Source organism: Streptomyces sp. DH37 (assembly GCF_029813835.1).
In the GTDB taxonomy this organism is placed as follows: Bacteria; Actinomycetota; Actinomycetes; order Streptomycetales; family Streptomycetaceae; genus Streptomyces.
Genome location: NZ_JARVKV010000034.1, coordinates 1 through 55598, shown reverse-complemented (window position 1 = coordinate 55598; position 55598 = coordinate 1). Strand labels below are relative to the sequence as shown.

57 protein-coding genes, 2 tRNA genes and 3 pseudogenes (1 of these 62 running past the window's edge) are annotated in these 55598 nt (G+C 70.5%); 19 read left to right on the top strand and 43 right to left on the bottom strand.

Translation table 11 applies throughout. The features are described from left to right. From QC029_RS18150 to QC029_RS18140, 3 genes are all read left to right on the top strand, one after another. Positions 1–676: the 3' portion of a sensor histidine kinase gene (locus tag QC029_RS18150; RefSeq protein ID WP_279556736.1), read on the top strand. 620 nt of this gene lie to the left of the window's left edge; 676 of the gene's 1296 nt are visible here — the last part of the coding sequence; its start codon lies off the left edge, out of view; its stop codon occupies positions 674–676. Next, positions 673–1335, top strand: coding sequence for a response regulator transcription factor (locus QC029_RS18145; RefSeq protein ID WP_279556735.1), 663 nt, complete (start codon positions 673–675; stop codon positions 1333–1335). The genes QC029_RS18150 and QC029_RS18145 overlap by 4 nt, the downstream gene beginning before the upstream one ends. Before the next feature lie 222 nt (positions 1336–1557). After that, on the top strand, positions 1558–3336 hold the full coding sequence (locus QC029_RS18140; protein WP_279556745.1) for a glycoside hydrolase family 18 chitinase: 1779 nt from the start codon (positions 1558–1560) through the stop codon (positions 3334–3336). A 529-nt stretch (positions 3337–3865) separates the two neighbouring features. On the opposite strand, the gene QC029_RS18135 is transcribed toward QC029_RS18140, so the two are convergent. The 24 genes from QC029_RS18135 to QC029_RS18020 all read right to left on the bottom strand — a co-directional run bounded on the left by QC029_RS18135 (position 3866) and on the right by QC029_RS18020 (position 28290). Further along, positions 3866–4321 carry a DUF2550 domain-containing protein gene (locus tag QC029_RS18135; RefSeq protein WP_279556734.1) on the bottom strand — a complete coding sequence of 152 codons (456 nt, stop codon included), beginning with the start codon at positions 4319–4321 and terminating at the stop codon, positions 3866–3868. Positions 4322–4450: 129 nt separating this feature from the next. Next, entirely contained in the window at positions 4451–4834 is a 384-nt protein-coding gene (locus QC029_RS18130) for a F0F1 ATP synthase subunit epsilon (RefSeq protein WP_279556733.1), read from the bottom strand. 90 nt (positions 4835–4924) lie between these two features. Continuing rightward, entirely contained in the window at positions 4925–6379 is a 1455-nt protein-coding gene (gene atpD / locus QC029_RS18125; protein WP_279556732.1) for a F0F1 ATP synthase subunit beta, read from the bottom strand. A gap of 5 nt (positions 6380–6384) precedes the next feature. Next, positions 6385–7314, bottom strand: coding sequence for a F0F1 ATP synthase subunit gamma (locus QC029_RS18120; RefSeq protein ID WP_279556731.1), 930 nt, complete (start codon positions 7312–7314; stop codon positions 6385–6387). A gap of 2 nt (positions 7315–7316) precedes the next feature. Further along, positions 7317–8888, bottom strand: a complete 1572-nt coding sequence (gene atpA, locus QC029_RS18115; protein WP_279556730.1) for a F0F1 ATP synthase subunit alpha — start codon at positions 8886–8888, stop codon at positions 7317–7319. Positions 8889–9007: 119 nt separating this feature from the next. After that, a complete protein-coding gene (locus tag QC029_RS18110) occupies positions 9008–9832 on the bottom strand; it encodes a F0F1 ATP synthase subunit delta (protein ID WP_279556729.1) in 825 nt (274 codons plus the stop codon). Continuing rightward, the gene (locus tag QC029_RS18105; RefSeq protein ID WP_279556728.1) at positions 9829–10389 is read right to left on the bottom strand and encodes a F0F1 ATP synthase subunit B; all 561 of its coding nucleotides are present in this window, start codon (positions 10387–10389) and stop codon (positions 9829–9831) included. Before QC029_RS18105 ends, QC029_RS18110 begins: the two co-directional genes overlap by 4 nt. Positions 10390–10430: 41 nt before the next feature. Beyond that, positions 10431–10667, bottom strand: coding sequence for an ATP synthase F0 subunit C (gene atpE / locus QC029_RS18100; protein ID WP_093661941.1), 237 nt, complete (start codon positions 10665–10667; stop codon positions 10431–10433). Between the two features lie 75 nt (positions 10668–10742). Next, complete coding sequence (atpB, locus tag QC029_RS18095; RefSeq protein ID WP_279556727.1) at positions 10743–11552, bottom strand: F0F1 ATP synthase subunit A; 810 nt, start codon at positions 11550–11552, stop codon at positions 10743–10745. Between the two features lie 246 nt (positions 11553–11798). After that, positions 11799–12236, bottom strand: coding sequence for a hypothetical protein (locus tag QC029_RS18090; protein WP_279556726.1), 438 nt, complete (start codon positions 12234–12236; stop codon positions 11799–11801). Positions 12237–12487: 251 nt separating this feature from the next. Next, positions 12488–13858, bottom strand: a complete 1371-nt coding sequence (locus tag QC029_RS18085; protein ID WP_279556725.1) for an MraY family glycosyltransferase — start codon at positions 13856–13858, stop codon at positions 12488–12490. 141 nt (positions 13859–13999) lie between these two features. Next, positions 14000–14644, bottom strand: coding sequence for a protein-tyrosine-phosphatase (locus tag QC029_RS18080; protein WP_279556724.1), 645 nt, complete (start codon positions 14642–14644; stop codon positions 14000–14002). Beyond that, positions 14641–15288: an L-threonylcarbamoyladenylate synthase gene (locus tag QC029_RS18075; protein WP_279556723.1), complete on the bottom strand. Its 648-nt coding sequence runs from the start codon at positions 15286–15288 to the stop codon at positions 14641–14643. The genes QC029_RS18080 and QC029_RS18075 overlap by 4 nt, the downstream gene beginning before the upstream one ends. Continuing rightward, positions 15289–16134, bottom strand: a complete 846-nt coding sequence (gene prmC / locus QC029_RS18070; RefSeq protein ID WP_279556722.1) for a peptide chain release factor N(5)-glutamine methyltransferase — start codon at positions 16132–16134, stop codon at positions 15289–15291. A gap of 52 nt (positions 16135–16186) precedes the next feature. Then, positions 16187–17257 (bottom strand): peptide chain release factor 1, encoded by a 1071-nt coding sequence (prfA, locus tag QC029_RS18065; RefSeq protein WP_279556721.1) that lies wholly within the window; start codon positions 17255–17257, stop codon positions 16187–16189. 96 nt (positions 17258–17353) lie between these two features. Continuing rightward, positions 17354–17581 (bottom strand): 50S ribosomal protein L31, encoded by a 228-nt coding sequence (gene rpmE, locus QC029_RS18060; RefSeq protein WP_093847685.1) that lies wholly within the window; start codon positions 17579–17581, stop codon positions 17354–17356. A 152-nt stretch (positions 17582–17733) separates the two neighbouring features. After that, positions 17734–18849 carry an LCP family protein gene (locus QC029_RS18055; protein WP_279556720.1) on the bottom strand — a complete coding sequence of 372 codons (1116 nt, stop codon included), beginning with the start codon at positions 18847–18849 and terminating at the stop codon, positions 17734–17736. Positions 18850–19197: 348 nt separating this feature from the next. Continuing rightward, complete coding sequence (rho, locus tag QC029_RS18050; RefSeq protein ID WP_279556719.1) at positions 19198–21183, bottom strand: transcription termination factor Rho; 1986 nt, start codon at positions 21181–21183, stop codon at positions 19198–19200. A gap of 393 nt (positions 21184–21576) precedes the next feature. Next, positions 21577–22503, bottom strand: coding sequence for a homoserine kinase (gene thrB, locus QC029_RS18045; RefSeq protein ID WP_279556718.1), 927 nt, complete (start codon positions 22501–22503; stop codon positions 21577–21579). Between the two features lie 385 nt (positions 22504–22888). Next, a complete protein-coding gene (gene thrC / locus QC029_RS18040) occupies positions 22889–24010 on the bottom strand; it encodes a threonine synthase (protein WP_279556717.1) in 1122 nt (373 codons plus the stop codon). Between the two features lie 5 nt (positions 24011–24015). Next, entirely contained in the window at positions 24016–25314 is a 1299-nt protein-coding gene (locus QC029_RS18035) for a homoserine dehydrogenase (RefSeq protein WP_279556744.1), read from the bottom strand. A 218-nt stretch (positions 25315–25532) separates the two neighbouring features. Next, positions 25533–26924, bottom strand: coding sequence for a diaminopimelate decarboxylase (gene lysA, locus QC029_RS18030; RefSeq protein WP_279556716.1), 1392 nt, complete (start codon positions 26922–26924; stop codon positions 25533–25535). 19 nt (positions 26925–26943) lie between these two features. After that, entirely contained in the window at positions 26944–27774 is an 831-nt protein-coding gene (locus QC029_RS18025; protein ID WP_279556715.1) for a DALR anticodon-binding domain-containing protein, read from the bottom strand. A 63-nt stretch (positions 27775–27837) separates the two neighbouring features. Beyond that, a complete protein-coding gene (locus tag QC029_RS18020; RefSeq protein ID WP_279556714.1) occupies positions 27838–28290 on the bottom strand; it encodes a response regulator in 453 nt (150 codons plus the stop codon). Positions 28291–28448: 158 nt separating this feature from the next. On the opposite strand from QC029_RS18020, the gene QC029_RS18015 reads away from it, so the two are divergent. After that, positions 28449–28520, top strand: a tRNA-Arg gene (locus tag QC029_RS18015). Between the two features lie 214 nt (positions 28521–28734). On the opposite strand, the gene QC029_RS18010 is transcribed toward QC029_RS18015, so the two are convergent. The 12 genes and pseudogenes from QC029_RS18010 to QC029_RS17955 form a co-directional block, all read right to left on the bottom strand. Continuing rightward, positions 28735–30108 carry a tyrosine-type recombinase/integrase gene (locus QC029_RS18010; RefSeq protein ID WP_279556713.1) on the bottom strand — a complete coding sequence of 458 codons (1374 nt, stop codon included), beginning with the start codon at positions 30106–30108 and terminating at the stop codon, positions 28735–28737. Further along, entirely contained in the window at positions 30105–30275 is a 171-nt protein-coding gene (locus QC029_RS18005) for an AlpA family transcriptional regulator (RefSeq protein WP_279556743.1), read from the bottom strand. The genes QC029_RS18010 and QC029_RS18005 overlap by 4 nt, the downstream gene beginning before the upstream one ends. A 16-nt stretch (positions 30276–30291) precedes the next feature. Further along, positions 30292–31656, bottom strand: a complete 1365-nt coding sequence (gene repSA, locus QC029_RS18000) for a replication initiator protein RepSA (RefSeq protein ID WP_279556712.1) — start codon at positions 31654–31656, stop codon at positions 30292–30294. Continuing rightward, positions 31649–31834: a hypothetical protein gene (locus QC029_RS17995; protein WP_279556711.1), complete on the bottom strand. Its 186-nt coding sequence runs from the start codon at positions 31832–31834 to the stop codon at positions 31649–31651. Before QC029_RS17995 ends, repSA begins: the two co-directional genes overlap by 8 nt. A gap of 85 nt (positions 31835–31919) precedes the next feature. After that, positions 31920–32471: a GGDEF domain-containing protein gene (locus QC029_RS17990; protein ID WP_279556710.1), complete on the bottom strand. Its 552-nt coding sequence runs from the start codon at positions 32469–32471 to the stop codon at positions 31920–31922. Between the two features lie 86 nt (positions 32472–32557). Continuing rightward, on the bottom strand, positions 32558–32869 hold the full coding sequence (locus tag QC029_RS17985; RefSeq protein WP_279556709.1) for a SpdD-like protein: 312 nt from the start codon (positions 32867–32869) through the stop codon (positions 32558–32560). An 11-nt stretch (positions 32870–32880) separates the two neighbouring features. Then, a pseudogene (locus QC029_RS17980) lies at positions 32881–33120 on the bottom strand (hypothetical protein); the annotation flags it as partial. Further along, entirely contained in the window at positions 33050–33241 is a 192-nt protein-coding gene (locus QC029_RS17975; RefSeq protein ID WP_279556707.1) for a mobile element transfer protein, read from the bottom strand. The pseudogene QC029_RS17980 and the gene QC029_RS17975, both read right to left, overlap by 71 nt. Positions 33242–33262: 21 nt before the next feature. Further along, the gene (locus QC029_RS17970) at positions 33263–33937 is read right to left on the bottom strand and encodes a DUF2637 domain-containing protein (RefSeq protein WP_279556706.1); all 675 of its coding nucleotides are present in this window, start codon (positions 33935–33937) and stop codon (positions 33263–33265) included. 24 nt (positions 33938–33961) lie between these two features. Further along, positions 33962–34444: a hypothetical protein gene (locus QC029_RS17965; RefSeq protein WP_279556705.1), complete on the bottom strand. Its 483-nt coding sequence runs from the start codon at positions 34442–34444 to the stop codon at positions 33962–33964. An 81-nt stretch (positions 34445–34525) separates the two neighbouring features. Then, the gene (locus QC029_RS17960) at positions 34526–35872 is read right to left on the bottom strand and encodes an FtsK/SpoIIIE domain-containing protein (RefSeq protein ID WP_279556704.1); all 1347 of its coding nucleotides are present in this window, start codon (positions 35870–35872) and stop codon (positions 34526–34528) included. A gap of 3 nt (positions 35873–35875) precedes the next feature. Beyond that, positions 35876–36223 carry a hypothetical protein gene (locus QC029_RS17955; RefSeq protein WP_279556703.1) on the bottom strand — a complete coding sequence of 116 codons (348 nt, stop codon included), beginning with the start codon at positions 36221–36223 and terminating at the stop codon, positions 35876–35878. A 157-nt stretch (positions 36224–36380) separates the two neighbouring features. On the opposite strand from QC029_RS17955, the gene QC029_RS17950 reads away from it, so the two are divergent. Both QC029_RS17950 and QC029_RS17945 read left to right on the top strand, forming a co-directional pair. Beyond that, a complete protein-coding gene (locus QC029_RS17950) occupies positions 36381–37112 on the top strand; it encodes an XRE family transcriptional regulator (protein WP_279556702.1) in 732 nt (243 codons plus the stop codon). 28 nt (positions 37113–37140) lie between these two features. Beyond that, a complete protein-coding gene (locus tag QC029_RS17945; protein ID WP_279556701.1) occupies positions 37141–37611 on the top strand; it encodes an NUDIX hydrolase in 471 nt (156 codons plus the stop codon). Here the strand turns inward: QC029_RS17945 and QC029_RS17940 are convergent. After that, positions 37599–38159 carry an HD domain-containing protein gene (locus QC029_RS17940; RefSeq protein ID WP_279556700.1) on the bottom strand — a complete coding sequence of 187 codons (561 nt, stop codon included), beginning with the start codon at positions 38157–38159 and terminating at the stop codon, positions 37599–37601. The genes QC029_RS17945 and QC029_RS17940 overlap by 13 nt on opposite strands. 655 nt (positions 38160–38814) lie before the next feature. Continuing rightward, complete coding sequence (locus QC029_RS17935) at positions 38815–39897, bottom strand: site-specific DNA-methyltransferase (protein WP_279556699.1); 1083 nt, start codon at positions 39895–39897, stop codon at positions 38815–38817. A gap of 152 nt (positions 39898–40049) precedes the next feature. On the opposite strand from QC029_RS17935, the gene QC029_RS17930 reads away from it, so the two are divergent. The 8 genes from QC029_RS17930 to QC029_RS17895 all read left to right on the top strand — a co-directional run bounded on the left by QC029_RS17930 (position 40050) and on the right by QC029_RS17895 (position 47060). Then, entirely contained in the window at positions 40050–40682 is a 633-nt protein-coding gene (locus QC029_RS17930; RefSeq protein ID WP_279556698.1) for a hypothetical protein, read from the top strand. Continuing rightward, complete coding sequence (locus QC029_RS17925; RefSeq protein WP_279556697.1) at positions 40682–42817, top strand: DEAD/DEAH box helicase family protein; 2136 nt, start codon at positions 40682–40684, stop codon at positions 42815–42817. Before QC029_RS17930 ends, QC029_RS17925 begins: the two co-directional genes overlap by 1 nt. A gap of 22 nt (positions 42818–42839) precedes the next feature. Beyond that, positions 42840–43022 (top strand): hypothetical protein, encoded by a 183-nt coding sequence (locus tag QC029_RS17920; RefSeq protein WP_279556696.1) that lies wholly within the window; start codon positions 42840–42842, stop codon positions 43020–43022. Further along, positions 43022–44971: an AAA family ATPase gene (locus QC029_RS17915; protein ID WP_279556695.1), complete on the top strand. Its 1950-nt coding sequence runs from the start codon at positions 43022–43024 to the stop codon at positions 44969–44971. Before QC029_RS17920 ends, QC029_RS17915 begins: the two co-directional genes overlap by 1 nt. Further along, positions 44971–45351 (top strand): hypothetical protein, encoded by a 381-nt coding sequence (locus QC029_RS17910; protein ID WP_279556694.1) that lies wholly within the window; start codon positions 44971–44973, stop codon positions 45349–45351. The genes QC029_RS17915 and QC029_RS17910 overlap by 1 nt, the downstream gene beginning before the upstream one ends. 210 nt (positions 45352–45561) lie before the next feature. Then, positions 45562–45792, top strand: a complete 231-nt coding sequence (locus tag QC029_RS17905; protein WP_279556693.1) for a hypothetical protein — start codon at positions 45562–45564, stop codon at positions 45790–45792. Positions 45793–45902: 110 nt separating this feature from the next. Continuing rightward, positions 45903–45985, top strand: a tRNA-Arg gene (locus QC029_RS17900). A gap of 280 nt (positions 45986–46265) precedes the next feature. Continuing rightward, positions 46266–47060 (top strand): hypothetical protein, encoded by a 795-nt coding sequence (locus tag QC029_RS17895; protein ID WP_279556692.1) that lies wholly within the window; start codon positions 46266–46268, stop codon positions 47058–47060. Positions 47061–47138: 78 nt separating this feature from the next. On the opposite strand, the pseudogene QC029_RS17890 reads toward QC029_RS17895, so the two are convergent. The 4 genes and pseudogenes from QC029_RS17890 to QC029_RS17875 all read right to left on the bottom strand — a co-directional run. Next, positions 47139–47795: pseudogene (locus tag QC029_RS17890) on the bottom strand (site-specific integrase); the annotation flags it as partial. A 107-nt stretch (positions 47796–47902) separates the two neighbouring features. Beyond that, a complete protein-coding gene (locus tag QC029_RS17885; RefSeq protein WP_279556691.1) occupies positions 47903–48070 on the bottom strand; it encodes a hypothetical protein in 168 nt (55 codons plus the stop codon). Between the two features lie 359 nt (positions 48071–48429). Next, complete coding sequence (locus QC029_RS17880; RefSeq protein WP_279556690.1) at positions 48430–48912, bottom strand: hypothetical protein; 483 nt, start codon at positions 48910–48912, stop codon at positions 48430–48432. 15 nt (positions 48913–48927) lie between these two features. Continuing rightward, on the bottom strand, positions 48928–49293 hold the full coding sequence (locus tag QC029_RS17875) for a hypothetical protein (protein ID WP_279556689.1): 366 nt from the start codon (positions 49291–49293) through the stop codon (positions 48928–48930). A gap of 138 nt (positions 49294–49431) precedes the next feature. Between QC029_RS17875 and QC029_RS17870 the strand changes: the two genes are divergently transcribed. Then, positions 49432–50427 carry a helix-turn-helix transcriptional regulator gene (locus tag QC029_RS17870; RefSeq protein WP_279556688.1) on the top strand — a complete coding sequence of 332 codons (996 nt, stop codon included), beginning with the start codon at positions 49432–49434 and terminating at the stop codon, positions 50425–50427. Positions 50428–50497: 70 nt separating this feature from the next. Here the strand turns inward: QC029_RS17870 and QC029_RS17865 are convergent, their stop codons facing one another. Next, positions 50498–51628 (bottom strand): hypothetical protein, encoded by a 1131-nt coding sequence (locus QC029_RS17865; protein ID WP_279556742.1) that lies wholly within the window; start codon positions 51626–51628, stop codon positions 50498–50500. A 429-nt stretch (positions 51629–52057) separates the two neighbouring features. On the opposite strand from QC029_RS17865, the gene QC029_RS17860 reads away from it, so the two are divergent. The 4 genes and pseudogenes from QC029_RS17860 to QC029_RS17845 all read left to right on the top strand — a co-directional run bounded on the left by QC029_RS17860 (position 52058) and on the right by QC029_RS17845 (position 55585). Further along, a complete protein-coding gene (locus tag QC029_RS17860; RefSeq protein ID WP_279556687.1) occupies positions 52058–52894 on the top strand; it encodes a M23 family metallopeptidase in 837 nt (278 codons plus the stop codon). A 192-nt stretch (positions 52895–53086) separates the two neighbouring features. Continuing rightward, on the top strand, positions 53087–53662 hold the full coding sequence (locus QC029_RS17855; RefSeq protein WP_279556686.1) for an NUDIX domain-containing protein: 576 nt from the start codon (positions 53087–53089) through the stop codon (positions 53660–53662). A 442-nt stretch (positions 53663–54104) separates the two neighbouring features. Next, positions 54105–54689 (top strand): annotated as a pseudogene (locus tag QC029_RS17850) (lytic polysaccharide monooxygenase); the annotation flags it as partial. 245 nt (positions 54690–54934) lie between these two features. After that, positions 54935–55585, top strand: coding sequence for a hypothetical protein (locus QC029_RS17845; protein WP_279556685.1), 651 nt, complete (start codon positions 54935–54937; stop codon positions 55583–55585). The last annotated feature ends 13 nt before the right edge of the window (positions 55586–55598 follow it).

The following is a 55598-nucleotide window of genomic DNA, read 5'->3' as shown; positions in this document are numbered from 1 at the left end:
CGCCATCCACGCCACCGCCGCGCAGTCGCTCGACGACCACGCCGCCACCAGGCGGGCGCTGGCGGTGATCCGTGAGAACAGCGTCCAGGGTTTGGCCGAAATGCGCCGTCTGATCGGTCTGCTGCGGACTTCGGGCGGTGACGAGGAGGTGTCCGCCGCGCCGACCCTGGACGCCCTCGACGCCCTGCTGGCCCACGCCCGCGCGCACGGCGCGGCCGGGGGCCTCGTCTTCGCCCTCCGCGACGAGCGCCCCGGCCGCCCCCTGCCCGCACCCGTGGAGCTGGCGGCCTACCGCATCGTCCAGGAGTCGCTGACCAACGCGCTCAAGCACGCCTCCCCCGGCGAGGTGACCGTCACCCTGGCCGCGCCCGGCGGGGACGGAGGCGGCGCGGGCCCGCTGACCGTCGCCGTCACCAGCCCGTACGGCCGGCGGCCCGGCCCGCGCGCCCCCGGCTCGGGGGCCGGACTGGTCGGCATGCGCGAGCGCGTCGAACTGCTGGGCGGCGCCTTCTCGGCGGGCCCGGTCACCGCCGCCGACGGCCGCGCGCTGTGGGAGGTGCGGGCGGTGCTGCCCGCCGGGGAGGCTGACGGAAGCGGCGGGCACGGCGGCGGACACGGCAGTGGACACGGCAGTGGACACGGCGGGCACGGGACGAGGGGAAGGGGCGGAGCGTGACCATCCGGGTGCTCGTGGCGGAGGACCAGTCGGCCGTGCGCGCCGGGCTCGTGCTGATCCTGCGCGGCGCGGCGGGCGTCGAGGTCGTCGGGGAGGCGGCCGACGGCGAGGAGGCGGTGCGGCTGGCCCGCGAGCTGCGGCCGGACCTGGTGCTGATGGACGTGCGGATGCCGCGTCTGGACGGGGTCTCGGCGACGGAGCGGGTGGTCGGCGAGGGGCTGGCCGAGGTGCTGGTGCTGACCACCTTCGACCTGGACGCGTACGTCTTCGGCGCGCTGCGCGCGGGCGCGGCGGGCTTCCTGCTCAAGGACAGCGAGGCGGCGCAGCTGGTGGAGGCCGTGCGGACGGTGGCGCGCGGCGAGGGCGTGATCGCCCCGGCCGTGACCAGGCGGCTGATCCGGGAGTTCGCCCGCTCCTCCGCCGTCCCCGGGAACGCGCGGGGGACCGATCCCGCGGTGCTCGGCGTCCTCACCCGGCGCGAGCGCGAGGTGCTGGCGTGTCTGGGCGAGGGGCTGTCCAACGCCGAGATCGCCGACCGGCTGGCGATGGCGGAGGCGACGGTGAAGACGCACGTCAGCCGGCTGCTGGCCAAGCTGGAGCTGCGCAGCAGGGTGCAGGCCGCGGTCCTGGCCCAGGAGTTGGGCGTAACCGGAGGCTAATCCTCCTTTGGTACAGACCTATTGACCGGTGGTCCAGACCACTCTACGCTCCAGGTCAACTGCACGCCCATGCCATGCACATGGCACTCTCCACGAGCGGCGCAGGAGACCCCCCAACGGTCCGGTCCGGCACCGGGCCCTGTGCGAGGAGCGCTCTTGAGAACGAACACCACCGCACACCGCATCAGACACAAGGCCCTCGCGGCCGCGGCCGCACTGCTGATGCCCCTCGGCGCCCTGGTGGCCCTGGCCTCCCCGGTCCAGGCCGCCGAGGCGGCGACCGCCACCTTCTCCAAGCCCTCCGACTGGGGCAGCGGCTTCGAGGGCAAGTGGACGATCAAGAACACCGGTGACACCACCATCAACGGCTGGACGCTGAAGTGGGACTTCCCCACCGGCACCAAGGCCGGGTCCGCGTGGGACGCCTCCCTCACCAGCTCCGGCAACACCTACACCGCCAAGAACCTGAGCTGGAACGGCACCCTGGCCCCCGGCGCCGCCATCAGCTTCGGCTTCAACGGCACCGGCACCGGCGCCCCCTCCAACTGCACCCTCAACGGCCGTCCCTGCGACGGCTCGGGCGGTCCGGTCGACGCCCCGCCCACCGCGCCCGGGATCCCCACCGCGAGCGGCATCACCGACACCTCGGTCAAGCTGAGCTGGGGCGCCGCGAGAGACGACAAGGGCGTCAAGAACTACGACGTCCTGCGCAACGGCTCCAGGGTCGCCACCGTCACCGGCACCACGTACACCGACTCCGGCCTGACGGCGGGCACCACCTACACCTACTCGGTGGTGGCGCGGGACACCGCCGACCAGACCGGCCCGGCCAGCGGTTCCGTCACCGTGAAGACCACCGGCGACGGCGGCGGGGGCGGCACCCCCGGCACGTACGTCAACCTGGGCTACTTCACCGAGTGGGGCATCTACGGACGCAACTACCACGTGAAGGACATCGTCACCTCCGGATCCGCCGAGAAGCTGACCCACATCAACTACTCGTTCGGCAACGTCCAGGGCGGCAAGTGCACCATCGGCGACGCCTTCGCCGCGACCGACAAGGCCTACACCGCCGAGCAGAGCGTCGACGGCAAGGCCGACACCTGGGACCAGCCGCTGCGCGGCAACTTCAACCAGCTGCTGAAGCTGAAGAAGATGTACCCGCACATCAAGGTCCTGTGGTCCTTCGGCGGCTGGACCTGGTCCGGCGGCTTCCCCGACGCCATGAAGAACCCGGCCGCGTTCGCCAAGTCCTGCCACCAGCTGGTCAACGACCCGCGCTGGCAGGGCCTGTTCGACGGCATCGACCTGGACTGGGAGTACCCCAACGCCTGCGGTCTGAGCTGTGACACCAGCGGCCCGGCCGTGATGAGGACGATGGCCCAGGCGTTCCGCGCCGAGTTCGGCAAGCAGCTCGTCACCGCGGCGATCACCGCCGACGCCTCCAGCGGCGGCAAGATCGACTCGGCCGACTACGGCGGCGCCGCCCAGTACCTCGACTGGTACAACGTGATGACGTACGACTACTTCGGCGCCTGGGACAAGACCGGCCCCACCGCTCCCCACTCGCCGCTGACCTCGTACGCCGGCATCCCGAACCCCGCCTTCAACTCCGACGCCGCGATCCAGAAGCTCAAGGCCAAGGGCGTCCCGGCCGAGAAGCTGCTGCTGGGCATCGGCTTCTACGGCCGCGGCTGGACCGGCGTGACCCAGAAGGAGCCCGGCGGCAGCGCCACCGGCGCCGCGCCCGGCACCCACGAGGCGGGCATCGAGGACTACAAGGTCCTCAAGAACCGCTGCCCGGCCAACGGCACCGTCGCCGGCACCGCGTACGCGCACTGCGGCAACGAGTGGTGGAGCTACGACACCCCGGCCACCATCAAGGGGAAGATGAGCTACGCCAAGCAGCAGAAGCTCGGCGGCGCCTTCTTCTGGGAGATCAGCGGCGACACCGCCAACGGCGAGCTGATCACCGCCATCCACGACGGGCTCTACAAGTGACGCCCGGGCGGTAGGACCCGTCCCACGCACCACCCCCCACGGAAAAAGGACCGGGGAGACGGCTCATGCGCCGTCTCCCCGGTCCCGCCGTTTTCCGGCCCGCCCGGCGGCGTCCCGGCGCCGGTCCCGGACCCCCTCCGGGCGCCGGCCCGCCTCAGGAGGGGCACCGGCGGTGGACGGGGCCACGGAACCGCACCACGGGAAGGGGAACCGCCGATCGTGTGCGGGCACGGCCCGCACGGCACGGCGGGGGCCGGTTCCCCGACGGAGTGCGAGGCGGTGGGCGCTCCCGGGTTCGCGCCGGTCCGCGGCCGTGTCCGTGTCCGTGTCCGTGTCCGTGACGGTCCTCGTCCCGGCGGAAGGCGCCGGGCGTGCTCCGCCGGCGCGGCGCGGGGCCGGGAGCCCGCGGCGGCCGCTCAGGCGGCGTTCGCCCTCCCCCGGACTTCCGCCGGGGCGCCGGCAACCCTCAGGGGGCGGGGCGCCGCTCGGGCCGCTTCGGGGCGCCGCTCGCGGGCCGCTTCGGGCCGCCTCAGGCCACGTTCACCCTCTGCCCCGGAGGGGCCGCCTCGAGCCAGGCGAGGAAGCCGGTCAGCGCGTCCTCGCTCATCGCCAGCTCCACCCGGGTGCCCCGGTGCGAGCAGGCCAGGATCAGGGAGTCCGACAGGAGGGCCAGCTCCTCCTCGCCCTCGGGCCTGCGGCGCTCCAGCACCTCGATCGCCTCGCGCTCCAGCAGCCGGCGCGGCCGGGGCGCGTAGGAGAAGACCCGGAACCACTCGACGCGGTCGCCGCTGTACCGGGAGACGCCGTACACCCAGCCCTTGCCGCCGGCCTCGGCGCCCTCGGCGGACTCGGGCGCGTTCCACCGCAGACTGCAGTCGAAGGTGCCGCCCGACCGCTGGATCAGCCGCCGCCGCAGCCCGAAGGCGAACAGCCCCAGCAGCACCAGCGCCAGCACCGCTCCGAACAGCACGAGAGCGAGGACCATCTTCACCGACCTCCTCGCCTCGTCCGTCCGTACGTCCGTTCCGCACCCAGCATCACCTCAGCCGCGGACCGTCCCCGGAGCGAGGCTCCGACGCGATCCGCGGCTGAGGTTACGTACACGCGTGCGGGCTCAGCGCGCGCCCGCCACGGCCCGCAGCCGGATCTCGGCGCGCCGCTCGGCGGCGGCGTCCGCTTCCGACTTCGCCCGCTCCAGCGCACGCTCGGCGCGCTGGACATCGATCTCCTCGGACAGCTCCGCGATCTCCGCGAGCAGCGACAGCTTGTCGTCCGCGAAGGAGATGAAGCCGCCGTGCACCGCGGCGACGACGGTGCCGTCCCCGCTCTCGCCGGTCGTACGGATCGTCACCGGACCCGACTCCAGCACACCGAGCAGCGGCTGGTGGCCGGGCATGACGCCGATATCACCCGACGAGGTGCGCGCGACGACCAGGCTGGCCTCGCCCGACCAGACCTTGCGGTCCGCGGCGACCAACTCGACGTGCAGCTCAGCCACAGTGGCTCCTCGAAACTGGGGTTTTCACAGAATAACGGTGTGCGGTGACAGGGGACGGGCGGACCCGCCCCCTGTCGTGGGGCACGGACGTCAGGAGACGCCCAGCTCCTTGGCCTTGGCCTTGAGGTCGTCCAGGCCACCGCACATGAAGAACGCCTGCTCCGGGAAGTGGTCGTACTCGCCGTCCGCGATCGCGTTGAACGCCGCGATCGACTCGTCCAGCGGAACGTCCGAACCGTCCAGGCCGGTGAACTGCTTCGCCGCGTGGGTGTTCTGCGACAGGAAGCGCTCGATGCGGCGGGCGCGGTGGACGACCAGCTTGTCCTCCTCGCCGAGCTCGTCGATGCCGAGGATGGCGATGATGTCCTGGAGGTCCTTGTACTTCTGCAGGATCCCCTTGACGCGCGTGGCGCACTGGTAGTGCTCCTGCGAGATGTAGCGGGGGTCCAGGATCCGGGAGGTGGAGTCCAGCGGGTCCACCGCCGGGTAGATGCCCTTCTCCGAGATCGGACGCGACAGAACGGTGGTGGCGTCCAGGTGGGCGAAGGTCGTCGCCGGGGCCGGGTCGGTCAGGTCGTCCGCGGGCACGTAGATCGCCTGCATCGAGGTGATCGAGTGGCCTCGGGTCGAGGTGATGCGCTCCTGGAGGAGGCCCATCTCGTCCGCCAGGTTCGGCTGGTAGCCCACCGCGGAGGGCATGCGGCCCAGCAGGGTGGAGACCTCGGAACCGGCCTGGGTGAAGCGGAAGATGTTGTCGATGAAGAACAGCACGTCCTGCTTCTGGACGTCGCGGAAGTACTCCGCCATCGTCAGACCGGCCAGCGCCACGCGCAGACGGGTGCCCGGGGGCTCGTCCATCTGGCCGAAGACCAGCGCGGTCTGCGGGAGAACGCCGGACTCGGCCATCTCCTCGATGAGGTCGTTGCCCTCACGGGTGCGCTCGCCGACGCCGGCGAACACGGAAACGCCCTCGTGCAGCTTGGCCACACGCATGATCATTTCCTGGATGAGGACGGTCTTGCCGACGCCCGCGCCGCCGAACAGACCGATCTTGCCGCCCTTGACGTACGGGGTCAGCAGGTCGACGACCTTCAGGCCGGTCTCGAACATCTCGGTCTTGGACTCGAGCTGGTCGAAGGCCGGGGCCTTGCGGTGGATGTCCCAGCGCTCGGTGACCTCGGACTCGGCCTCCGGCTCGTTCAGGATGCGGCCCAGGGTGTTGAACACCCGGCCCTTGGTGACGTCGCCGACGGGCACCGAGATGCCGCGGCCGGTGTTGGTCACCGGGGCCTGGCGGACCAGGCCGTCGGTGGGCTCCATGGAGATGGCGCGGACCAGGCCCTCGCCCAGGTGCTGGGCGACCTCGAGGGTCAGCGTCTTCTTCGCGCCGTCCTGGGCCGGGTCGGCGACCTCGACGGTCAGCGCGTTGTAGATCTCCGGCATCGCGTCGACGGGGAACTCCACGTCGACGACCGGGCCGATGACCCGCGCGACGCGGCCGGTGGCCACGCCCGCCGCAGCGGTCGGCTCAACAGTGGTGGTCATAGTTGTCAGTCACTCCCCGCAGAAGCGTCGGCCAGCGCGCTGGCACCACCGACGATCTCGCTGATTTCCTGGGTGATGTCGGCCTGGCGGGCCGCGTTGGCAAGCCGCGTGAGCGACTTGATGAGGTCCTCGGCATTGTCCGTCGCCGACTTCATCGCGCGCCGGCGGGCGGCGTGCTCGGAGGCGGCGGACTGGAGGAGGGCGTTGTAGATCCGGCTCTCGACGTACCGCGGCAGCAGCGCGTCGAGGACCTCCTCCGCCGACGGCTCGAAGTCGAACAGCGGGAGGATCCGCTCCTTCTGCTCAACCTCGCCGGCGCCCTGGACATTCCCGGCCTCGTCGAGGCTGAGCGGCAGCAGCCGCCTGCCGACCGGCTGCTGCGTCATCATCGACACGAACTCCGTGAAGACGATGTGCAGCTCGTCCACGCCGCCCTCGGCCGTGTCCTTCTGGACCGCCTCGATCAGCGGTCCGGCCACGGCCTTGGCGTCGGCGTACGACGGCCGGTCGGTGAAGCCCGTCCACGACTGGGCGATCTTCCGGTCGCGGAAGCCGTAGTAGGCCACGCCCTTGCGGCCGACGATGTAGGCGTCGACCTCCTTGCCCTGCGCCCGCAGCCGCTCGGTCAGCCGGTCCGCGGCCTTGATGGCGTTGGCCGAGTAGCCGCCGGCCAGGCCGCGGTCGCTCGTGACGAGCAGGACCGCGGCCCGCACCGGGTTCTCGGCCTCGGTGGTGAGCGGGTGCTGGGTGTTGGAGCCGGTGGCGACGGCGGTGACGGCCCGGGTCAGCTCACTGGCGTAGGGAGTCGACGCGGCCACCTGGCGCTGTGCCTTGACGATGCGCGAGGCGGAGATCATCTCCATCGCCTTGGTGATCTTCTTGGTCGCGGTGACGGAGCGGATCCGCCGCTTGTAGATCCTGACCTGCGCGCCCATGCTCAGCCCTCGCCCAGCAGCTTGCCGTCCGAGGTCTCGAACTGCTTCTTGAAGGAGGCGATGACGTCCGAGAGCGTCTCGAGGGTGTCGTCGGACATCTTGCCGCCCTCGCGGATGCCGGTCATCAGGTCCTTGCGCTCGCGGTGCAGGTGGTCCAGCAGCTCGCGCTCGAAGCGGCGGATGTCCTCGACGGGGACGTCGTCCATCCGGCCGGTGGTGCCCGCCCAGATGGAGACGACCTGGTCCTCGGTCGGGTACGGGGCGTACTGCGACTGCTTGAGCAGCTCGACCATGCGCTTGCCGCGCTCCAGCGCCGCCTTGGAGGCGTCGTCCAGGTCGGAACCGAAGGCGGCGAACGCCTCCAGCTCGCGGAACTGGGCGAGGTCCACGCGGAGCCGGCCGGAGACCTGCTTCATGGCCTTGTGCTGGGCCGAGCCGCCGACGCGGGAGACCGAGATGCCGACGTTCAGCGCCGGGCGCTGGCCCGCGTTGAACAGGTCGGACTCCAGGAAGCACTGGCCGTCGGTGATGGAGATGACGTTGGTCGGGATGAACGCCGACACGTCGTTCGCCTTGGTCTCGATGACCGGCAGACCGGTCATCGAGCCGGCGCCCATCTCGTCCGAGAGCTTGGCGCAGCGCTCCAGCAGCCGGGAGTGCAGGTAGAAGACGTCGCCCGGGTAGGCCTCGCGGCCCGGCGGACGGCGCAGCAGCAGGGACACGGCGCGGTAGGCGTCGGCCTGCTTGGACAGGTCGTCGAAGATGATCAGGACGTGCTTGCCCTGGTACATCCAGTGCTGGCCGATGGCCGAGCCGGTGTAGGGCGCCAGGTACTTGAAGCCCGCCGGGTCGGACGCCGGGGCGGCGACGATGGTGGTGTACTCCAGCGCACCGTTCTCCTCCAGCGCCGCGCGCACGGAGGCGATGGTGGAGCCCTTCTGGCCGATGGCGACGTAGATGCAGCGGACCTGCTTGCCCGGGTCGCCGGAGCGCCAGTTGTCGCGCTGGTTGATGATCGTGTCGATCGCCAGGGCGGTCTTGCCCGTCTGGCGGTCGCCGATGATCAGCTGACGCTGACCGCGGCCGATCGGGGTCATCGCGTCGACGGCCTTGTAGCCCGTCTCCATCGGCTCGTGCACCGACTTGCGCTGCATGACCGTGGGGGCCTGCAGCTCGAGGGCGCGGCGGCCCTCGGTCTCGATCTCGCCGAGGCCGTCGACCGGGTTGCCCAGCGGGTCGACGACACGGCCGAGGTAACCGTCGCCGACCGCGACGGAGAGGACCTCGCCGGTGCGGCGCACCGTCTGGCCCTCTTCGATGCCGCTGAACTCGCCGAGGACGACCGCACCGATCTCGCGCTCCTCGAGGTTGAGGGCGAGGCCGAGGGTGCCGTCCTCGAACTTCAGCAGCTCGTTCGCCATGGTCGAGGGAAGACCCTCGACCTTCGCAATGCCGTCACCGGCAAGGCTGACCGTCCCGACCTCTTCGCGCGAGGCCGCGTCCGGCTTGTACGACTGGACAAAGTTCTCCAGCGCGTCCCGGATCTCATCCGGCCGGATCGTGAGCTCCGCCATCTGGGTTCCCTGCTCTCCTTGTTGGGCCCGTATATGTCTGCTACGGCCCAACTCGGGCCGCCAGTACTGCTTCTTGAGTTGGTGTGGTGCCTACGGCCTTGCGTCCGCCGGCCGCCGGGTCAGCCCGCCATCCGCCGGGTCGCCGCTTCGAGGCGCTCGGAGACGGTGCCGTCGATGACCTCGTCGCCGATCCGCACCCTGATCCCGCCGAGGACCCCGGGGTCCACGTCGAGGTTGAGGTGCACCGCGCGCCCGTACAGCTTCGCCAGCGCGGCGCCCAGGCGCTGCTTCTGGTGGTCGCTGAGCGGTACGGCGGTGGTGACCACCGCCACCGAGCGGTTCCGGCGCTCGGCCGCCAGCCTGGAGAGGGCCTCCAGGCCCCCTTCAAGACTACGGCCACGCGGCTGGCGCACCAGGCGGACGACCAGTCGCTCGGTGGCGGGCCTGGCCCGGCCCCCGAGCAGCCGGCGCAGCAGCTCGGTCTTGGCGGCCTTCAGGGCGCCGTCGGAGACCTTGCCGCCCAGAGCCGCGCGCAGCTCGGGCGAGGAGGCGACCGTCCGGGAGAACCGGAACAGCTCGTCCTCGACGTCGTCCAGGCTGCCGTCGCGCTCGGCGGCGGTGAGGTCGGCCACGTCGGCCAGCTGCTCGACCGCGTCCACCAGGTCGCGCGAGCGCGACCAGCGGGAGCGGACCATGCCGGAGACCAGGTCGACGGCCTCGCCGCCCACCTGGCCGCGCAGCAGGCTGCCGGCCAGCTCGGCCTTGGCCTCGCCGGACCGCGCCGGGTCGGTGAGGACCCGACGCAGCGACACCTCGCGGTCGAGCAGCGCGGTGACCGCGGCCAGCTCGTCGGCGAGCCGGGCCGCGTCGACGGACGTGGAGTCCGTCAGCGCGTCCAGTCGCTCCCGGGCTGCGGCCAGCGCCTCGCGGCTCGCTCCGTTCATCGGGCGGCTCCGGTTTCGGCGGAGGCCGCCTTCGTCTCGAGCTCGTCGAGGAAGCGGTCGATCGTGCGGCTCTGCCGGGCGACGTCCTCGAGGGACTCGCCGACCAGCTTGCCGGCCAGGTCGGTGGCGAGCTTGCCCACGTCCTGGCGCAGCGCCTGCGCGGCCTGCCGGCGGTCGGCCTCGATCTGGGCGTGACCGGCGGCGATGATCTCCTCACGCTGCCGCTGGCCCTCCGCGCGCATCTCCGCGATGAGCACGGCGCCCTGCTCCTGCGCCTCCTGGCGCAGGCGCGCGGCCTCGTGACGGGCCTCGGCGAGCTGGGCCTTGTACTGCTCGAGGGTCTGCTGCGCCTCGAGCTGGGCCGCCTCGGCCTTCTCGATGCCGCCCTCGATGGCCTCCCGCCGCTCGTCCAGAACCCTGTTGATGTTCGGGAGGAGCTTCTTGGCGAGGAACCAGAAGACGATGGCGAACGCGATCAGGCCGATGACGAGCTCTGGGATCGGCGGGATCAGAGGATTCTGAGGCTCCTCCGCCGCCAGCTGTACCAGGGCGTTCACATCAGTGCCTTTCGTCGAAAGAGGCTGTCAGTGGGCCGTGCTCACTGACCGAACACGAACGGCATGACGATGCCGATCAGGGCCAGGGCCTCACAGAAGGCGAAGCCGAGGATCTGGTTGGCACGGATCAGACCGGCGGCCTCGGGCTGGCGGGCCAGGGCCTGGGTGCCGTTGCCGAAGATGATGCCGATGCCCACGCCGGGACCGATCGCGGCCAGGCCGTAGCCGATCGAGCCGAGGGAACCGGTGACAGCGGCGAGGTTCGCAAGGTCGGACATGCCGTATCTTCCTTCTTCTTCATGAACCGGTGGGGGTTGGCCACCGGACAGCCAGGGGATGGGGAGGCGGGGGGCTCAGTGGTGCTCGGCGAGCGCGCCCTGCACGTAGTTGGCGGCCAGGAGGACGAAGACGTACGCCTGGACGGCCTGGATGAAGAGCTCGAACGCGGTGAGGACGATCACCATGACGAACGAGACGCCGGCGTAGGCGATGCCGATGCCGTTCAGCAGGTACCAGCTCGCGATGGTGAACATGACCAGCAGCAGGTGGCCGGCGAACATGTTGGCGAAGAGTCGCACCGCGTGCGTGAACGGGCGGACCAGCGTGTTCGAGAAGAACTCGATCACGACGACCAGGGGAAGCACCGCGCCGAGCGACTTGTCGTAGCCCGTGATGTTCTTGAAGCCGCCGCCGAAGCCGTGCTTCTTGAAGGTCAGGAACATCCACGTGACGTAGACGATCAGGGCCATGCCCGCCGGGAAGGCGATGATCGAGGTCACCGGGAACTGGGCCAGCGGGACGATGGACCAGAGGTTCATGATCCAGATGAAGAAGAACAGCGCCACCATGAAGGGCACGAACTTCTCGCCGTCGCGCTTGCCGAGCGTCTCGTAGACGATGCCGCGGCGCACGAAGTCGTAGCCGGCCTCGCCGACCATCTGCAGCTTGCCGGGCACCAGCTTCGGCTTGTTGAAGGCGGCCCAGAAGAAGCCGACCACCACGACCGTGCTCAGCAGCGCCAGCAGGATCGGCTTGTTGAACTCGAACCCGCCGATCGTGAACATCGGCTCGAAGATGAACGAGTGCAGGCCCGGAGCAGGAAAGCCGCACCCGTCGAAGATGTGGCAGTCGACCTCGAAGGCGAGCATCTGGTCAGAACTCACCGCGGGCTCCTTCAACATGGCGCATGGGTACGGCAACCTCGATGTGTCGGCGCGGCGCACGGCCACGGAACGGCACTGGACTGGACTTGCGAATGTGGGGGCGGCTGGTGGGCTGCGCTGGCTGCCGCTTCCGTCCCGGGAAACCTGTGGACGAACCAGCGGATTCAGCCACCCGCGCCTGCGATACCGCAGTTGGCACCGGACGATAGCAGGAGTTCGAACGCCTCTTTATCCCGGCCCTACGCGTCACGGCTTGGACCCCTGGGCCGCGGGCCCGCTCCCGGTGGACGGCTCGGGCTCCACGTACAGGATCTTGGCCTTCATGTGGGCGCGGGCCTGGGCGGCGATCCACACCAGGGTGGTTCCGAGCAGGGAGAAGGCGAACGCCTTGGTGTCGAACAGCGTGGTGTTCTTGAAGACCGCGAGCAGAACCGCGAGCAGCAGGATCTGCGTCGTGTAGAGCATCAGGCCCATGGCCTGGAACAGGTACGGGTAGGACTTGGCGACCCACTGCAGCACGGTGAGGCCGATCCCCATGAAGAGGATCACGATGACCGCTCCGAACGCCGCGCCGATCACACCCTTGCCGCCGGCGAGCACGCCGCCCGCGACTGCGGCCACCGCACCGGCGGCGGCGGTCGGTACGGCGCAGCGCAGCAGCATGCGAACGTCGTTCGACTGCATGGGGAAGGCTCCGAGATGTCGGGGGCGTCTTGTCGTCGCTGACGAGCGTATCCCCGGCGCTCGAGGAGGAAGGCCTCGCCCGCAGGACCGCCGCACTACGGTCCTTCAGGATGGGTACCGGGTTCTCGTGAACGGTATCACAAACTATTTGATGAGGTCTTTACCTACATCGTGTGCGAACTCTCACACGACCGGGGTAGTCCGTGTGGCGTCGTGCTGACGCCCGCCGGGAAGGCTGCTATGCGCGGGGCTCACGAGCGGCTGTCGGCCCCGTGCCGCGCGAGGCGGTCGCGCTCCCGCAGCGAGGTCGCCCCGCCGGGCTTCCGCGCCGCCGGCTCCCGTGAGTCCTCCGGGTCCGCTCCCGGCCTCCCCCCGGTCTCCTCGGCCGGCGCCCCCTCCGCCTCCTCCGGTCCCTCCAACCTCTCCGACCCCTCCGGTCCTTCCGCGGGCTTCGGCCGGATCCGGTAGCGCGGCGGAACGAGCCGCTGCGCCCAGCGCGGCACCCTCGGGGTGAACCGCGGCAGCAGCAGGATCACCAGCCCCACCGCGCTCAGCAGCACGATGGCGAGCACGATCACCAGGCTGGAGGAGCGCACCGAGAAGGCCACCGCGCCGAAGGCGATCAGCGCCGACCAGAAGTACATGATCAGGACGGCGCGGCTGTGGGAGTGGCCGATCTCCAGCAGCCGGTGGTGCAGGTGGCCGCGGTCGGCGGCGAACGGCGACTGGCCCCGCCAGGTGCGCCGTACGACCGCCAGCACCAGGTCGGCGATCGGCACCGCGATGACCGTCAGGGGCAGCAGCACCGGCATGTAGACCGGCACCATCGCGTACACGCCCGAGCGGATGGAGCCCTCGGACTCGGTGATCCGGTCCGGGTCGATCTGACCGGTGATGGACACGGCGCCGGCGGCCAGCACCAGCCCGATGAGCATCGATCCCGAGTCCCCCATGAAGATCCGCGCGGGGTGCATGTTGTGCGGCAGGAACCCCAGGCACATGCCCATGAGGACCGCGACGAAGAGGGTGGCGGGCGCGGCGCCCTCGATGCCGTGGCCGTACCACATCCGGTAGGCGTAGACGAAGAACGCCGCGGAGGCGATGGCGACCATGCCGGAGGCGAGGCCGTCCAGACCGTCCACGAAGTTGACCGCGTTGATGGTGACGACGACCAGCGCGACGGTCAGCAGCGTGCCCTGGAGGGGGGTGACGGCGACGTTGCCCACGCCCGGCACCGGCAGCCACAGGATGGTCAGGCCCTGCCAGACCATCACGCCGGCGGCGATCATCTGGCCGCCGAGCTTGACCAGCGCGTCCACGCCCCACTTGTCGTCCAGCACGCCCAGCAGCCAGATGAGGCCGGCGCCGGCCAGCAGCGCGCGGGGCTCGTCCGAGAGCCTGAAGACGTCGCCGACGTTGGTGAGCTGGGAGGCCACCAGCAGACCCGCGCACAGCCCGCCGAACATGGCGATGCCGCCGAGCCGGGGCGTCGGTTCGCGGTGCACGTCGCGGGCCCGGATCTCGGGCATCGCGCCCGCCGCGATCGCGAACTTCCGCACCGGCCCGGTGAGGAGGTAGGTGACCGCGGCCGTGACGCACAGCGTCAGCAGGTATTCACGCACGGATTCCCCAGAACTCTCGCAGGCTTCCCGGGCTCACACCCGGAACACCACACCTTAGACAACGGTCCGGCACGGACGGTTGCGCACCGCCTCCGCCGCCCGCCTTCCCCCGGCCCGTCCCCGGCGCCGTCCGGCCCGTCCTCACGTCCGCGCCGGAACTCCCGTCAGGGCCGTGACCACCGGGTCGAGGGCCGCGCTGATCTCCTCGCCGACGCTGCGGAAGTACGTGATGGGCGCGCCGTAGGGGTCGTACACCTCGTCCGCCTCCGCGCTGGGCGCCAGCAGCCAGCCGCGCAGCGCCGCGGCGGCCCGCACCAGGGCCCGGGCGCGCTCGACCACCCCGCCGTCGGAGTCGGCGTCCGGCAGGGTGGCGGGGTCGATGGCCCGCACCAGGCGGGTGAACTCCTTGAGCGTGAAGGTGCGCAGCCCCGCCGAGTGCCCCATGGAGATCACCTGCGCCCGGTGGTCGCGGGTCGCGGTCAGCACCAGGTCGGCGCGGATGACGTGCTCGTCCAGCAGCTCGCGGCCGGTGAAGCCGGACGGGTCCGCGCCGTACTCCAGCAGGACCTCGGCGGCGTGCTCCTCCATCGGCGCGCCCTCGTGCCCCCACGTCCCCGCGCTCTCCACGACCAGTCCGCCGGCCCGGTCGTCGCCGAGCCGGTCCACCAGGGCGTGCCTGGTCAGCCGCTCGGTGATCGGGGAGCGGCAGACGTTGCCGGTGGAGACGTGGAGGATGCGGAAGACCGGTATGCCATGCTCCTCGGGCGCCCCGTCGGGCGGAGTCAACTGGCGACCTCGAGGTCGGGTACGACCTTGCGCAGCTCCTCCGCGCTGATCGCGCCCGCGCGCAGCAGCCTGGGCACCGGGCCGGTGACGTCGACGATCGAGGAGGGCACCGAGTCCGAGGTGGGGCCGCCGTCGAGGTAGACGGCGACGGAGTCGCCCAGCATCTCCTGGGCGGCGTCGCAGTCCTGCGGGGCGGGGTGGCCGGTGAGGTTGGCCGAGGAGACGGCCATCGGGCCGGTCTCGGTCAGCAGCTCGATCGCCACCGGGTGCAGCGGCATGCGGACCGCGACCGTGCCGTGGGTCTCGCCCAGGTCCCAGGTCAGCGAGGGCTGGTGGCGGGCGACGAGGGTGAGCGCGCCGGGCCAGAAGGCGTCCACCAGTTCCCAGGCCCGCTCGGAGAAGTCGGTGACCAGGCCGTGGAGGGTGTTGGGGGAGCCGATCAGGACGGGCGAGGGCATGCCGCGCCCGCGTCCCTTGGCCTCCAGCAGATCGCCGACGGCCTCCGGGGTGAAGGCGTCGGCGCCGATGCCGTAGACCGTGTCCGTGGGCAGCACGACGAGTTCGCCGCGGCGGACCGCCGAGGCTGCCTCGCGCAGGCCGGTCGCGCGGTCGGTCGCGTCGGAGCAGTCGTAACGCCGTGCCATTTACGGCACCTCCCTGCGGGCTGTGGCAAAACGGGGCCGGTTGTTGAGATCGGGGTGGTCCGCGGCGTCCGCCCAGCCGCGGTCCTCGGTGAAGATCCAGGGGACCTGGCCGCCCTGGGTGTCGGCGTGCTCGATGACGACCAGGCCGCCGGGGCGGAGCAGCCGGTGCGCGGTGCGCTCGATGCCGCGGATGACGTCCAGTCCGTCCTCGCCGGAGAACAGCGCCATCTGCGGGTCGTGGTCGCGCGCCTCGGGGGCGACGTACTCCCACTCGGTGAGCGGGATGTAGGGCGGGTTGGAGATGACGAGGTCGACCTGGCCGTCCAGCTCGGGGAGGGCGGTCAGGGCGTCGCCGTGGTGGAGGGCGACGCGGGAGCCCTCGGTGTTCTTCCGGGCCCACTCCAGGGCGCCCTCGTCCAGCTCGACGGCGTGCACGCGCGAGCGGGGCACCTCCTGGGCGAGCGCGAGCGCGATGGCTCCGGAGCCGGTGCACAGGTCGACGATCAGGGGCTCGGCGACGTCCATGGCGCGCACGGCGTCTATCGCCCAGCCGACCACGGACTCGGTCTCGGGGCGCGGCACGAACACCCCCGGGCCCACCTGGAGTTCGAGGTAGCGGAAGAAGGCGCGGCCGGTGATGTGCTGGAGCGGCTCGCGGGCCTCGCGGCGTGCGACGGCCTCCCAGTAGCGGGCGTCGAAGTCGGCGTCGGCGACGCGGTGCAGCTCCCCGCGCCTGACGCCGTGCACGTACGCCGCCAGCTCCTCCGCGTCGAAGCGCGGGGAGGGCACTCCGGCGTCGGCGAGCCGCTGGGTGGCCTGGGCCACCTCGGCGAGCAGTACGTTCACGTTCCTCGTCCTCCACCCGTCGCTGCGCGCCCCGGGGCGGGGCGCCGTGCGGTTACTGCGCCGCGGCCAGCTTGGCCGCGGAGTCGGCGTCCACGCACGCCTGGATCACCGCGCCCAGGTCGCCGTCCAGCACCTGGTCCAGGTTGTACGCCTTGAATCCCACCCGGTGGTCCGAGATCCGGTTCTCCGGGAAGTTGTAGGTGCGGATGCGCTCCGACCGGTCCACCGTACGCACCTGGCTGCGGCGCGCGTCCGACGCCTCCTTCTCCGCCTCCTCCTGGGCCACCGCCAGCAGCCGGGCGCGCAGGATGCGCAGCGCCTGCTCCTTGTTCTGCAGCTGGCTCTTCTCGTTCTGGCAGGAGACGACGATGCCGGTGGGCACGTGGGTGATGCGCACGGCGGAGTCGGTGGTGTTCACGGACTGGCCGCCGGGCCCGGAGGAGCGGTAGACGTCGATCCGCAGGTCGTTCGGGTTGATCTCCACGTCGACCTCCTCGGCCTCGGGGAGGACGAGCACGCCGGCGGCGGAGGTGTGGATGCGGCCCTGGGACTCGGTGGCGGGCACCCGCTGGACCCGGTGGACGCCGCCCTCGTACTTCAGCCGGGCCCACACGCCCTGGCCGGGCTCCGCGTTGCCCTTGGCCTTCACCGCGACCCGGACGTCCTTGTAGCCGCCGAGGTCGGACTCGTTGGCGTCGATGACCTCGGTCTTCCAGCCCTGCCGCTCGGCGTAGCGCAGGTACATGCGCAGCAGGTCGCCGGCGAACAGCGCGGACTCCTCGCCGCCCTCGCCCGCCTTGATCTCCAGGATGACGTCCTTGTCGTCGCTGGGGTCGCGCGGGACCAGCAGCAGCCGCAGCCGCTCGGTGAGCTCCTCGCGCTGGGTCTCCAGCTCCTTGACCTCGGCGGCGAAGTCCGGGTCGTCGGCGGCCAGCTCCCGGGCCGTGGCGATGTCGTCGCCGGTGCGCCTCCAGGCGTGGTACGCGCCCACGATCGGGGTCAGCTCGGCGTAGCGCTTGTTGAGCCTGCGGGCGTTGGCCTGGTCGGCGTGGACGGCGGGATCGGCGAGCCGCTTCTCGAGGTCGGCGTGCTCACCGATCAGTTCCTCGACCGCCTCGAACATCGTTGAGTCCTTCGTGTGGGGAGGGGGCTGCCGGGACGGCAAAACGCCGGTCCGGCCGTCCTGGACGGGACGGCCGAGGACCGGCGTTCGGGGTCGCTACTTCTTGTTCCTCGACCCGGCGTTCTTGCCGAAGCGGGCCTCGAAGCGGGCCACGCGGCCACCGGTGTCGAGGATCTTCTGCTTGCCCGTGTAGAACGGGTGGCACGCGGAGCACACGTCGGCGCGGATGGCGCCCTCGGTGACGGTGCTACGGGTGGTGAAGGAGTTCCCGCAGGTGCAGCTGACCTGGGTCTCCACGTACTCCGGGTGGATGTCGCGCTTCAAGGTCTCTCCTAGGTATCGGGAGGGTTCCGGGTCGCACCGGCTCCTCGCGCCCGATGGCGGGCGGCGAGGGTGGCTGCCTGCGCGTGAACCGGGACCGACGCACCAGTCTGCCACTACTGGCCGCACCTCCCAAAACCAGGGGGCGGCGGAGGTTATTCCGCGGCCTCGACCGCCCCGGCGCCCTTCCGGACGTCCTCGGCCGCCGACCCCTTGGTGACGGAGTCGGGGATCGGCCGGTCCGCCTTGAGCGCGTCCCAGATCCGCTCCGTCTGCACCCCGATCGGCACCACCCGGTTGGGGTCGGCGGAGGAGTAGCGCACCGGCAGGGTGACCATCTCGATGTCCTCCGGGTCGATGTGCTCCACGGTCCTGGCCAGGCCGGCCAGATCGGCGGCCGAGGCCAGGGCGGAGTCGGTGGTGAGGTGGGAGGTGACGGTGTCGAGCAGGTCGTAGGTCCTCTTGGGGTCGGAGAACACCCCGACGCTCCCGACCCGGTCGGCGAGCGCCCTGACGAAGGCGTGCTGGAGCTTTATGCGGCCCAGGTCGCTGCCGTTGCCGATGCTCTTGCGGGTGCGGACCAGGGCGAGGGCCTGCTCGCCGTCCAGGGTGTGGCGGCCCGGTTCCAGGCTCAGACGGCTGTCGTCGTCCTCGATCGGCTCCTTGACGGTGACCTCCACCCCGCCCAGTTCGTCGATCACCTTCTTGAAGCCGGTGAAGTCGAGCTCGACGTAGTGGTCCATGCGGATGCCGGTCATCGACTCGACCGTCCTGACGGCGCAGGCGGGGCCGCCGACCTCGTACGCCTGGTTGAACATCGCCCGCCGCGCGGCGGGGGCCGTGCCGCCGCCGGTCTTCTCGCACTCGGGCCGCTGGACGAGGGTGTCGCGGGGGATGGAGACGACGCTGGCCCGGTCGTGCGCCTCGTTGATGTGCACGATCATCGCGGTGTCGGAGCGGGCGGTGCCGTCGTCGCGGCCGTAGCGGGAGTTCTTCCCGGAGCGGGTGTCGGAGCCGAGGAGGAGGATGTCCAGCGAGCCGTCGGGGACGTCCGCGGGCCGGTCGGGGCCCAGGGCGGAGTCGATGTCGATGCCGGCGATGTTGTCGGTGATCCTGAAGTAGACGAGCCCGAGCCCGCCCCCGGCCAGCACCAGGGCGCCGACCGTGGCCCAGACGGCGGCGTACAGCGCCCTGCGCCGCCGGTGCGGGCTCTCGCGCTCCCCCGCCCTGCCGCTTCCCTTGTCGTCGCCGGTGGTGTCGTCGTCCGCCATGTCGTTCCTCGTCTGCCGTGCGTCCCCCCTGCTGCGTCCGGGGCTCCGCGAAGAGGCCGGCCAACGTCCCGGAAGCCGCCGGACGGATCCGGCCGGACGGGCAACGGTCGGCGAGGGGTCTCCTCTCCTGCGACGGCGTACCCGGATCGGGCCCGATCACTCCGCGCCTCCTTCCGGGCGGCGGTCCCGGCGGGGCTCGGCGGTGGTGGCACACGGCTGGTGGCACACGGCTGGCGGCGCACGGCTGGTGGCACACGGCGAGGGCCGCCCCACCGTGCGTGGTGGGACGGCCCTCGCCGTGGTGCTCCGCGGGCTCCGCCCGCCGGACCGGAATCCGCCGGACTCCGCTCAGTCGCCGTTGCCCGGCGCCGGCGTCGTCTTCTGGATCTGCATCAGGAACTCGGCGTTCGACTTCGTCTGCTTCATCTTGTCCAGCAGCAGCTCGATGGCCTGCTGCTGGTCCAGCGCGTGCAGGACGCGCCGCAGCTTCCAGACGATGCCCAGCTCGTCGGCGCCCATCAGGATCTCCTCCTTGCGGGTGCCGGACGCGTCGACGTCCACCGCCGGGAAGATCCGCTTGTCGGCGAGCTTCCGGTCGAGCTTGAGCTCCATGTTGCCGGTGCCCTTGAACTCCTCGAAGATCACCTCGTCCATCCGCGAGCCGGTCTCGACCAGCGCGGCGGCCAGGATCGTCAGGGAGCCGCCGTCCTCGATGTTCCGCGCGGCGCCGAAGAACTTCTTCGGCGGGTAGAGCGCGGTGGAGTCGACACCGCCGGACAGGATGCGGCCCGACGCCGGGGCGGCCAGGTTGTACGCGCGGCCCAGACGGGTGATGTTGTCCAGCAGCACCACCACGTCGTGGCCGAGCTCCACCAGCCGCTTGGCCCGCTCGATGGCCAGCTCGGCGATGGTGGTGTGGTCCTCGGCGGGGCGGTCGAAGGTCGAGGAGATGACCTCGCCCTTGACCGACCGCTGCATGTCGGTGACCTCCTCCGGCCGCTCGTCCACGAGCACGACCATCAGGTGGCACTCGGGGTTGTTGCGGGTGATGGAGTTGGCGATCGACTGCAGGACCGTGGTCTTGCCCGCCTTCGGCGGGGCCACGATCAGACCGCGCTGGCCCTTGCCGATGGGCGAGACCAGGTCGATGATCCGCGAGGTGAGGTGGCCCGGCTCGGTCTCCAGCCGCAGCCGCTCCTGCGGGTACAGCGGGGTGAGCTTGCCGAACTCGGGGCGGCCCTTGCCGTTCTCGGGCGACATGCCGTTGACCGAGTCCAGGCGGACCAGCGCGTTGAACTTCTCGCGCCGCTCGCCCTCGCGCGGCTGGCGGACCGCGCCGGTGACGTGGTCGCCCTTGCGCAGGCCGTTCTTGCGGACCTGGGCGAGGGAGACGTACACGTCGTTCGGGCCCGGCAGGTAGCCGGAGGTGCGCACGAACGCGTAGTTGTCGAGGATGTCCAGGATTCCGGCGACCGGGATCAGGACGTCGTCCTCGGAGACCTGCGGCTCGGCGGCGAAGTCGTCGCGGCCCCGGCGGCCCCGGCGGTCGCGGTAACGGCCCCGGCGGCCCCGGCGACCGCCCTCGAAGTCGTCGTCGCGGTCACCACGACTGTCACGGTCACCACGGCCGTCGCGGTCACCACGACTGTCGCGGTCACCACGGCTGTCACGGTCACCGCGGCTGTCGCGGTCGCCGCGGCCCTGGCGGCTGCCGCCGTCCTGGCCCTGCTGCTGGCCGCCGTCCTTGGTGCGGCGGTCGCGCTGGCGGCCCTTGCCGCCCTGGCGGTCGCCGCCCTTGTCCTGCTTGCCGTCGGCGCCCTTGGCGCCGTCGCCCCTGTTCTCGGCGGACCTGTCGTCGCCGTCCGCGGCGGCCGGGGTCTCGGCGCTCCTGCCGTCGCCCTTGCCGCGGCGGCGGCGCTCGCCGGCGGGCTCGTCGCTGACGGGCTGGCCGGGGATGTCGATCTGCTGCTGAGCGGCTTCACCTGCGCTCTCGGCACTCTCGCCCGTACGCGCCTTGGAGGTCGCGCGGCGGCGCGGCTTGCTCTCGGCGGGGGCGGCCGGGGCCTCGGCGGCGGCGGGGGCGGAGCCCGAGCCGTTCTCGGCCTGCTTGGCCCGGATGGTCTCGATCAGCTGGCTCTTGCGCATCCGCGCCGTGCCCTTGATGCCGAGGCCGGAGGCGACCTGCTGAAGCTCGGCGAGAACCATGCCCTCGAGGCCCGTGCCGGAGCGGCGACGCCTGGGGGCGGCACCGGATGCGGGCGCGGCAGGAGCGTCCGTGGCGGGCGCGGCGGCTTCGGCGGCGTCCACGCCCATCAGATCGGTGGTATCGCTCACGAAGGGTCCTTCCCTGGAGCGGGCGTCGGCCTGTCTGGCTCGGCGACCGGTTGTGCTGTCCGGCTGCGGTCTTCGTCTCGACCGGGCCGGGGCGGTGGTTCCGCCTGGATGTACGGCGGAGGAATCAGTACATAATCGATACGTGGTGTGGCGTGAAGGGATGACGTGCGTCAATCACGCCGTTCCGGAGCGAGCTCGACACTGCTCGGCAGGCTGCTCAGGCAGTTCTGGAGGCTCCCGGAAGAAGGAGTGGTCCCGTGTGGGACTGTACCCATGGGATCACGGAGAGCACCGCACCGCCCTCGGGTCGTCCCAGGAGGCTGCGAGTGCAGACTTGAGGTTAACACTACCGGACCCAACAAACATTCCCCCTCTCCGAGGCCCGCATTCGTGTCACCGGCCCGTGCCGGCCAGCGGCAGCACACCGGCTCCCGCCGTGTCGAGGGACAGCCGGTTGGCCGCCCAGCCGTCGCCCGCGAGGCGTGCGACCTTGTCGGCCGTGCCGTCGTCCACCAGCGCGAGCACCGTGGGTCCCGCGCCGGAGATGACCGCGGGCACTCCGTCGGCGCGCAGCCGGTGCACCAGCTCCACGCTCTCCTCCATCGCGGGGGCGCGGTACTCCTGGTGGAGCCGGTCCTCGGTGGCGGGCAGGAGCAGTTCGGGGCGGCGGGTCAGCGCCTCGACGAGCAGCGCCGCGCGGCCGGCGTTCGCGGCGGCGTCCACGTGGGGGACGGTGCGGGGCAGCAGTCCGCGGGCGGTCTCGGTGAGCACCGGCCGGTCGGGGACGAAGACCACCGGGACGACGGTGGGGGCCGGGTCCATCCTGACGGCCCGGGCCGCGCCGCCGTCCGTCCAGGCGAGGGTGAAGCCGCCGAGCAGGCAGGCCGCCACGTTGTCGGGGTGCCCCTCTATCTCCGTCGCCAGCTCCAGCAGGGCGGTGTCGTCGAGCTTCTCGGCGCCACCGGTGGTCACCGCGCGGGCGGCGATGATGCCCGCGCAGATGGCGGCGGAGGAGGAGCCCAGGCCGCGGCCGTGCGGGATGCGGTTGGCGCAGACGACCTCCAGGCCGCGCGGCTGGCCGCCCAGCAGGTCGAAGGCCGTGCGCAGGGAGCGTACGAGCAGGTGGCTCTCGTCGCGGGGCAGGGTGTCGGCGCCCTCGCCCGCGATGTCGATGTGCAGTCCGGAGTCGGCGACGCGGACCACGACGTCGTCGTACAGGCCCAGGGCCAGACCGAGGGCGTCGAAGCCGGGACCGAGGTTTGCGCTGGTGGCGGGGGTGCGCACCCGGACGGCGGCGGCGCGGAACGCGGGACCGGCCATCGCTCGATGACTCTCCTTGGTGTGGCTGTCCTGGAGGACTGCGGGACTGTGCTGCTCGGGGGCTACTCGGGGTTCGGTCGGGATCGGGTCGGGGTTCGGCGCTCGGTCGGATTCTGGTCGGATGCCGGTCTGGTGCGGGTCGAGGACGCACAACGCGACGTCTCCGGGAACCGCGGCTGAGAGCCGGACCGGTCCGCTGACCTCTGGCACATGCCGTACGACAGGTCGGGACGTACTCCCACCCTATCGAAGGACGGTTCGGTGGCGGTACAGGGCGTATGGGAGGCGCACGATGCGTGTCGCGCGCTGATGATGCGCCCCCGTGCCGGGGCGCGGCAGCCCTCGGGCGCCGCGCCCCGGCACGGACGTCACGCGTGCCGCGCCCTCACGCCAGGCCGAGGCGCTGGGCGGCGGCGCCCGCGTCGACCGGGACGACGATCGGCTGCGGAGCGCCCTGCACCGCCCAGTCCGGGTCCTTCAGGCCGTTGCCGGTGACGGTGCAGACGATCCGCTGCCCCGGGTCGACCTTCCCCTGCTCGGCGGCCTTCAGCAGGCCGGCGACCGAGGCGGCCGAGGCCGGCTCGACGAAGACGCCCTCCTGCGCGGCCAGCAGCCGGTAGGCGGCCAGGATCTGACGGTCCGTCACCTCGTCGATGAGCCCGCCGGACTCGTCGCGGGCGGCCTCCGCGCGCTCCCAGGAGGCCGGGTTGCCGATGCGGATGGCGGTGGCGATGGTGCGCGGGTCCTTGACCGGCTCGCCCCGCACGATGGGCGCCGAGCCGGACGCCTGGAAGCCCCACATCCGCGGCGTGCGGGAGGCGTGGACGCCGCCGTCGGGGCCGGGGGCCGCGTACTCCCGGTAGCCCCTCCAGTAGGCGGTGATGTTGCCCGCGTTGCCGACCGGCAGGACGTGGATGTCGGGGGCGTCGCCGAGCATGTCGACGATCTCGAAGGCGGCGGTCTTCTGGCCCTCGATCCGCACCGGGTTGACCGAGTTGACCAGCGCCACCGGGTAGTTGTCGGACAGGCCGCGGGCCAGGGTGAGGCAGTCGTCGAAGTTGCCGTCGACCTGGAGGATGCGGGCGCCGTGCACCAGCGCCTGGCCCATCTTGCCCAGCGCGATCTTGCCCTGCGGCACCAGCACGGCGCAGACCATCCCGGCGCGCACCGCGTAGGCGGCGGCCGAGGCGGAGGTGTTGCCGGTGGAGGCGCAGATGACGGCCTGCGCGCCCTCCTCCTTGGCGCGGCTGATGGCCATCGTCATCCCGCGGTCCTTGAAGGAGCCGGTGGGGTTGGCGCCCTCGACCTTGAGGTGGACCTCGCAGCCGGTGCGCTCGGAGAGCACCTGCGCGGGCACGAGCGGGGTGCCGCCCTCGCGCAGGGTGACGACGGGCGTGTCGCCGGTGACCGGGAGCCGGTCGCGGTACTCCTCGATGATGCCCCGCCACTGGCGGGTGCCGGACAGGCGAGGAGTGTCGGTGCCAGGGCTGGCGGTGGTGGCGGTCATCTCTCTCATTCCCCTTCGACCCGCATGATGCTCGCGACGCCGCGTACGGTGTCCAGTTTGCGCAGCGCCTCGACGGTCGCCGACAGGGCGGCGTCCGGTGCGCGGTGGGTGACGACGACCAGCGACGCCCCGTCCTCCGGGCCGTCCTTGCCCTGCTGGCGCACGGTGTCGATGGAGACCCCGTGCTCGGCGAAGACGGTGGCGCACTGGGCGAGGACGCCCGGTTTGTCGGCGACGTCCAGGCTGATGTGGTAGCGGGTGACCACCTCGCCCATCGGGCTCACGGGGAGCTGGGCGTAGGCGGACTCCCCCGGCCCCAGGGAGCCGGCGAGCTTGTTGCGGCAGACGGCGACCAGGTCGCCGAGGACCGCCGAGGCGGTGGGCGCGCCCCCGGCGCCGGGCCCGTAGAACATCAGCTGGCCGGCGGCCTCCGCCTCGACGAAGACCGCGTTGTACGCCTCGCGGACGGAGGCGAGCGGATGGGTGAGCGGGATCATCGCCGGGTGGACGCGCGCGGTGACCGACCGCCCGTCGGCGGCCCGCTCGCAGATGGCCAGCAGCTTGACCGTGCAGCCCATGCGCCGCGCGGAGGCGATGTCGGCGGCGGTGACCTCGGTGAGGCCCTCGCGGTGCACGTCGTCCAGGCGGACGCGGGTGTGGAAGGCGATCCCGGCCAGGATCGCGGCCTTGGCGGCGGCGTCGAAGCCCTCGACGTCGGCGGTCGGGTCGGCCTCGGCGTACCCCAGGGCCGTGGCCTCGTCCAGCGCCTCGGAGTAACCGGCGCCGGTGGAGTCCATGCGGTCGAGGATGAAGTTGGTGGTGCCGTTGACGATGCCCAGGACGCGGTTGACCTTGTCGCCCGCCAGGGACTCGCGCAGCGGGCGCACCAGCGGGATCGCGGCGGCGGCGGCGGCCTCGTAGTAGAGGTCCGCCCCGTGTTTCTCGGCGGCCTCGTGGAGGGCCGGGCCGTCCTCGGCGAGCAGCGCCTTGTTGGCGGTGACGACGCTGGCGCCGTGCTCGAAGGCGGTGGTGATCAGGGTGCGGGCCGGCTCGATGCCGCCGATGACCTCGATGACCACGTCGACGTCGTCCCGGCTGACCAGGGCGGTGGCGTCGGTGGTGACCAGTTCGGGCGCTATGCCCTCGCGGACCCTCCCGGGGCGCCGGACGGCGACCCCGGCCAGTTCGACCGGGGCGCCGATCCGGGCGGCGAGGTCCTCGGAGTGCGTCGTCATGATGCGCGCCACCTCTGAGCCGACGACCCCACAGCCCAGCAGCGCCACCTTCAGCGGACGCGTACGCATCATCAGACCTCGCTTCTTCACAGTCCTGTGGACTCAAGTCTCACGTACGAGTGGGCGGGCTCCCCGCCTCATCCAGCATGCGAGACGTCATCCTCTGTTTTTGAGATGGCCCCCGAGGGGGCCGCTTCCCGGACGGCCGGGCTCCCGGCCGTCCGGCGCCGGCCGGCGTCGGCTGACACCGGACGGCACGGGCCGACGCCGACCGGCGCAGGCCGACGTCAGCCGACGTCCAGCCCGAGCAGGTCCTCCTCCGTCTCGCGCCGCACGATCACCCGGGCCTTCCCGCCCGAGACCGCCACCACCGGCGGCCGCAGGGCGTGGTTGTAGTTGCTCGCCATGGAGCGGCAGTACGCGCCGGTGGCCGGGACGGCGAGCAGGTCGCCGGGCGCCAGGTCGGCGGGGAGGAAGGCGTCGCGCACCACGATGTCGCCGCTCTCGCAGTGCTTGCCGACCACGCGCGAGAGCATCGGCGCGGCGTCGGAGACGCGGGAGACGAGCGCGACGGAGTACTCGGCGTCGTACAGCGCGGTGCGGATGTTGTCGGACATGCCGCCGTCCACGCTGACGTAGGTGCGCAGGCCCTGCAGCTCCTTGACGGTGCCGACCTCGTAGAGGGTGAAGGTCGTCGGGCCGGCGATGGCCCGGCCCGGCTCGACCGACAGCCGCGGCACTGCCAGTCCGGCGGCCCGGCACTCGTGGGCGACGATCTCGTGCAGCGACCTGGCGATCTCGTGGGGCTCGCGCGGGTCGTCGTCGGGGGTGTAGGCGATGCCCAGGCCGCCGCCGAGGTCGATCTCGGGCAGCTCGACGCCGTGCTCGTCGCGGATCTCGGTCAGCAGCTGCACCACGCGGCGCGCGGCGACCTCGAAGCCGGCCATGTCGAAGATCTGCGAGCCGATGTGGGAGTGGATGCCCACCAGCTCCAGGCTGTCGAGCTTGAGCACCCGGCGCACCGCCTCGGCCGCCTGCCCGTCGGCGAGCGCGAGCCCGAACTTCTGGTCCTCGTGGGCGGTGGCGATGAACTCGTGGGTGTGCGCCTCGACGCCGACCGTCACCCGGATCTGCACGCGCTGGCGCCGGCCGAGCCGCTCGGCGACGTGCGCGACGCGGGCGATCTCCTGGAAGGAGTCGAGCACGATCCGGCCGACCCCGGCCTCGACGGCCCGCTCGATCTCGGCGGTGGACTTGTTGTTGCCGTGCAGCGCGATGCGCTCGGCGGGCATCCCGCCGGCCAGCGCGGTGGCCAGCTCGCCGCCGGAGCAGACGTCGAGGTTGAGGCCCTCCTCGGTCAGCCAGCGCACGACGGCGCGGCACAGGAACGCCTTCCCGGCGTAGAACACGTCGGCCTCGTCGCCGAAGGCGTCGCGCCAGGCGCGGCAGCGGGCCCGGAAGTCGTCCTCGTCCAGGACGTAGGCGGGGGTGCCGAACTCCTCGGCCAGCGCGACGACGTCCAGCCCGCCGACGGTGGTGACGCCCCGCCCGTCGCGGGCGACGGTGCGGGCCCACACGCGCGGGTCGAGGGCGTTGAGGTCGGCGGGCGGCGGGGTGTAGTGGCCCTCGGGGAGGACGTCGGCGTGGCGGGGCCCGGCGGGGTGTGCGGAACGGCTCATGGTCGCTTCGTGTTCTCCATCACAGATGTGCGGGTGCGGTGACGCCCAGTCGGGACAGGCCGCCGGCCAGCACCGTCCCGGCGGCCTGGGCGAGGGCCAGCCGGGCGCGGTGGGCGGCCAGGGGTTTCCGCTCCCCGGCGGGCAGCACGGAACCGTGTATGCCGAGGAGGGCGTCGGCCACCGCCTCCAGGTGGCGGGCCAGCCGGCCGGAGTCGTCCAGGCCGGCGATCCGCTCGTACTCGGCGAGCCCCCCCAGCAGCGCCTGCTCGCCCGGGGTGTCGTACGCGTAGCCGTCCGCCCCGGCCTCGGGCCCGAAGCCGAGGCCGCGCGCGCCGCGCAGCAGCGCCCGGGCGCGGGCGTGGGCGTACTGGACCAGGAAGAGGGGGTTGGCCTCGCGCTGCTCCAGGTGCCGCGGACCGGGCTCCTCGCCGGTGGCGGCGGCCCAGTTGCGGACGTCGCGCGCGGGGTCGGTGCGCTCCGCCACCGGGGACTCCCCGTCCCCCGCCGCGAGGGCCCTCACCAGGTCCGCGCGGGCCGCGCCCGCCACGGTGATGTTGAGGAACCCGGGCCCGGCGACCGCCACCCCGGCGATCCCCTCCTCGCGCACCAGCCGCTCCCGCAGGACCTCGGCGACGCTCCGGGCGGGCCGTCCGGTGACGGCGGCGAGCCGCAACGCGGCGTTGGTGGCGTAGTCCCCGCACCCCGGCCGCGGCGGCCGTCCCACGGTGATCCGCTCCCGCGGCCCCGTCAGCGCCTCCAGTGCGCCCGGGGACAGCTCGCCCAGCACACCGTCGTCGGCCACGCGGCGCACGGTGCGCAGCACGGTGCGCGAGAGCTGGGCGGGAGTCACGCGTCAAGGGTATGGGAGGGGGGGCGGGGGTACGCGAACGTGTTCCGAGGGATGACACGCACCTCACACCGGCCGCGCCGCGCCGCGGGCCCCGCCCGGCCGCCGTACGGCGGACTCCGCCTCGCACGGCTCGGTCGTCCCCTGCTTCCCGGCGGCCAGCCGCCGCACCATCCGCACCAGGTCCATCGGCTCGAACGGCTTGGCCAGGAACGCGTCCACCCCGGCCGCCCGCGCCTGCTCGCCGCCCAGCTCGGCCCGCGTGCAGGCGCTGACGATCGCCAGCGGGATGTCCCGCGTCCGCTCGTCGGCGCGCAGCCGCTCGGCGGTCCGCAGGCCGTCGAGCCGTGGCATGACCACATCGAGCGTGATCACGTCGGGGCGCACCCGCTCCACGATCTCCAGGCACTCGGCACCATCGGCCGCGGTCATGACCTCGAAGCCTTCGAGTTCGAGGTTGACCCTGATCAGCTGCCGGATGACCTTGCTGTCGTCCACCACAAGGACCCGGCCGGACATGCCAGGCACACCTCAGAGAGTAGGCCCACACCTCCGCCTGCGTCCGGCTTTCCCCCTTTTCCGCCCGCCCCCGCGCCGGCAAACCCTGTTCCGATCCACCCCCCGGAAGCTGGTAGTGTTCTACCCGTCGCCGCGATCAACGCGATCGCCGCCGACGGGCCCCCGTAGCTCAGGGGATAGAGCAACGGCCTCCGGAGCCGTGTGCGCAGGTTCGAATCCTGCCGGGGGCACCCTGTATGAGGTGCCCAAAGACCCCGTCACCAGCGGAAACGCTGAGAGCGGGGTCTTCGCGTATGTGCAGCCGTATGCCGGCCGAAGCGGCCGTATGTCGGGGTCTGTGGACGAGGCGTGGACGGGATCTTGAAGCGTTGTCCCAGGTGAGACCTCGAAAACGACGAGGCCCCTGGACAGGATGCCAGGGGCCTCAGACACGGTCAGGTGGTGTCAGTCGTACTCGCGAAGCAGGTCCTCAATGCGCCGGTTGGCGACGTCTTGCCGTCCGTCGAGGCACTTCGCGTAGCGGGTCAGCAGGACCTCAACGCTGTTGCCGGCGCGCTCGGCCACCTCGGTGGGGTGGACACCGGCGTTGAGCCACGTCGACAGCGCCGAGTGCCGAAGGTCGTACGGTCGACTCGCGAGCGGCGAGGCCGCGACGGCCGGCGGAAGCGCGAGGAGCCGGGCCTCCTGCCATACGCGGTAGTAGGTCGAGGACGGGACGACCGAACCCTTCTCGCTGAAGAACAGCCGCCCGTCGTCCGCCGTGCCGAAGGTGGCCAGGTGCTCGCGGAGCACGGCGACGAGGTGCGGCGGGATAGGCACCCGCCTGACGTCCTCGGTCGGTCGGTTCTTCAGCCCGCGGTCGTCGTGGGTCTCCCCCGAGTCGGTCCACTGCCTGCCGACGGACGGACGAGTCCGGTGGAGCAGCGCCGAGCCCCAGCCTTGTTCGGGAAGGTTCAGGTCCGTCTCGACGAGGCCAACCGCTTCCGCCGGCCGGAGACCGCCGAAGTACATAGCGGCGAACAGACCGACGAGGCGACGACCACGGACACGCCGGTATCCGCCCACGTAGGAGACGGCCGCCAGGAGATTCCGCGCCTGCTCCGGGTTGGCGACAACCCGCGGGTCGACCTGGTTGGACACTTTCGGCTTCTGCCAGCGGACAGCCGTGATGGGGTTCTCACGCAGCTCCCCCAGGTCAACGGCGTAATTCGCGGCGTTAACGAGTGTCCGACGCTTACGCCGCACGGTTTCCGCAGCTGCTGCCGTGCCGTCGAGCTTGAGCTTCAGCGAGTCGAGGACTGCACGGGCCGTGGCAGGTTCAGCGAGATCAGCGAGCGGACGAGACGCCTTGGACACCCAGTGGAGAACGTTCCGCACGTCGTCCGGGACTTCCCGATCGTCAGGCCCCGGCAACACGAAGGCCCAGTTGCGAAGTGCCTTGCGGATCACCTCGTCGGAGGGCCGTCCAGGACGCTCGCCGAGAAGCTCCATGGTCACGCTAGTGAGCGATTCGTTGATGCCGTCTCGCGTGTTGGGAGCGGCATGCGGCCACTTCATCGCGAGGTACCTGAGGGCAAAGTCGTACCAAGACACGACCGACTTCGCCTCCTCCATCGAGGCCGGGAAGCCGGACCCCGTGTCGAACTCCTCACCGTCGCGCATCGCACGCATGAGCTTCGTGCGGTAGTGGTCAGCAAGCGCCTTGGTGCGGAAAGACTCGGAGAAGACGTTGCCGGCTACAGACCAGCGGACTCCGTAGGACGGTGTTTTGGTGTCCCTCTTACGGACACCCCAGACCTTCACGTCAAGAGACTTCACGCCGCCGCCTCAAGCTGCCGCAGCCACGTCTTGAAATCACTCCGCCAAACTCGCAGTTCCCCATTGGGGAGCTTGAAAGCAGCAGGGCCCTGACCCAGTTCACGCCACCGGTAGAACGTCCGCCGGGAAACTCCACCGAGCTCGTCGAGGATCTGCGGAACGGTCATCAACTCGTCTTTCACGTCAGGCTCCTTCCAGGGCTGCAAGTTCTTCGCGGGCGGTTTCGCGGTTGAGTTGGAGGTCGCGGGCGATGGTGGCGGCGAGGACGGATTCACCGGGGGTGTGGCCGTGCCCGGCGTACTGCCAGTCGGCCAGGACCAGCACGGTGTCCGGCTCGACCTCATCCAGGCCGAGGGCGGCGTGTTCCTGGGCGGCGCGGTAGTCGGCGCGGGTCTGACGGAGGGCGCCGAGCGTGGTGGAGTAGCGGCGGGACTTCGAGCTGAAGTGGCCGCGGAAGCCGAGCATGTGCGCCCAGGCCCACAGGCGGCGGTCCGGATACAGCGGGTCGAGCACCTTGCAGGCTTCGATCAGGCGCCGGGTGTGGTCCGGGACGCCGTGGCGGTCGAGCTCGGCGAGTTCGCCGATGCGGCGGTCCAGGGTGCCGGTGTTCTCGGCGGCCTTGGTGGCGTACTTGGCCACGTAGGAGGCGACGGCCTGTTCGGTGATCTCGGAGCCGTCCCCGAACGCCTTCACCGGCCGGACGTCGAGCTGGGTGCCCCAGCGGAAGGTCCGGGCCGGTTGGTCCTCGGCGGCCGGGACCGAGACCGACGTGTAGGAGTGTGCGGCGGCGGCGCGGATCGCGTCGGCGAGCAGGCCGGTACTGGCCCAGGAGGGCGGCGGGGTGTCCGGGCCGTCCGGTCCGTCGAGGCGGATCACGGCATGGAAGTGCACGGCGCCGCGCTTTTGGAACTCGGCGACCTTGCCGTAGGACAGCCGGGCGCACTCTTTCAGTTCCCGTTGGGTGAGGCCGGCGCGGGCGGCGATCTCACGGCGCAGGCGGTTGGTGAAGCGCTGCCACAGCTGTCCGGCGTGGTTGTTGAACAGCACCGCGCCCGCATAGTCGTACGTGTCCGGGTCGAGGGCGGTGCCCAGTTCCGGGGCGTCCGGGGCGTGGCGGGTGCCGCAGCGGCAGGCGCCGTGGTCGGGCCGGTTGTGGACCGGGCCGAACGAGGGGGCGGTGAGGGTGGCGAAGACCCGGGGGTGCTCCCGGACGGTGGCCGGGATGTCCCGGCGGTCGTCCCCGGCCAGGCCCGCGCGGATGAGGTGGTAGGTGTCGCCCGCGTACGTCCAGGCGCAGGCCGGGCAGCGCGAGGCGCGGCGGTTGCCGCAGGCCACCCGGAGCCGCCCACCCGGCTCGTTCTCGGTGGAGTAGTGGTGCAGCACCTGGCCGGTGGTCTTGTCCTTGTGCAGCACCCAGCCGGTCAGGTGGACGGGGTCGGCGCAGCCGCCGGTGCGGCGGATCTGCTCTGCCCAGCGGTGGTAGTCGTCGGCCGAGGCCACCCGCAGCAGGTCGCCGAGGGTGGCACGGTCGAGCAGCGTCTCAGGCACCGGCGCCCTCCCGGACCCGGCGGGCGGGGACGGTGCCGGTGCCCTGACAGGCCGGGCAGTCGACGGTGATCGTGCGCAGGTGACCGCGGGCGTCGCGGCCGCCGAGGGTGACGGCGGCGGAGGCGAAGCCGTCGCAGACCGGGCAGATCCGCGGCGCGGGCGGGGTGGGCTGGGCCATGATGGTGGTTCCTTTCGATTGCGGTTGGAAGGAACGGCCCCGGGTGGCGGCGTGCTTGGCGGCTTGTGCGCCACCCGGCGGCCGGTCAGCGAGCGGCGCGGGAGCCCCGGCGGCTGCGGCCCTTGGCCGCGTACATGGCCGCATCGGCAGCGGCGAGCGCATCGGGCAAGGTGCGTACCGGCAGCTCGGCGAGGCGGCAGGCACCCACCGAGGCGGCCAGCGGCAGCGACACACCCTGGTAGGGCAGCGGCCGGTGCAGGGCGGCGGTGAGCGCGTCGAGGTCGGCGGCGGCCAGGTCCCGGACGACGGCGACGAACTCATCCCCGCCCAGGCGCCCGGCGGTGCCGTTCCGGCCGCACCAGGCACGGAGCCGGTCGGCGGTGGCGACGAGGGCGGCGTCCCCGGCGGCGTGGCCGTGGGTGTCGTTGAGCATCTTGAAGTGGTCGAGGTCAACCAGGAGCACGGCCGCGGTGGGGTGCCGGCGGATGCAGTGTTCGGCGCGGGCGGTCCATCCGGCGCGGGTGTGCAGGCCGGTGAGCGGGTCGCGGCGGGCGGAGGCCAGGCGGCGGGTGAGGATGCTCCCGTGCACGGCCCAGCCCAGTAACGGCACCAGGCTGGCGGCGAGCTGCAGGTCCATGGGGGTTCTCCCTTGGCGATGGCGGTTGGAGGGAACGGCCCCGGGTGGCGGCGTGCTTGGCGGTGTGTGCGCCACCCGGCGGCTGGTCAGCGGCGGTGCTGGGAAACGAGGAGCGAGCGGACGACCAGGGCGCAGACGGCGACCGAGGCGGCGGTGACGGCGACCGCCAGGAGCAGGGAGACCAGGACGGCGCCGACGACCAGGACCACGGCGGTGCCGCCGCCGACCAGGGCGAGCGCGGTGCCGGGGGTGAACTGCACGACCGGCCGGGAGTGCATCGGGGCCGGGGCCGGGGCGGCAGTGGTCGGGTGCTGCTCAACGGCGGTCGGCTCGACGACGACCGGCGGCGGGCCGGGCCGGGTGGGGGTGGGCATGGTCGGGAGCTTCGGGCGGAGCATGACGGATCTCCTTACTTGACGAAGGGGTCGACGACCGGGGCGAGGAGGCTGTCGGCGATGAGGTAGCCGCCGAGCAGCAGCACCAGGACCAGCCACAGCGGAGGGCGGATGAGCTTGACGCCGAAGACTCCGACGCAGAGCAGGGCGAACCAGAGCGGGACATCCATGGGCGATGGCCTCCTAGCGGACCTTGCAGCGGTGGGTGCGGGCGGCGAACTGGGCGGCGGACCGGGAGGAGTAGTCGGCGGACCAGCCGCAGCCGTCGGCGCTGCACACGGCGGCGTGCTTGGTGGTGCCGTGACGGTCGCGGTGGGTGCCGATCTGCACCGGGCCGATCCGCATCACGGAGTGGAAGAAGTCGCGGGCGGGCATGACGCGTGGTCTCCTTTCGGGTCAGGCGAGCTGGGCGGCGATGGCGTCGGCCAGGTGCGGCGGGACGCCGAGGCGGGCGCGCAGGGTGTCGGTGTCGATCCGGGTGCCGGTGCGGGCGTGGTGGTCGTCGGCGACCTTGCGGGCGTGGTCGACCAGCGCGGCCGGGACCGGCACCGGCGGGGAAGGTTCGGCGGTGGGCAGGGCCGGGGTTTCCTCGGGCGCCGGGACCGCGACGGGTTCGGGCACCGGGTCCGGCTCAGCGGTGACGGCCGGTTCGGGCTCCACCTCGGGCACGGGGTCCGAGGCGGCGGGTGCCGGCGGGGCCGGGGAGCGGCCCGCGGGGGAATGGGCGAGCAGGGTGCCGCCCATGAAGGCGAGCGCGGGCCAGGCGGCGACGAGGATGCGCAGCCAGGCGGGGACGTCGCCGAGGTTGAGGAGTCCGGCGGTGGCCACGTTGGCGCCGAGCGAGGCGACCAGGGCGATCAGGAACCAGCACCAGGCCAGCCGGGACGGCCCGTCGGTGCGCAGCCGACGCCAGGCGGCGACCAGGAGCAGGTCCACCGAGATGGGGTAGGCCCAGGCTTTCCAGCCGTCCTGTCCGGCGGCGGCGGCCAGGTCGTGCAGGTGCGCGAAGGACAGGGCACCGGCGATGACGGCCTGGACGAGCACGGCGTCCGGGCGGATCGAGCGGGCCATGGTCTGTCCCTCCTTCCCGGGTGGTCAGGCCGCGTCGGGGCGGCCGTTGGCGGTGGCGATGGCGTGCAGGACCAGGCGGAGGTTCGTGGCGTCCAGGCCGGTGACGGCGTCGCCGAGCGGGATACGAGCGCCGGGGTGGGCGAGGGAGGCGGCCAGGGCGAGGATGCGCAGTTCTCCGCCGGAGGCGGGCAGGTCCTTCGCGTCCAGGGCCTCGATGACCTTGACCCAGTCGACGCCGTACGGCTCGGGGGCGGGGCCGGAGTAGTCGATGAGCAGCAGTCCGGGCCGTTCGGCCAGACGGTTGGTCCACAGGCCGTGGGAGACGAGGAGGCCGATCGCGGCCCGCAGGGTGGGGACGCCGTCCGCCCTGGCCTTGAGGGTGTCGGCCAGCTTGGCCGGGTCGATCGTGACGGCACCGTTGTCGGTGTCGTACCAGGGGCAGTCACGTTCGTCGTGGTCGACGCCGGTTTCCTCACCGTCGACGTCGCCGCAGTATGCGCAGAACATCAGGGCTCCCTTCGGAATCGGGCATGGCAGGGGTAGGGGCGTGGCGCGATGCGGTCGCGCCGACCGTGGAACGGGGAGGGATCAGGCGGCGGGAACGGACTCGACAGCCGGGACCGGGGCGAGGGCGTTGAGCGCGGGCCGGAACGGGGCCAGGGCGGGTAGGTCCGGTGCCAGGGCGGCGTGCCGGTTGCAGGCGTCGACGGCCTTGCGCAGCGAGGTGTGCGGGGTGCGGACGCGGGCCCAGCCACCGGTGGAGTCACCGGCCACGGCGACGCCGGGGGTGTCGGGTGATATCTGGATCGCGGCCAGCACGGCGTCCGGGGCGATGTCGCCGAAGGCCATGTTGGCCGAGGGTTCGTCGTTGACCCGGTGCGCGGTGCGGCCGGTGAGCTGGGCGCGGAGCATGGTGATGCCCTTGCCGAGTTCGGAGCCGAAGCGCTGCCCGCAGATCTCCAGGTAGATGCCGGCCGCACGGCCGAGCTGGGCGAGCCGGGCGAGGGCGGTGATGATGCGGTCCCGCCGCTTCTCCTCCTCCTTGGTGTTGAACAGGGCCAGCTCGGCGACCTCGTCGACGAGCAGCACGATCGGGACCGGGCGCAGGTGCTGGGGCAGGTCCCAGATGTCGGCGGCGATCTCCGCGTCCGGCACGTCGGCGGTGATCCGCTGCTCGGCGCGGATGAGCTGATAGACGTCCTCCATGTGGGCCACGAGCGCGTCGAGGAGTTCGGCGGCGGTGTCCGCGTTGTCCGCCAGGGCGGAGAAGCGACGGGCCAGCGGGTACAGCTCCACACCCTGCTTGCAGTCGATGCCCACCAGGGCGACCGGCTGGGCGGCCAGCTCGGCGACCAGGTTGCGCTGGTAGACGGACTTGCCGGACTTCGTCGCCCCCAGGGTCAGGGCGTGCGGGACGGTGCGGTAGTCGCGGTAGTGCACCGCTCCGTCCTCGCGCAGGGCGACGGGGACGCGCGTCGGCGTGCGCTCCAGCTTGGCCGGCATCTGCACCCGCTTGAGCACGTCGTAGCCGGTCATCCGCAGCTCGACGACGCCCGAGCGCAGCTCCCGCGAGGTGACGCCGTACATGCCGAAGGAGTGCCGCAGCCGGTCACACGAGGCGGCCACGTCGAAGGCGTCCTGTCCGGGCCGCAGTCCCAGCCGCAGGACCAGGCCGGTACGGGTCGGGCGCAGCCGCAGGATGCGTGGAGCCCGCGAGTCGGGGGCGGGCCGGTTCGTGGTCCGGGCCAGGGCCAGCCGCCAGCGGGACGGCGGGACGGTGAGCCCACAGGCGTCCATCACCGAGCGGTAGCGGATGACGACCCGCAGCACGGCGAGGGTGACGCCGAAGGTCAGCCAGTACCAGGCGGGGCGCCGCCACCGCAGGAGACCCGCAGCGGCGACGACCAGCACCAGGGCGACGATCAGCCACGTCATGGCTCAGGCCGCCTTTGATGCACCGGCGGCGAGCGAGGTCACCGCGACCGCGCGGAAGGCGATCCCGTGCCGCTTCTGGCCGTTGAACTCGTTCTCCCACGCCGAGGCGACCAGGCCGGTCAGCGCGACCGGGGTGCCCATGGCCAGGTCCTCGGAGACGCCGGGCTGCGGGACGGTGAGCTTGAGGATCTCGACCTCGTCGGGCGTGGAGAACATGACCTCCACGACCATCAGCGTGACGCCGTCCTTGTCAGTGGCGATCTCACCGGTCCGGCGGTCCTTGATCTTGGGCTGCGGGGCCTTGGCAACCATCACGGTCGCGTTGGTGGTGTCCACGGGGATCTGACGCATCGTCTTCTCTCCTGCTGAGATGAGTTGTTGGCCGACATCCCGTCGGTGAGATCAGGAGACCGCGAGAGAGGGTGGACGCATCACCGTCCGCATGGACGTTTAGGGACGTCTGAGCTATCGCCAAAACGTCCCCAGCGGTCCCGAGGAAGGGCACGTCATGGCGAACGAGCGCCTACGCGCGGCGATTTCAGCGAAGGGCGAGACGATCCAGTCCGTTGCCGAGCACGTCGGAGTGGACCCCAAGAGCGTCGAGCGGTGGATCACCACCAGCCGCACCCCGCACCGCGGGCACCGTTGGAAGGCGGCGAGCTTCCTCGGAGTCGACGAGGTCTATCTCTGGCCGTCAGTGGAGAAGCAGGCGGAGAAGGCCAGCGCCTCTGAGCTGATCACCTACTACCCGCACCGTGGCGCGGTGCCCGCTCCGCTCTGGTCGTCCCTGATCGAGAAGGCGACGGACCAGCTCGACATCCTCGTGTACGCCGGACTGTTCCTCTTCGACAACCACCCTGATCTGCCCGACCAGTTGGCCGAGAAGGCGAAGGCTGGCGCCCAGGTCCGCATCCTGCTCGGCGACCCCGACTCCGAAGCAGTCCGCCAGCGCGGCGAAGAGGAGGGCATCGGCGGCGACCTGGCCGCACGCGCCCGGATCACCCGCCGCTACCTCGAGCCCGCCATGTCGACACCCGGCGTCGAAGTCCGGCTGCACGACACGATCCTCTACAACTCGATCTACCGATTCGACGAGGATGTTTTGGTGAACCCGCACGTCCTCGGAGCTCCCGCCGGTCAGAACCCGGTGATGCACTTCCGGTACCTCCCCGGAGCACGGACCTTCCGGCACTACATGCGGAGCTTCGACTACGCGTGGGAGCGGGGCCGGACGGCATAGCAGGCCCCGAACGTGCAACGCTGAACACATGGCCCGTGTCGATTACTTCAACGATCCCAACGCCCCGAAGGCGAACAGCCTCGTCCCCTCCGTAACCGCCGTTGCCCGCAACGAGGCCGGAGAGGTCCTGCTGATCCACAAGACCGACAACGGCCTCTGGGCTTTGCCCGGTGGCGGTGTCGACCTGGGCGAGTCAGCCCCTGACGCAGCCGTACGCGAGACCAAGGAAGAGACAGGCTTCGACGTCGAGGTGACCGGCCTAGTCGGCATCTACACCAACCCCGGGCACGTCATGGCGTACGACGACGGCGAGGTCCGCCAGCAGTTCTCCGTCTGCTTCCACGCCCGCATCATCGGCGGCCAGCTGCGGACGAGCAGCGAGAGCAAGGAAGTGGCGTTCGTGGACTCGAGCAAGCTGGACGAGCTGAACATCCACCCGTCGATGCGCATGCGGATCGAGCACGGCCTGGCCGACCGGTCGGAGCCCTACATCGGCTGATGAGCCATGCGGTCGCGAGTCCGCTCGACCGCGCCCCGGAGATACGGCCGCGCCTTGCTGATCGCATTGTGAACCTCGGTGCCCGGTTCGTAGCGGACCAGGATCTCGTCGATCCGGGTATCGAAGTCGAAGGACTGCCCGGCGGGGCCGGTCGTCATGTCCGCGAAGATCAGGGCGTCCAGGACCGGAGAGTCTTCCCGCTCGTAGACGGCCAGCTCGGCCGACAGTCCCCTCTGTTCCGCCTCGTACACAGCCCCGGAGTGGTGGGCGACCAGTCGCACCAGACGCGCTGGCGCACCCAGCGATTCGAGGTAACGAGCACCGTCGAGAGGATGGAATCCGGTGTCGCGCAGCTCGGGTGCGTAGCCGATGTCATGCAGCCACGCGGCAGCGACGAGGAGATCCCGGTCCGCCTCGGACACAGCCGCAGCAGCCTCGCGAGCCCGAGCGGCCACGGCCTGAGTGTGCAGCCAGCGGTTCCCGAGCGGAGGAAGCAGGGACTCAGCGAGTCCGGCCGCTCCCTGGGGCGTGTCCAGTGCAGAGGGCATGGATGGAACGGTAGCCGAGTCGAGCAGTGAGCCGACAGGCCACGATCGAGGCAGTTGCCGATCATGGGTGCGGTAAGACTTTCCCTACTTCATCAAGCACCCGTCGTCGCTTCGCTCCTCCGGGCGGGCGCGGGCGGCCGGCGGCGCCCGCGCTCATGTCTCCGCCCCGCTCGGCACCGCCGACCGCCCGCTCCCGCCCAAAAGGACAGGCACACCGTGCATGAGGTCAGAACACGTCGTGGCTGGGGCGGTCGGCTCCGCGACTTTAGCCAGCCACTTTGGCGCGAGCCTCGAAGATCATGGCCCCACATCGGGCACTAACGGGCAGGTCCACAAGCCTGCCCGATCCGCGGGCCAGCGTAAGGGGCCATGATCACTCGCGCCAAAGCAGCTCCCGGCCAAAGTCGCTACGCCGACCTCACGCCGTCTCGCCCGAACCGCTCACATCACCCAGAGCTAACTGGCATTCTCGTGTCCGAAGTACTCACCGACTACCAGGCATCACGAATTCAACCTGAGCATGAGCAGGGGAAGCCAGGAGCCACGCCTTCGACAGGGCGCTCGCGAAGTTTTCGGTACGCAGTTCGTCGAACCCAACTCAGCTCACATCACTTACTGCTACCACCGAGACAAAGGCCCCAGAGCATTGTTTTCCTCAGTCAGCAACGATGCTCAGCTGAGTTGAGCCAGCAGTACCCTCCGGCTTGCCAGGCGCCTCGGCCTTCTTGTTCGACTGGGTGGAAACGTCTGTCAGCTCCAGCGTGGCGCCACCCTCGATCTTCTTCACCGCCCGCTGTATGGCCTTGAGGTCCTGGCCCTCCATGAACCGCACAGCAGAGAGGGCAGCGTATGCAGGGTCCAGCTCGAACGACAGCCAGTTCCTGCCCAGGTTTTCCGCAGCTCGGCCAGTCGTGTTCGAGCCTCCGAAGAAGTCCACAACGACGTCTCCCGGATCGGTCAGCATCTCAATGAAGAATGAGGGCAGCTTGATCGGGAATCGAGCGGGGTGACCCGGGCGGTCCATTGCCTTTAGCGTGCGAAGGTACGCATCATTGGACTGACTGTTAGGGAGCTCGAGCAGGTTGGGGATCTCAAGCAGATTAGAAGGGAGCGCGCCACCGTTATCGATACCAAATGCCTTGCCGATGTTGTGGTGAGACGGCCTTTCCTTTGGCGTGTAATAGGCTGCAGGGTCCTTTAGCAGCTGCTGCATGGACTTGGAGTAGGGTACGCGGACCTTACCGACATCAGCCTTTGGCCGCTCGGTTTTCGAGAGCCACCAAACCGTATTGACCGCATCTTTGGCACGCCACTTACGCTTATTTACCCATTCAATGGGTGACGGCAGCTTCGAGGGATTGTACCAATAGAACTCCTCGGCCAGGAAGAAGCCAAGGTCGTCAACAAATGCGAGCAGTGCACGGAATTGATGCAGCGACCTCACCGGTACGCCTTGTTGGTAAGCGCCACCAATGTCGATCACGAGGCTACCCGTGGGCTTGAGAGCATCCTTCGCTAGCTTCGCGAACTTCACGAGCCAGGCGACGTACTCCTCTTGATCCTTGTTTCCGTAAGCCTTCTTACGCAGGAGAGGGAAGGGGGGGCTTGTCATAAAGAGGTCGACGCTGTTCGCCGGCAACTCGCCAAGCAGCTCCAAGCTGTCACCTGTGAGCTGAGCGCCGTGCGGCGTGGTGTAGCAAACGCGACCCGACCGCAAGCGATCAAGGACGTCCTGCATGTAGAGCCCCTCCGATCAACCCCAGACACTATAGCGGCCACTGAGGCTGCTGGCTGCCACTACGACGCCTTGAGCCAGGCCGAATGTCAGTGGCGTCTGAGACTGTGTACATGGCCGACGACGGACAGTAGGGTTGCGGACGAGGGGGAGGCGTGGGATCGACAACGCCCGGCTGGCTCACGCTGCCGGAGGACGAGTTTCAGGAGCGGTACCGGCCTGCCAAGAACTTCACCAGCGGCTACTTGCATCGTGTACTGGTCCGCGCCTTGGGATCTGCCGTCGACGGTGTACCCCCTGACGAAGCCCTGAAGCACAAGCCACTCGTTCTCGATCTGGCCTCGCCGCTGCCCCCGCGCCTCCGGTTCTACGTCTACACGGCGACGCAGCACCCGTCTGAGCGCCAGCTGGGGACGTTCAAGATCCAGTTGACTGTCGGTGTCACGCGTGATGGCAAGCCCGCACCCCCGGAGGCGAAGCGGCGCTGGTTCGATCGGGCTGACAACATTCGGCCGATCGCCATGGGGTACCACCCTGACTGGAACCTGTTCATCTTGTGGGACGCCGATCTACATGACCTGAACGGCGGCTTTGGGTCCTCCAAGAATGTACAAACTCCGCCTGAAATCGTCTGGGCCGCCTTGGCGAAGGACATCTCACACGGCTCTCGCAGGCTTCATGGAGGATTGACGGAGACGATCGTCGCCGCCCGCCCCCATCGTCTCGTGGAGGCACTGAGCCTGCGAATCGACCTGAGCAATGAAGCAATGTGCGAGGGGTTGTTCTGATGCTCAGGAACCTTGGCAGCCTGCGAACTGAATACACCACGGATACCGACGACATCCCTCGTGACTTCTATGACCCGTGCCTGCGCGAGGCTTCCCACTATGACCGAATCACCGGCTTCTTCAGCTCAACGGCGTTCCATCTGACGCAGTCCGGGCTTGAGGCTTTCTTCCTGGAAAACTCGGGCTCCATGCGCATCCTGTGCTCGCCCAGACTGAGCACAGCCGACGCCGACAGTCTCGTTTACGGCTACGAAGTACGCGACGACGCTGAGCTCGTCACGAAATTGCGAGGCGAACTCGCACAGCTTCTTCGCTCTTCTCATGCCGACACCGCCCGCCTGCTGGCTGCACTGGTCGCCGCAGGACGGCTGGATGTGAAGTTGGCCCGCGTCACACCCAAGGCGTCCATTCACAACAAACGCATGTTCCATGACAAAGTGGGTCTTTTTACTGACACCGCTGGAGATGTCGTCGGCTTCCGCGGATCTGCCAACGAGAGCTACCTCGGGCTCTCGCCTGACGGCAACATCGAATCGATCGATGTGTGGCCGTCTTGGGAGGGCGGCCGTGACGCCGAGCGAGCCCGCCATGCCGTCGCTCGCTTCGAGCGGCTCTGGGAAGGGGTCGTCCCGGGTGTCACCGTCATCGGCCTCCCTCATGAAATCAGAGAGGAACTCGAGCACGTCGCGGAAGACGCGGACCTCACCGCCCTGCTCCGCGACGTCGCTGCAGGACGCATCGGGCGACCACCCAAAGAGGAGTTCACGCTCGGAGGCATCCAACTCCGCGAACATCAGCGCGCCGCAGTACGTGCATGGGAGACCCACGAGCACACCGGACTACTGGCCCACGCCACGGGCTCCGGCAAGACAATCACCGGTCTCCACTCTGCCGGCCTCGCTCTTGAGCAAGGTCTGACGCCACTGATCCTCGTGCCCTCCCGCCTGCTGCTGGATCAGTGGGCAAAGCAGGTTCACGAACTGCTCGGCGCCCGCGCAGTGCTGGCGGGTGGTGGCCACGATCGTTGGAGCCGCAGCGGCGCGCTCCGTGCCGCTGTGGAGTCCAGTCGCCCTGGACGCAAGCACGTCTTGATCGCAGTCCTCAACACGGCGTCCAGCCCCGCATTTCGGGCGCAACTGCGACCGGTAGCCAGCAAGGTGTTCACCATCGCTGACGAAGCACATCGGCTAGGCAGTCCCCGGTTCCGCACTATCCTCGAATGGCTTGATACTCCTTGGCGTCTCGGACTAAGCGCCACACCGGAACGGGCCAACGACCCAGAAGGCACATCTGCGGTCGACAGCTACTTCGGTGGCGTCATCCACCAGTACACCTTGAAGAATGCCCTTGACGACGGCGTACTGGCCCCGTACGTCTACCACCCGTCCTGGGTGGGCCTGACGGAGGACGAAGAGGAACGCTGGGATCGCCTGACCAGCGAGATCCGGCAGCGATACGCCATGGCCCAGGCACCTGGCGCTACGTCCCATACTCAAGACCAATTGCGTCGCAAGCTCATCGAGCGAGCCCGTATCGCCAAGGGTGCGGCGCTCAAAGTATCCCGAGCTGCTGACCTTGTGGCAGAGCACTATCGCCCCGAAAAGGATCAGAAGTGGCTCATCTACTGTGATAACCAGGACCAAATGTCTCTGGTGCGGCAAGCACTCTCAGCCAGGGGAATTTCTTCGCTTGAGTACCACAGTCAGATGCGCGGGGACTCGGAAGCCACACTGAGGCTATTTGATATCAGCGGCGGGATCGTGGTCGCGATCAAGTGTCTGGATGAGGGTGTAGATATCCCTTCGGCCTCACATGCTCTGATCCTGGCCAGTTCGCGGAACCCCCGCGAGTTCATTCAGCGACGGGGGCGGATCCTTCGGCGCTCTCCTAACAAGACTGTAGCTACGCTGATCGACGTATTGGTCCTGCCAGAAACTACACAGAGGGATGATCCATCATGGCCTCTCGTTGTAGGTGAACTGTCACGAGCTATCCAATTCGCCGGCTGGAGTATCACGCAGAGTTCCGTTTCAGTTCTGGAAGACAAGTGGGTATCGATGGGGTTGTCTCTCAGTCAGCTTGATGAGATCCGACCGGAGGGTATCGAGGACGATGAGGGGGAAGCGGATGCCTGACCGGAGTGAGGAGACGGCAGACTTGCTGGCGACCGTGGAGGAGGTCCGGAAGGAACGCTATCCGGACCTGGATCCTGAACTTGTCAGCGAAATCCTTCGGGTGCAGCACCAGTTCGCTGAGGACCATGCCGAAGCCCGCAAGCGTACAGAACAGACCGTCAACCGGTGGGTTACCCAACGGGCATCTGCGGAGGGGGCCATCTGATGTTGACTCTTGATCGACTTACAGTCGAAAACTTCGGCCCTTACCGGGGACGCCAGGAGATGGTCTTCTCCAGCGATCGCGGGGTCTACATCGTCTACGGGCCCAATGGGCGCGGCAAGACCACTCTCCACAACGCCTTCCGATACGCACTGTACGGCGAAATTCATGGCCGTCGCGGCGCCGAAGAAGCCTCTGACCTCGTAAACACGGAGGCTCGCAAGGAGGCAGGTGGCCTGGGAGCCTTCGAAACAGTGCTGGACTTCCACGACAAGGGTGTTCCCTACCGTCTGATCCGACGGTACGACGAGGGCACACAACCGAACGAGACCATCATCTTGCAGCGCGACGGCGAGGTACTGTCTCCGGATGATTCCAGGAGAATCATCCGGATGATCGCTCCGGAATCGGTGAGCCAGTTCTTCCTGTTCGACGGTGAGCTCCTTCGCCAGTACGAGGACCTGCTTGATCCTGGGAGCGAAAAGGGCGCCGAGCTGGAGCGGAGCATCGAACGGGTTCTCGGGATTCCGATCGTCGGCAATGCAAAAGCCGATGCCATAGCGATCTCGCGAGCGGCATCGAAGCAGCTGAGCGAGCAGTACGCTGCCAACCACGAGACCAACCGTATGGGCCTGGCTCTCAAGGAAGCCCAGGACGTCCGCGATCGCCTCCAGAGGGATTACAGCGAGATCGAATCCCAGATCGAGGCGGGTCAGAATCGAATCTCCGAGCTCGATGTCTTGATGCGCGAACAGCAGAAGGCTCAGCACATCCTCGGCAAGATCGATCAACTGGAAGTACAGATCGCAGGGGTAGAAGGCCGGGAGAAAGCAGCGATAGCCGCCCTTGACGAGCTTTCCACAGACCTGTGGAAAGCTGTTCTGGCTCGCTCCGCAACTGAACATCTCGCCGAAGTAGACAGTGCTGTCGCCATGGCGGAGACCGAGCTCAGCGAAGCCGCTGCCGCCATGCGAGATCTGTCGCACCTACACGCATCTAACGACTGCCCGGTCTGTCGTCGCGAGATCCCGCCGGCCTTGCATGTCGAACTGACAGAGAAGATCAAGCAAATCGCATCGACTGGGCACCAGGAGGACGTGCAGACTCGCTTGGACCGGCTCCGGGCCAAGCGTCGCACTCTTCAGACTCTCGCCCAACAAGACGTTCGCCTCATCGTGGAACGTGACGCCAACCTTCGCCAAGTGCGGCTGGAGAAGGAGGAGTTGTACGGCGACATCGCAGAGCTGAGGCAGCAGATTGACGAGATTGGGCAGAGCGAGGAGCAGGTGCGCGCGCTGTCCACCGAGCGCGATGAGCGCCATGCCAAGCTCGAGCGCGATAAAGATCGACTTGCGGCTCTTGGAGAGCAGATCCGCAAGAAGGAAGCTGACATCGAGGACTTCAAGCGGCGGCTCCGGAAGCAGGTGACCCCCGACCGCACTGTCGAGTTGAAGGACGAGGTGGCCCAACGGCTCCGCGATCTGTTCAGCGACTCGATCGACGCCTACAGAACGAAGCTTCGCCGCCGCGTCGAAAAGCACGCCTCGGAAATCTTCCGCGTCCTGGCGTCCGAACCCGACTACGTGGGGCTGCGCATCACCGACAGCTACGGGCTTGAGATCCTTGACAAGGATGGCGAAGTAGTGAGGCGATCCGCAGGCTACGAGCACCTTGTGGCCTTGTCTCTGATTGCCGCCCTCCAAGACAGCGCAGCGGTACGGGGGCCGGTGGTCATGGACTACCCATTCGGTCGCCTGGATACCGACAACACGGCGCATGTCGTCGCGGCTCTGCCACGAATGGCGCGACAGGTGATCCTGCTCTCGTTCGACGGAGAGTTTGATCGAGGAGCTGCGCTCCAGGCACTGGGCAGCAACCTGGTGGCCGAGTACCAGTTGGAGCGGCGAAGCTCCAAGCACACTGTGATTGAGCGCCGGAGGGCGGCTGTCTGATGGCTGATCTCAAGAACATCTCGCTCACCATCGAGGCGACCCAGGCCGCAGCTGATCTCATCCACTGGCTGGGAATCTCGGAGAAGACGCAGTTGGCGGACCGAGTACGCCTCGGTTTTGCCTATGCGATCGAAAACCAAGTCGACCTGGACCGCGCCCCTGGCACCCGCGGCGGGAGCAACTACGACACCGGTGGCCTTGACCCCGACGGTCTGATGGCCGAGACAGTCAAGATCTACTACCCCGAGCCCGGTGTCATCGCGGAGCCTTATCGGGCCGTGGAGATCTTGATGAACAAGGGACTGCTCCTGCTCGGCGAGCACTGGTCGGCAGGAGAGATTGGCAGCATGGGCGACCTCGTCGACAGGCCGGGGGGCTGACACCAACTCTCGTCAGGTATGTCATCGACGGGTAGCTCCGACCATGGCACCTACGATCCAAGACGCATGGGCACGCCGCAGCCTCGCTGCGGCGTGCCTGGCACTGTCGGAGGCAACTGCTCGGTCCTCCCTTGCCCACCATAGGCACCGTCCCAAAGAAGTCTCCGAAACCTCGTGACTCAGATGATCGGATCAAGGTAGTTTCCGGGCATGGGTAAGGACTACGGCGCCTACGCCGCGAAGAACCTTTCTGAAAATCTCTACGAGCGGATGATCGGAGTGTGGTACAGCCTGGAGGCGAAAGGCGAAGTCCCGAGCTCCGCCGAGGAGTTCGCCAACGTCGTCACGCACACAGTCTTTGACGCTTTGTCGAGCGGTCTGGGCCTGCTGAACGAGCAGACTGGGAAGCACCCGGACGACCCACGCGCGGTTAAGGACTGACAACCACCATTTCGTGCCCTCACCCTCTCGAGGTGAGGGCCTTCCAGAACGAGTCCCGGGCGGGAGCGTTGGCCGTGGACCATGTGTGGACAGGCGTCGTTCTATGACTCAGCGAAGTGCCGTTGACCTGCACCAACGCAGCACGTCGCAGCGGCCTCCGGAGCCGTGTGCGCAGGTTCGAATCCTGCCGGGGGCACCTTGAAGAAGGTGCCGACAGACCCCGCCACCAGCCACGATGCTGGGTGCGGGGTCTCCTTACGTGTGCAGTCGGATGCCGCCGGAGGCAGCCCCATGACAGTGATCACGTAATGACGACGTAATGATCTTGATCGCTTCTGTACGGTGCCCCATGCAGTGGCTCTGCCGTTGAGCTGGGTATTTAGGCGACGTGAAGCTACCAGGATCCACCGACGACTCAGCCCGGTTCTGCAGGAATCAGCCTCACTGCCCTCCCTTGGCTCTACGTTCACTGCATGGCCGACCATGGACGGATAGACGTCGCTGCGATGATCGCGCGGCAGTGCATCGAGGCAACCTTGAGAGTCAAGGTCGAGGTACACGACGCCGACGGGAAACAGGGCGCGCACGACCTGAAGTTCAGGCACGAGGAGCGCGACTGCGCCGCCGAAGTGAAGCTTCTGGTAGACCCGAAGCACAGGGAAGCAGAAGCGAAAGCCAGCCAGATCGGCTACACGCAGGACAGCAGCCTGAAGGACTCATGGACTGCCTACATGGAGCCAGGTCGACGTTGGAACCGAGCGTTGCAACAGCTGCCGAAGCTTCTCGCCGAGATCGAAGCCCTGGACACATCTGGGCTCACTCGGCCGTGGCGTAGGGGGAAGCTGAGCGAGAAGCTGGAACGTCTCGGTGTAGACGATCTTCTCTGCGTCCAACCCACGGAGAAGCATCCTCCGGGCTACTACGTCATGTCTGCCCCGTGGGGTGGCGGCGTTCCGAGCATCGATCACGCGGTGTCAGCGGCGTGCTCAAAGCTGGCAGGCCCCGAGATGGCCAAGATCCGCAAGCAGTTGTCGGCTGCGGAGGCGGACGAGAGGCACGCTTTCCTGCTCTACGGCTGGGAGTACCTGGAAGCCATCCCTCTCAGCAGGGACGAGGAGTTCCCAACGGTTCCACCTGAGCTGCCCGAGGAGGTAGACGCCATCTGGCTCACTTCCATACTCCACGAGAGCCCCGTGGTTGCCTGGCTTCCCGAGCAGGGATGGATCAGAGCAGCGAACCTGGGCACAACCTGGGGAAATGCTGGCTGATACGGGCCCCTGTCGGCACAGCGTGAAGGGAGCCCCACGCGTTGCTTGGGAATCCCTTCTGCGGATGCGTCGATCAGATCAGGGTGTAGCGCTCCCCTCCGGTTCTTCCTCGCCGAGGCCCTTCATGATCCGTTCGTTCATCTCGGCTTCCTGGCCGTCGATGCACTTGGCGTAGATCTTGAGGAGCACATCTACTGAGTGACCCGCGCGTGCGGCAACCTCCGGAGCGGGCACACCGGAGTTGAGCCGCTGGGAGACGCCCGCATGCCGCAGGTCGTACGGCCTGGCCGCCAGGACCGAGGACACCTGTTCCGGCCGGAGCGTCAGCTCCCGCGCCCGCTTCCACACGCGGCGGGAGTACGACGAGGCCGCGATGACGTTGCCCCGCTCGCTGGTGAGCAGCCGGCCGTCCTCGGCCGTGCCGAACCCTTCCAGGTGCTCCCGCAGCATCCGCACCGGTGGAGGCGGGATCGGCACCAGCCGGCCCTCTCCCTCCGCACGCTGCTTCAGGCCCTGCCGGTCGTGCGCCTCTCCCGAGTCGGTCCACGCCTTACCGGCCGTCGGCCGGGGCTCCGCCAGTTCGGTCCGGCCCCGGCCCTTCTCCGGAAGCGTGCAGTCCGACCGCCTCGGCCCCAGCGCCTCACCAGGCCGCAGGGCCGCGTAGTGCAGGCAGCCGAAGAACGCCCGCAGCCGCCGGCCGCCGGCCCGGTCCCAGCCACCCACCTACGTCACCGCCGCCGGCTGCGGGAGGCCGCCGGCAGGCTTCCCGCCGCATGGCTCTTCGCGCACTGGAGGGCCGCGGCTCTCGGATGCCGCGGCCCCGCGCGGAACGACGACGGCTCCTACCGCCTGCACTGCCGGCAGGGCTTGAGCCCCTGAGCCTCCGCGTCCTCCTCGGGGATCTCCACCTTCCCGACGAAGGTCTCCGGCTTGCCGTTCAGCGCGGGACAGTCGGGATCGGTGTGGTAGGCGTACCGGTGCTCTCCCTTTCGCACATGGACGTTCCCCATGGGCACTTCCCTCCGGTTGCTGTTCCTGAGACAACCCTCACCACTCGTGAGGTCACCCATTCGGCGGATCCCGCCGTTCCTTGAACGAGCATGATCGGCTGAGGAAACGGCCACCTCGGAACGGCTGCCGGCCCTTCCGGCCGCCGCCCCTGCGCAGGGCGCGGACGCGGCGGGGAACCCCTCGGCCGACCTGGGCCCGTGGTCAACCCGGTGACCGAGCCGGAGCGTCATCATCAGCTCGCGCGGGTCGGCGGGGACGGGACGGTCCGGCCAGTTCGTCACGTCGGAACCGTGGTGGTGGACGAAGGGTGCGTACTCGGCACGGGTGTGCCACAGGTACCGGAACGCCCCGCCGCCGGCTACGGCCCGGTCGGCTCGACGGCGGTGGGGACGAGGACCACCTGCTGGAAGGTCCAGCAGTCGCCGGACTCGGTGGCGATCTCCGCGCCGCAGTCGGCGCAGGCGAGGTTGGGCCCGTCGTGGCCGTCGGGGCCGCAGCAGCCGTTGCGCCGCCCCTTGCCATGGATCGGCCGCAGACCCCGGACGTCCGCCGGGGAGAGGACGATGCTGTTCCGCGGGCCGCCCGGAAGCAGGACCCTGCCCCCGTCCTCGTCCGGCGACTCCACCCACGGCGCCCCCGCGGGTGCGGGGTTCACGGCGAACGTTCCGGGCGCCATACGCGGCGGGCACTCCTCCCCGTCGTCCATCTCGTACGGGGCCCGGGCGTCGTCGGGATCCGGAAGGGGCACCTCGCGGACCGGGCGCGTCACCTCTGCCCGGCACGTCACACAGCGGAAGACCGTCACCGACTCATCGTCGCCCTCCTCGGCGGCTCCGACCACCGAATATCCCCGAAGTCAGCCGTCCTCCCGTCCGGCAGTCCGGCGGGCCTCGGCGATCAGCCGCTGCGCCTCCAGCACCGCGTCGCGCAGACGCCCCGGCCGTACGCCCTCGCGCGCCAGCCACTCGTCCAGGCGGGGGCGCAGGTGCCGGACCGTGCCCGGGCCGTGCCGCCGCAGCGCCGAGCGGCTGACCGAGATCTCCTCCTGGATCTCCCGGCGGAGGTCGTCGGTCCAGCCCTGTTCCGTGTCCGCCCGGCCCAGAGGGGTCTTGAGGGCGGCCACGGCCCCGTCGAGCACCGCGAGCAGGTCCGTGGTCCTCCGGGGGTGCGGGGAGGCGCGCTCCGGGACGAGCGGGTCGTCGTCGTGTCCGTCGGTCGGCACCGGGCAAGGATGCCACCCGCCCCCGGCGGGCACGCGGTCGCGCGGGGCCGTTCAACCCGGGCCGACGGGGGGAAGGCTCCCGCTGGAATCGGCCCGGCCCGCCGGTCCGGCGGGTCCGCGACCTCGACGGGGTGTGCCATGTTGCACGTGCGCTTCGACAGCGGGGAGTTGGCCCGGCTGCGGGTTGCGGAACGGACCGATCCGCTGTGGGAGGCCGTCCTGAGCCTGCATCTGCTGCAGAACCGGCAGGCGGCCCTGGTCTTCGACCCGTGGCGGCACGAGGTGCGCGCCGCGCTGGAGCGGCACCGGATGGTCCCGGTGGTCCGGGAGCTGATGCGGCTGTGCCCGCCCGCCGCGTACTTCCCCGACTTCCTCACCCCCGGCCGCGGCGAGGACGACGTGGACGCGGCCCTCGAACGGGTGCTGGCCACGCCCCGGCGGCGGCTGGCCGACGAGCTGGCGCGGGTGTACGTCCGCGGCCCGGTGCCGCGGAGCGTGCGGTGGGTGGCCGAGGGCGGGGCGGAGGCACTGCGGTGGCTGGGCGACTCCCTGCGCCGCTACCACGACGTGGCGGTGGCGCCGTACCTGGCGGCCATCCGGGCGCAGGCCGCCGCGGACCGCGCACGGCGGGGCGAGGCCGCCCTGGCGGGGGGCGCGGAGGCGCTGCTGGCGAGCTACGCCGCGCCGGAGGGGTGGGAGTGCGGCGGGCACGCGCTGCGGGCCCCGTATCCGCTGGAGCGCGAACTGCGCCTGAACGGGCGGACGTTGACGCTGGTGCCCGGCTTCTTCTGCGTCCGCACCCCGCTGGCGCTGGCGGACGACTCGCTGCCGCCGGTCCTGGTGCACCCGCTCTCCCCCGCGCCCGGCTGGCTGGCCCGGTTACGGCGGGACGAGGCGGCGCCGCCGGTGGGGCAGTTGATCGGCGGCACGCGCTCGCGGGTGCTGGAACTGCTGGAGGAGCCGGTGACGACCACCGGCCTGGCGGCGCGTACGGGCCTGGCGCCGTCGACCGTGAGCCACCACGTGGCGGTGCTGCGGGACGCGGGGCTGGTGGCCTCGCGGCGGGACGGGATGCGGGTGCTGCACCGCCGCACCCCGCTCGGCACGGCGCTGCTGGACGGCCCCGTCCCCTGAGCCGGTCGCCCGGGGGCGGGCCGCTCAGGGGGACGGGTCGCCCGGGGACGCCCGGGGACGGAAGGCGGTCCTACGCGCAGTCGGGGACGCCGGGGATCCGGTTGTCCGGGGTGTCGACGTAGATGTTGGTCATGTAGCCGCCGTACTGGGGCAGGTACGCCCACCAGTCGTTGGTGTAGGGCGGCACGGAGACCGTCTGGCCGCGCCTCTGGCAGCCGACCAGGACGTCGACGCCGGCGGGCAGGGTGGTCACCACGGAGGAGGTGGTGGTGGGCCCGGTGCGGACGCGGACGCCGGAGCCCCAGGTGCCGACCCAAGTGCCCGCCGGGCGCCGGGCTCCGGGGACGTCCAGCGAGCCGACCAGCTCGGTGAGCCGGGAGTAGGCGGTGCCGTACGGGGTGCCGTCGGGGTGGAGGGTGAGGACGGCCACGATGGCGCGGTCGCCGCTGCCGACCGTGCCCGTGGAGTGCAGGGCCTCGCTCACCAGGTCCAGCTCCGCCGCGGAGGCGGAGGCAGAGGCGGAGTCGGCGGAAGAGGGGGCGGCGGAGTCGGCAGAGGAAGAGGGGGCGGCGGCGGACGCCGTGGCCGGGGTGCCGGCGGTGCAGCCGCCGGAGCTGAAGCCGGACCAGCCCTGCTTGACCGCCCAGGGCCGCTCGAAGGCGGAGGCGATGCCGAAGTACTGGTCGTAGCCGTCGCTCGCGCAGCGGGTGGCCTGCCGCAGGTTGCCCATGACGAAGTCGCGCACGGGCACGGGCGCGGCGTCGAGGACGTGGCGGTAGATCCGTACGGTGTCCGCGGCGGTGGTGGCCGTGTAGCCCCAGTAGCCGGGGTGGGTGGACGGCGGCGGGGCGGTGCCGGTGAGGGCGAGCCGGGAGACCATCCGGTTCACGATCGCGGCGCCTCCCCGGGTGGACCAGTAGTGGCTCGCGGCGGAGTCGTCGCTGCTGCGCAGCATGGCCGTCAGACGGGTGCGGTCGGCGTCCGGGACGGCGTCCGGGCCGCGGTCCCACAGCAGGTCCAGCACGATGAGCAGCTTCATCACCGAGGCGGAGCGGAAGCGCAGGTCCGCGTTGATCCGCTCGGTGAAGGCGCCGGTGCCGCGGTCGAAGACGGCGACGCCCGCGGTGACTCCGGCCGGGACGCGGGCCTCCGGGCCGTTCCGGGCGGCCGACGCGGGGGCGGCCAGGCCCGTGCCGAGCATCCCCAGGGCGAGCAGGAGGACGGCGAGCGGGGTCCGTACGCGGCGCGGGGCGGTACGCCGCCGGGCGGCCCCCCGCGGTGCGGGCGGGGGGGGGGTGGGGGGGTGTGCGTGCATCGTGTGCCGGCTCCTCGGGGCCTCGGGACGGGGGTCGGGGCTGTGGGGAGAAGAGGGGGAGGGCGAAGGAGGGGACAGGGACGGGAGAAGGGCGGGGAGGGGAAGACTGGACGGGGCCGCGGTCGCGGCGGACGGGCGGCGGCCATCGTGGGAGCCGGGGACCGCCGGGGGCAAGGCATTCAAGCTGGATCGAAAGGCTCCCGCCGCCCGTTGTGAGGGGCCGCCGGGCCGGTTACGTTCCCACCACTCGCAGCCGGCGGCCGGCGCGCTCCGCGGGCTGCGGTCCCCCACCCTCACACCACGAGGAGCCACCGCATGTCTTCGCGATCCCTCACGCCCCCCGCCTCGCGGCGCCGGCCGTTCGGACGGCTCATGGCCGTGCTGGCCGGGACGCTGGCCGTGCTGGCCGGGGCCCTGACCGCGACCCCGGCCGGGGCGGCGGAGGCGGGCACGCTGGCCGCCCCCAACTTCAAGGCCCCCTACGCCTGCGGCCAGAAGTGGACCTACAGCCACCACTCCGCCGAGGTGCGCCGCGCGCTGGACTTCGTCCGCGCCGACGGCGGCGCCACCGCGGGCGCCCCCGTCCTGGCCTCGGCGGCGGGCACCGCCACCCGGCACTACCAGGCGGGCGGCGCGGGCAACTACATCGTCATCGACCACGGCGGCGGCTGGAAGACGTACTACTTCCACCTGGCGTCCTTCTCCGTGGCCGGCGGCGCCTGGGTCGGCCAGGGGCAGCAGATCGGCACCACCGGCAGCACCGGCAACTCCTCCGGCGCGCACATCCACTACGAGCAGCTCTACAACGGCGTCGGGCAGAACATCCGCATCAACGGCTCGGCCCTGGCCTACCCCGGCAGCTACCACCAGTACTACCTCACCAGCGACAACGGCTGCGGCGGCGGGAGCAGCTTCATGACCTGGGGCTCGGGCGTCCGCGTCCGCGCCGACGCCTACCTCTCCTCGGCGGTGGTCACCACCCTGGCCGGTCCCACCCGGGTCACGGTCGTCTGCCAGAAGCAGGGCGACACCGTCAACGCCGAGGGCTACACCAACAACTGGTGGAGCAAGCTCCGCGACCAGGGCGGTTTCATCTCCAACATCTACATCGACCACCCCGACGCCAAGCTGCCGGGCGTGCCGAACTGCTGACACCGCGGCTCCGCCGACGGGGGCCCGGCCGCGCGGCCGGGCCCCCGTCGGTCTCCCGTCAGCCCCTCGCCAGCCCCTCGCCAGCCCTCTGTCGGCCCCCCGTCCTCCTCCCGCCGGCCCATCGGGTTGGATGTGGGCGGAGCGCCGCGAGCCGCCGGCCGGCGGACGTACACGGAGAGGGGCAGTCCGCCCATGGGATTCACGCCAGGCCGCCGCATCACGCACTGCCCGTACTGCGGCACCCCCTACGCGGCCGGCGCCGGGTGGCCCAGGGACTGCGCGGGCTGCGGCGAGACGAACTGGGCCAATCCGCTGCCCGTGGCGGTCGTCCTCCAGCCCGTCGTCACCGGACCGGGCCGCCGGGGCCTGGTGGTGGTGCGGCGCGACATCGAGCCCTTCCGCGGCGAACTGGCGCTGCCCGGCGGGTACATGGAGCTGGGCGAGACCTGGCGGCAGGCCGCCGTGCGCGAGCTGTGGGAGGAGACCGGGCTGGAGGCCGCCGCGCGGGACGTCCGGCTCGTCGACGTCCACAACGGGGGCACCAGCCTGCTGGTCTTCGGTCTGCTGCCCGAGCGGGACGCCGCGGCCCTCCCGGCGTCGGCGCCCACGGCCGAGGCGACGGAGTGGCTCGTGCTGGAGGAGCCGGTCGAGCTGGCCTTCCCGACGCACACCGAGGTGATGCGCGCGTACCTCACCGGGGGCGGCGGGGACAGTGGGGGCGGCGGGGACACCAGGGACACCGGAGAGGGCGGCGGACCCGCCGCGTAGGGCCCGCGCGGGCCCGTGTTACGGGACTGTTTCACGGCGGTTTCCACCCGTATCGCCCCCCGCTTTCCCAGGCATGTCCCGAGAAGGCGTTTACGAACGCCCCGAGCGGCGATACCTTGAGGGATGGGAGCGCTCCCATCGACGGTCCGCGGATGACCCCACCTGCCCCGGCCGACCGCGGCCGACGGGAGCGCCTCCGCGCATGGCTGTACATCCCGGCGACGGGTCACGGCCGGTCCGGCCCGCTCCGGCGGGCAGGCTCCGGCGGTCGCCCGCCGCGGCGGAAGACTCCGAAGGAGACCCCCCCACCATGGCCGTTCAGCACACCGCCCGGCGCACGGCGCCGGTCCGTTCCCCCCGCCTCTTAGCCGCCCTCGGAGCGGCGCTGTTCTCCGTCGTCGTGGCGTCCGCGCCCACCCCGGCCTCGGCGCACGGCGCCACCATGATGCCGGGCTCCCGCACCTACCTGTGCTACCAGGACCTGATCAGGAACGGGCACCAGATGCCGTCCAACCCGGCCTGCGCCGCCTCGGTCCGGGAGGACGGCACCACCGGGCTGTACAACTGGTTCGCCGTGCTCGACTCCAACGGCGGCGGACGCACCACGGGTTACATCCCGGACGGCAAGCTGTGCAGCGGCGGCGACCGGGGCCCGTTCGACTTCTCCTCGTACAACGCCGCCCGCACCGACTGGCCGAAGACGCACCTCACCTCCGGTGCCAACGTCCAGATCAAGCACAGCAACTGGGCGCACCACCCGGGCCGCTTCGACGTCTACATCACCAAGCAGGGCTGGTCCCCGACCAAGTCGCTGGCCTGGGGCGACCTGGAGAAGATCAACACCGTGACCAACCCGCCGCAGTCGGGCAGCGTCGGCTCCGAGTCCGGTCACTACTACTGGAACGTCCAGCTCCCGCAGCGTTCCGGCCAGCACATCCTCTACATCCACTGGACCCGCTCCGACAGCCAGGAGAACTTCTACTCCTGCTCCGACGTCGTCTTCGACGGCGGCAACGGCAACGTGACCTGGTGACCCGGGGGCCCTCCGCCCCAGGGACGCGCTGACGTCACCGGGCCCCGCCGGACGTGTCCGGCGGGGCCCTTCCGCGCGCGCAGGCCGGCCGCCGCCTCCCGCACCGGCGGCGGGCAGCCGGCGGCGGCGTGACGAGGAACACCCATACCAGATTGGGCAGACTGGTCCGGAAAGAGTTGACCTGTCCTCCCCCGCATCGGGAATCTTGGTACCGCAAGCCGGCACCACGGGGGAGTCACATGGCGGTTCCTTACGCGCGCACGCGCGAGTTCCGGAAGTTCAGGGACGGCATCGACTACGCCCGGCGGCTGGTCGTGGCCGGGCAGGGCCTGGCCGGCTCCGAGGAGCCGGCGGCCGACGCCGGGGACTTCTACCGGGCCGCCTGGGTGCAGGCCGTCGGGGCCGTCGACCACTGGCTGCACGCGGAACTGTACCGCCGGGTGGCGCAGGCGGCGGACGGGGACGCGACCGGCAGGCCGGACCGGCTGATGCGGTTAGAGATCCCCTTCTCCAAGCTGGACGAGGTACGGCGCGGCTCCACGACGCCGGCCGCCGCCGTCGTGGAGCACGTCAGGGCGCGGTGGGGCGACGTCTCGCTCCTCAGCCCCCACCGGGTCAGCGAGGCGCTGGGGCTCGTCACGGAGAAGGACGTCTGGGCCGAGGCCGCGGCCCGGATCAACGAGTGGCACTACGGCAGCACCTCCCACACCGCCCAGACGCTGAAGAGGCGGTACGTCTCGATCACCGGGCGGCGCGACAGGATCGTCCACGACGCGGACCTGCTGGACGGCGAACCGGGCCGGCGGCGTCCCATCACCGAGACGGACACCACCGAGGCGATCAGCTGGCTGGAGCGCATCGCGCACGCCGTCGCCACGGTCCTCGACTGAGCGCGGGGCGGGG

What these genes read in the sequence shown, in the direction of transcription:
- QC029_RS17925 (WP_279556697.1), top strand. Translation starts at nt 40,682, where the DNA reads ATGCTCAGGAACCTTGGCAGCCTGCGAACTGAATACACCACGGATACC.
- QC029_RS17855 (WP_279556686.1), top strand. Translation starts at nt 53,087, where the DNA reads ATGGGATTCACGCCAGGCCGCCGCATCACGCACTGCCCGTACTGCGGC.
- QC029_RS17995 (WP_279556711.1), bottom strand. Translation starts at nt 31,834, where the DNA reads ATGGCCCAGCCCACCCCGCCCGCGCCGCGGATCTGCCCGGTCTGCGAC.
- QC029_RS17865 (WP_279556742.1), bottom strand. Translation starts at nt 51,628, where the DNA reads ATGCTCGGCACGGGCCTGGCCGCCCCCGCGTCGGCCGCCCGGAACGGC.
- QC029_RS18140 (WP_279556745.1), top strand. Translation starts at nt 1,558, where the DNA reads ATGCCCCTCGGCGCCCTGGTGGCCCTGGCCTCCCCGGTCCAGGCCGCC.
- QC029_RS17885 (WP_279556691.1), bottom strand. Translation starts at nt 48,070, where the DNA reads ATGGGGAACGTCCATGTGCGAAAGGGAGAGCACCGGTACGCCTACCAC.
- QC029_RS17915 (WP_279556695.1), top strand. Translation starts at nt 43,022, where the DNA reads ATGTTGACTCTTGATCGACTTACAGTCGAAAACTTCGGCCCTTACCGG.
- QC029_RS18035 (WP_279556744.1), bottom strand. Translation starts at nt 25,314, where the DNA reads ATGCGTACGCGTCCGCTGAAGGTGGCGCTGCTGGGCTGTGGGGTCGTC.
- QC029_RS17990 (WP_279556710.1), bottom strand. Translation starts at nt 32,471, where the DNA reads ATGGACCTGCAGCTCGCCGCCAGCCTGGTGCCGTTACTGGGCTGGGCC.
- QC029_RS17985 (WP_279556709.1), bottom strand. Translation starts at nt 32,869, where the DNA reads ATGCTCCGCCCGAAGCTCCCGACCATGCCCACCCCCACCCGGCCCGGC.
- thrC (WP_279556717.1), bottom strand. Translation starts at nt 24,010, where the DNA reads ATGACCGCCACCACCGCCAGCCCTGGCACCGACACTCCTCGCCTGTCC.
- atpD (WP_279556732.1), bottom strand. Translation starts at nt 6,379, where the DNA reads ATGACCACCACTGTTGAGCCGACCGCTGCGGCGGGCGTGGCCACCGGC.
- thrB (WP_279556718.1), bottom strand. Translation starts at nt 22,503, where the DNA reads ATGGCCGGTCCCGCGTTCCGCGCCGCCGCCGTCCGGGTGCGCACCCCC.
- atpE (WP_093661941.1), bottom strand. Translation starts at nt 10,667, where the DNA reads ATGTCCGACCTTGCGAACCTCGCCGCTGTCACCGGTTCCCTCGGCTCG.
- QC029_RS17960 (WP_279556704.1), bottom strand. Translation starts at nt 35,872, where the DNA reads ATGACGTGGCTGATCGTCGCCCTGGTGCTGGTCGTCGCCGCTGCGGGT.
- QC029_RS17970 (WP_279556706.1), bottom strand. Translation starts at nt 33,937, where the DNA reads ATGGCCCGCTCGATCCGCCCGGACGCCGTGCTCGTCCAGGCCGTCATC.
- lysA (WP_279556716.1), bottom strand. Translation starts at nt 26,924, where the DNA reads ATGAGCCGTTCCGCACACCCCGCCGGGCCCCGCCACGCCGACGTCCTC.
- QC029_RS17905 (WP_279556693.1), top strand. Translation starts at nt 45,562, where the DNA reads ATGGGTAAGGACTACGGCGCCTACGCCGCGAAGAACCTTTCTGAAAAT.
- QC029_RS17975 (WP_279556707.1), bottom strand. Translation starts at nt 33,241, where the DNA reads ATGCCCGCCCGCGACTTCTTCCACTCCGTGATGCGGATCGGCCCGGTG.
- QC029_RS17935 (WP_279556699.1), bottom strand. Translation starts at nt 39,897, where the DNA reads ATGCAGGACGTCCTTGATCGCTTGCGGTCGGGTCGCGTTTGCTACACC.
- QC029_RS17910 (WP_279556694.1), top strand. Translation starts at nt 44,971, where the DNA reads ATGGCTGATCTCAAGAACATCTCGCTCACCATCGAGGCGACCCAGGCC.
- QC029_RS18090 (WP_279556726.1), bottom strand. Translation starts at nt 12,236, where the DNA reads ATGCAGTCGAACGACGTTCGCATGCTGCTGCGCTGCGCCGTACCGACC.
- QC029_RS17955 (WP_279556703.1), bottom strand. Translation starts at nt 36,223, where the DNA reads ATGCGTCAGATCCCCGTGGACACCACCAACGCGACCGTGATGGTTGCC.
- QC029_RS17860 (WP_279556687.1), top strand. Translation starts at nt 52,058, where the DNA reads ATGTCTTCGCGATCCCTCACGCCCCCCGCCTCGCGGCGCCGGCCGTTC.
- prfA (WP_279556721.1), bottom strand. Translation starts at nt 17,257, where the DNA reads ATGTTCGAGGCGGTCGAGGAACTGATCGGTGAGCACGCCGACCTCGAG.
- QC029_RS18075 (WP_279556723.1), bottom strand. Translation starts at nt 15,288, where the DNA reads ATGGCACGGCGTTACGACTGCTCCGACGCGACCGACCGCGCGACCGGC.
- QC029_RS18055 (WP_279556720.1), bottom strand. Translation starts at nt 18,849, where the DNA reads ATGGCGGACGACGACACCACCGGCGACGACAAGGGAAGCGGCAGGGCG.
- QC029_RS18120 (WP_279556731.1), bottom strand. Translation starts at nt 7,314, where the DNA reads ATGGGCGCGCAGGTCAGGATCTACAAGCGGCGGATCCGCTCCGTCACC.
- QC029_RS18110 (WP_279556729.1), bottom strand. Translation starts at nt 9,832, where the DNA reads ATGAACGGAGCGAGCCGCGAGGCGCTGGCCGCAGCCCGGGAGCGACTG.
- QC029_RS17940 (WP_279556700.1), bottom strand. Translation starts at nt 38,159, where the DNA reads ATGCCCTCTGCACTGGACACGCCCCAGGGAGCGGCCGGACTCGCTGAG.
- QC029_RS17870 (WP_279556688.1), top strand. Translation starts at nt 49,432, where the DNA reads ATGTTGCACGTGCGCTTCGACAGCGGGGAGTTGGCCCGGCTGCGGGTT.
- QC029_RS17945 (WP_279556701.1), top strand. Translation starts at nt 37,141, where the DNA reads ATGGCCCGTGTCGATTACTTCAACGATCCCAACGCCCCGAAGGCGAAC.
- QC029_RS17965 (WP_279556705.1), bottom strand. Translation starts at nt 34,444, where the DNA reads ATGTTCTGCGCATACTGCGGCGACGTCGACGGTGAGGAAACCGGCGTC.
- QC029_RS17895 (WP_279556692.1), top strand. Translation starts at nt 46,266, where the DNA reads ATGGCCGACCATGGACGGATAGACGTCGCTGCGATGATCGCGCGGCAG.
- QC029_RS18135 (WP_279556734.1), bottom strand. Translation starts at nt 4,321, where the DNA reads ATGGTCCTCGCTCTCGTGCTGTTCGGAGCGGTGCTGGCGCTGGTGCTG.
- QC029_RS18005 (WP_279556743.1), bottom strand. Translation starts at nt 30,275, where the DNA reads ATGACCGTTCCGCAGATCCTCGACGAGCTCGGTGGAGTTTCCCGGCGG.
- atpA (WP_279556730.1), bottom strand. Translation starts at nt 8,888, where the DNA reads ATGGCGGAGCTCACGATCCGGCCGGATGAGATCCGGGACGCGCTGGAG.
- QC029_RS17950 (WP_279556702.1), top strand. Translation starts at nt 36,381, where the DNA reads ATGGCGAACGAGCGCCTACGCGCGGCGATTTCAGCGAAGGGCGAGACG.
- QC029_RS18020 (WP_279556714.1), bottom strand. Translation starts at nt 28,290, where the DNA reads ATGTCCGGCCGGGTCCTTGTGGTGGACGACAGCAAGGTCATCCGGCAG.
- QC029_RS17845 (WP_279556685.1), top strand. Translation starts at nt 54,935, where the DNA reads ATGGCGGTTCCTTACGCGCGCACGCGCGAGTTCCGGAAGTTCAGGGAC.